The organism is Luteibacter sahnii, assembly GCF_034063545.1.
Lineage (GTDB): Bacteria > Pseudomonadota > Gammaproteobacteria > Xanthomonadales > Rhodanobacteraceae > Luteibacter > Luteibacter sahnii.
This window is the reverse complement of record NZ_JAQLOK010000002.1, coordinates 916772-973028: the sequence shown is the minus strand read 5'-3', so window position 1 is coordinate 973028 and position 56257 is coordinate 916772. Positions and strand designations below refer to the sequence as shown.

51 protein-coding genes, 1 tRNA gene and 2 pseudogenes (2 of these 54 cut by a window edge) are annotated in these 56257 nt (G+C 64.8%); 32 read left to right on the top strand and 22 right to left on the bottom strand.

Annotated features, from left to right (window positions below):
- From PI246_RS09700 to PI246_RS09690, 3 genes are all read right to left on the bottom strand, one after another.
- Nucleotides 1-1190 carry the 5' portion of a M20/M25/M40 family metallo-hydrolase gene (locus PI246_RS09700; protein ID WP_320551053.1) on the bottom strand. The gene continues 253 nt to the left of window position 1, outside the view, so only the first 1190 of its 1443 coding nucleotides appear in the window; its start codon is at nt 1188-1190; its stop codon lies beyond the left edge, outside the window.
- A 135-nt stretch (nt 1191-1325) separates the two neighbouring features.
- Nucleotides 1326-1736: a large-conductance mechanosensitive channel protein MscL gene (gene mscL / locus PI246_RS09695; RefSeq protein ID WP_320551052.1), complete on the bottom strand. Its 411-nt coding sequence runs from the start codon at nt 1734-1736 to the stop codon at nt 1326-1328.
- Between the two features lie 73 nt (nt 1737-1809).
- A complete protein-coding gene (locus tag PI246_RS09690) occupies nt 1810-2496 on the bottom strand; it encodes a fumarylacetoacetate hydrolase family protein (RefSeq protein ID WP_320551051.1) in 687 nt (228 codons plus the stop codon).
- A 120-nt stretch (nt 2497-2616) separates the two neighbouring features.
- Here PI246_RS09690 and PI246_RS09685 point away from each other — a divergent pair, with 120 nt between their 5' ends.
- Genes PI246_RS09685 through PI246_RS09670 form a run of 4 tightly spaced genes read left to right on the top strand, consistent with a single transcriptional unit; the run spans nt 2617 to nt 7085 of the window.
- Nucleotides 2617-3870 carry an efflux RND transporter periplasmic adaptor subunit gene (locus PI246_RS09685; protein WP_320551050.1) on the top strand — a complete coding sequence of 418 codons (1254 nt, stop codon included), beginning with the start codon at nt 2617-2619 and terminating at the stop codon, nt 3868-3870.
- Nucleotides 3871-3888: 18 nt separating this feature from the next.
- A complete protein-coding gene (locus PI246_RS09680) occupies nt 3889-4575 on the top strand; it encodes an ABC transporter ATP-binding protein (RefSeq protein ID WP_320551049.1) in 687 nt (228 codons plus the stop codon).
- A gap of 16 nt (nt 4576-4591) precedes the next feature.
- A complete protein-coding gene (locus PI246_RS09675) occupies nt 4592-5758 on the top strand; it encodes an ABC transporter permease (protein WP_320551048.1) in 1167 nt (388 codons plus the stop codon).
- A gap of 13 nt (nt 5759-5771) precedes the next feature.
- The gene (locus tag PI246_RS09670; protein WP_320551047.1) at nt 5772-7085 is read left to right on the top strand and encodes an ABC transporter permease; all 1314 of its coding nucleotides are present in this window, start codon (nt 5772-5774) and stop codon (nt 7083-7085) included.
- A gap of 337 nt (nt 7086-7422) precedes the next feature.
- Here the strand turns inward: PI246_RS09670 and yedA are convergent, their stop codons facing one another.
- From yedA to PI246_RS09655, 3 genes are all read right to left on the bottom strand, one after another.
- The gene (gene yedA, locus PI246_RS09665) at nt 7423-8337 is read right to left on the bottom strand and encodes a drug/metabolite exporter YedA (RefSeq protein WP_320551046.1); all 915 of its coding nucleotides are present in this window, start codon (nt 8335-8337) and stop codon (nt 7423-7425) included.
- Nucleotides 8338-8431: 94 nt separating this feature from the next.
- On the bottom strand, nt 8432-9307 hold the full coding sequence (locus PI246_RS09660) for a methylated-DNA--[protein]-cysteine S-methyltransferase (RefSeq protein ID WP_320551045.1): 876 nt from the start codon (nt 9305-9307) through the stop codon (nt 8432-8434).
- Nucleotides 9308-9379: 72 nt separating this feature from the next.
- Nucleotides 9380-9649: a hypothetical protein gene (locus PI246_RS09655; protein ID WP_320551044.1), complete on the bottom strand. Its 270-nt coding sequence runs from the start codon at nt 9647-9649 to the stop codon at nt 9380-9382.
- 75 nt (nt 9650-9724) lie between these two features.
- Here PI246_RS09655 and PI246_RS09650 point away from each other — a divergent pair, with 75 nt between their 5' ends.
- Complete coding sequence (locus PI246_RS09650; protein ID WP_320551043.1) at nt 9725-10063, top strand: Rieske (2Fe-2S) protein; 339 nt, start codon at nt 9725-9727, stop codon at nt 10061-10063.
- Between the two features lie 16 nt (nt 10064-10079).
- Here the strand turns inward: PI246_RS09650 and PI246_RS09645 are convergent, their stop codons facing one another.
- From PI246_RS09645 to PI246_RS09625, 5 genes are all read right to left on the bottom strand, one after another.
- Nucleotides 10080-11897, bottom strand: coding sequence for an SLC13 family permease (locus PI246_RS09645; RefSeq protein ID WP_320551228.1), 1818 nt, complete (start codon nt 11895-11897; stop codon nt 10080-10082).
- Nucleotides 11898-12044: 147 nt separating this feature from the next.
- On the bottom strand, nt 12045-12752 hold the full coding sequence (trmB, locus tag PI246_RS09640) for a tRNA (guanosine(46)-N7)-methyltransferase TrmB (protein WP_320551042.1): 708 nt from the start codon (nt 12750-12752) through the stop codon (nt 12045-12047).
- A 2-nt stretch (nt 12753-12754) separates the two neighbouring features.
- Complete coding sequence (locus PI246_RS09635) at nt 12755-13555, bottom strand: thiazole synthase (protein ID WP_320551041.1); 801 nt, start codon at nt 13553-13555, stop codon at nt 12755-12757.
- Nucleotides 13556-13580: 25 nt separating this feature from the next.
- Entirely contained in the window at nt 13581-13781 is a 201-nt protein-coding gene (thiS, locus tag PI246_RS09630) for a sulfur carrier protein ThiS (RefSeq protein WP_320551040.1), read from the bottom strand.
- 37 nt (nt 13782-13818) lie between these two features.
- A complete protein-coding gene (locus tag PI246_RS09625) occupies nt 13819-14376 on the bottom strand; it encodes a hypothetical protein (RefSeq protein WP_320551039.1) in 558 nt (185 codons plus the stop codon).
- 133 nt (nt 14377-14509) lie between these two features.
- Here PI246_RS09625 and PI246_RS09620 point away from each other — a divergent pair.
- The 6 genes from PI246_RS09620 to PI246_RS09590 all read left to right on the top strand — a co-directional run bounded on the left by PI246_RS09620 (nt 14510) and on the right by PI246_RS09590 (nt 20634).
- Nucleotides 14510-14583 (top strand) — tRNA-Gly (locus PI246_RS09620).
- A 105-nt stretch (nt 14584-14688) separates the two neighbouring features.
- Nucleotides 14689-16185 carry a site-specific integrase gene (locus tag PI246_RS09610; RefSeq protein ID WP_407069797.1) on the top strand — a complete coding sequence of 499 codons (1497 nt, stop codon included), beginning with the start codon at nt 14689-14691 and terminating at the stop codon, nt 16183-16185.
- A gap of 87 nt (nt 16186-16272) precedes the next feature.
- Complete coding sequence (locus PI246_RS09605; protein ID WP_320551038.1) at nt 16273-16695, top strand: hypothetical protein; 423 nt, start codon at nt 16273-16275, stop codon at nt 16693-16695.
- Between the two features lies 1 nt (nt 16696).
- Nucleotides 16697-17539, top strand: a complete 843-nt coding sequence (locus PI246_RS09600) for a hypothetical protein (protein ID WP_320551037.1) — start codon at nt 16697-16699, stop codon at nt 17537-17539.
- Between the two features lie 521 nt (nt 17540-18060).
- Nucleotides 18061-19725: a MobA/MobL family protein gene (locus tag PI246_RS09595; RefSeq protein WP_320551036.1), complete on the top strand. Its 1665-nt coding sequence runs from the start codon at nt 18061-18063 to the stop codon at nt 19723-19725.
- Nucleotides 19726-19962: 237 nt separating this feature from the next.
- Nucleotides 19963-20634, top strand: a complete 672-nt coding sequence (locus PI246_RS09590; protein ID WP_320551035.1) for a hypothetical protein — start codon at nt 19963-19965, stop codon at nt 20632-20634.
- Between the two features lie 93 nt (nt 20635-20727).
- Here the strand turns inward: PI246_RS09590 and PI246_RS09585 are convergent, their stop codons facing one another.
- On the bottom strand, nt 20728-22158 hold the full coding sequence (locus tag PI246_RS09585; protein ID WP_320551034.1) for a site-specific integrase: 1431 nt from the start codon (nt 22156-22158) through the stop codon (nt 20728-20730).
- A 572-nt stretch (nt 22159-22730) separates the two neighbouring features.
- Between PI246_RS09585 and PI246_RS18485 the strand changes: the two genes are divergently transcribed.
- From PI246_RS18485 to PI246_RS09575, 3 genes are read left to right on the top strand one after another with little or no spacing between them, the layout of a single operon-like run.
- On the top strand, nt 22731-22982 hold the full coding sequence (locus PI246_RS18485; RefSeq protein ID WP_369335409.1) for a type II toxin-antitoxin system HigB family toxin: 252 nt from the start codon (nt 22731-22733) through the stop codon (nt 22980-22982).
- Complete coding sequence (locus PI246_RS09580) at nt 22972-24204, top strand: ImmA/IrrE family metallo-endopeptidase (protein WP_320551033.1); 1233 nt, start codon at nt 22972-22974, stop codon at nt 24202-24204. The genes PI246_RS18485 and PI246_RS09580 overlap by 11 nt, the downstream gene beginning before the upstream one ends.
- A gap of 11 nt (nt 24205-24215) precedes the next feature.
- Nucleotides 24216-25376: a beta family protein gene (locus PI246_RS09575; protein WP_320551032.1), complete on the top strand. Its 1161-nt coding sequence runs from the start codon at nt 24216-24218 to the stop codon at nt 25374-25376.
- 612 nt (nt 25377-25988) lie between these two features.
- On the opposite strand, the gene PI246_RS09570 is transcribed toward PI246_RS09575, so the two are convergent.
- Together PI246_RS09570 and PI246_RS09565 are read right to left on the bottom strand one after the other, a co-directional pair.
- Nucleotides 25989-26546: a hypothetical protein gene (locus PI246_RS09570; protein WP_320551031.1), complete on the bottom strand. Its 558-nt coding sequence runs from the start codon at nt 26544-26546 to the stop codon at nt 25989-25991.
- Nucleotides 26547-26557: 11 nt separating this feature from the next.
- Entirely contained in the window at nt 26558-26905 is a 348-nt protein-coding gene (locus tag PI246_RS09565) for a hypothetical protein (protein WP_320551030.1), read from the bottom strand.
- Between the two features lie 172 nt (nt 26906-27077).
- Between PI246_RS09565 and PI246_RS09560 the strand changes: the two genes are divergently transcribed.
- The 6 genes and pseudogenes from PI246_RS09560 to PI246_RS09535 all read left to right on the top strand — a co-directional run bounded on the left by PI246_RS09560 (nt 27078) and on the right by PI246_RS09535 (nt 31337).
- Nucleotides 27078-27374, top strand: a complete 297-nt coding sequence (locus tag PI246_RS09560; protein WP_320551029.1) for a helix-turn-helix domain-containing protein — start codon at nt 27078-27080, stop codon at nt 27372-27374.
- A 161-nt stretch (nt 27375-27535) separates the two neighbouring features.
- A complete protein-coding gene (locus PI246_RS09555) occupies nt 27536-28237 on the top strand; it encodes a hypothetical protein (protein ID WP_320551028.1) in 702 nt (233 codons plus the stop codon).
- Nucleotides 28238-28248: 11 nt separating this feature from the next.
- Nucleotides 28249-28995 carry a hypothetical protein gene (locus tag PI246_RS09550; RefSeq protein ID WP_320551027.1) on the top strand — a complete coding sequence of 249 codons (747 nt, stop codon included), beginning with the start codon at nt 28249-28251 and terminating at the stop codon, nt 28993-28995.
- 482 nt (nt 28996-29477) lie between these two features.
- Nucleotides 29478-30008: a TIR domain-containing protein gene (locus PI246_RS09545; RefSeq protein ID WP_320551026.1), complete on the top strand. Its 531-nt coding sequence runs from the start codon at nt 29478-29480 to the stop codon at nt 30006-30008.
- Between the two features lie 437 nt (nt 30009-30445).
- Nucleotides 30446-30676: pseudogene (locus tag PI246_RS09540) on the top strand (integrase core domain-containing protein); the annotation flags it as partial.
- A gap of 121 nt (nt 30677-30797) precedes the next feature.
- Nucleotides 30798-31337, top strand: a complete 540-nt coding sequence (locus PI246_RS09535; protein WP_320551025.1) for a hypothetical protein — start codon at nt 30798-30800, stop codon at nt 31335-31337.
- Between the two features lie 251 nt (nt 31338-31588).
- Here PI246_RS09535 and arsH read toward each other — a convergent pair whose 3' ends face one another.
- Complete coding sequence (arsH, locus tag PI246_RS09530; protein ID WP_320551024.1) at nt 31589-32314, bottom strand: arsenical resistance protein ArsH; 726 nt, start codon at nt 32312-32314, stop codon at nt 31589-31591.
- Nucleotides 32315-32353: 39 nt separating this feature from the next.
- Here arsH and PI246_RS09525 point away from each other — a divergent pair, with 39 nt between their 5' ends.
- From PI246_RS09525 to arsB, 3 genes and pseudogenes are all read left to right on the top strand, one after another.
- The gene (locus PI246_RS09525; protein ID WP_320551023.1) at nt 32354-32683 is read left to right on the top strand and encodes an ArsR/SmtB family transcription factor; all 330 of its coding nucleotides are present in this window, start codon (nt 32354-32356) and stop codon (nt 32681-32683) included.
- 18 nt (nt 32684-32701) lie between these two features.
- On the top strand, nt 32702-33214 hold the full coding sequence (locus PI246_RS09520; protein WP_320551022.1) for an arsenate reductase ArsC: 513 nt from the start codon (nt 32702-32704) through the stop codon (nt 33212-33214).
- Nucleotides 33204-34286 (top strand): annotated as a pseudogene (gene arsB, locus PI246_RS09515) (ACR3 family arsenite efflux transporter). Before PI246_RS09520 ends, arsB begins: the two are co-directional and overlap by 11 nt.
- Nucleotides 34287-35198: 912 nt before the next feature.
- On the opposite strand, the gene PI246_RS09510 reads toward arsB, so the two are convergent.
- A complete protein-coding gene (locus PI246_RS09510) occupies nt 35199-35783 on the bottom strand; it encodes a fasciclin domain-containing protein (RefSeq protein WP_407069796.1) in 585 nt (194 codons plus the stop codon).
- A gap of 629 nt (nt 35784-36412) precedes the next feature.
- On the opposite strand from PI246_RS09510, the gene PI246_RS09505 reads away from it, so the two are divergent.
- On the top strand, nt 36413-38482 hold the full coding sequence (locus PI246_RS09505) for a hybrid sensor histidine kinase/response regulator (protein ID WP_320551021.1): 2070 nt from the start codon (nt 36413-36415) through the stop codon (nt 38480-38482).
- 21 nt (nt 38483-38503) lie between these two features.
- Here PI246_RS09505 and PI246_RS09500 read toward each other — a convergent pair whose 3' ends face one another.
- Nucleotides 38504-38797, bottom strand: coding sequence for a hypothetical protein (locus tag PI246_RS09500; protein ID WP_320551020.1), 294 nt, complete (start codon nt 38795-38797; stop codon nt 38504-38506).
- Nucleotides 38798-38978: 181 nt separating this feature from the next.
- Between PI246_RS09500 and PI246_RS09495 the strand changes: the two genes are divergently transcribed.
- The gene (locus PI246_RS09495; RefSeq protein WP_320551019.1) at nt 38979-39833 is read left to right on the top strand and encodes an energy transducer TonB; all 855 of its coding nucleotides are present in this window, start codon (nt 38979-38981) and stop codon (nt 39831-39833) included.
- A 55-nt stretch (nt 39834-39888) separates the two neighbouring features.
- On the opposite strand, the gene PI246_RS09490 is transcribed toward PI246_RS09495, so the two are convergent.
- Nucleotides 39889-42279, bottom strand: coding sequence for a S53 family peptidase (locus tag PI246_RS09490; protein ID WP_320551018.1), 2391 nt, complete (start codon nt 42277-42279; stop codon nt 39889-39891).
- A gap of 501 nt (nt 42280-42780) precedes the next feature.
- Between PI246_RS09490 and PI246_RS09485 the strand changes: the two genes are divergently transcribed.
- Complete coding sequence (locus PI246_RS09485) at nt 42781-44463, top strand: ATP-binding protein (protein ID WP_320551017.1); 1683 nt, start codon at nt 42781-42783, stop codon at nt 44461-44463.
- A gap of 55 nt (nt 44464-44518) precedes the next feature.
- On the opposite strand, the gene PI246_RS09480 is transcribed toward PI246_RS09485, so the two are convergent.
- The 3 genes from PI246_RS09480 to PI246_RS09470 are packed head-to-tail and all read right to left on the bottom strand — an operon-like array spanning nt 44519 to nt 47465.
- Nucleotides 44519-45187, bottom strand: a complete 669-nt coding sequence (locus PI246_RS09480) for an MOSC domain-containing protein (RefSeq protein WP_320551016.1) — start codon at nt 45185-45187, stop codon at nt 44519-44521.
- A complete protein-coding gene (locus tag PI246_RS09475; RefSeq protein ID WP_320551015.1) occupies nt 45180-46007 on the bottom strand; it encodes a hypothetical protein in 828 nt (275 codons plus the stop codon). The genes PI246_RS09480 and PI246_RS09475 overlap by 8 nt, the downstream gene beginning before the upstream one ends.
- 51 nt (nt 46008-46058) lie before the next feature.
- Nucleotides 46059-47465, bottom strand: a complete 1407-nt coding sequence (locus PI246_RS09470) for a DNA-3-methyladenine glycosylase 2 (protein ID WP_320551014.1) — start codon at nt 47463-47465, stop codon at nt 46059-46061.
- A 124-nt stretch (nt 47466-47589) separates the two neighbouring features.
- Between PI246_RS09470 and PI246_RS09465 the strand changes: the two genes are divergently transcribed.
- Both PI246_RS09465 and PI246_RS09460 read left to right on the top strand, forming a co-directional pair.
- Nucleotides 47590-48480, top strand: a complete 891-nt coding sequence (locus PI246_RS09465) for a LysR family transcriptional regulator (protein ID WP_320551013.1) — start codon at nt 47590-47592, stop codon at nt 48478-48480.
- Between the two features lie 55 nt (nt 48481-48535).
- Nucleotides 48536-50278 (top strand): glycoside hydrolase family 13 protein, encoded by a 1743-nt coding sequence (locus tag PI246_RS09460; RefSeq protein WP_320551012.1) that lies wholly within the window; start codon nt 48536-48538, stop codon nt 50276-50278.
- Between the two features lie 55 nt (nt 50279-50333).
- Here the strand turns inward: PI246_RS09460 and katG are convergent, their stop codons facing one another.
- Nucleotides 50334-52637: a catalase/peroxidase HPI gene (gene katG, locus PI246_RS09455; RefSeq protein WP_320551011.1), complete on the bottom strand. Its 2304-nt coding sequence runs from the start codon at nt 52635-52637 to the stop codon at nt 50334-50336.
- Nucleotides 52638-52892: 255 nt separating this feature from the next.
- Here katG and PI246_RS09450 point away from each other — a divergent pair, with 255 nt between their 5' ends.
- From PI246_RS09450 to PI246_RS09435, 4 genes are all read left to right on the top strand, one after another.
- Nucleotides 52893-54191 carry an MFS transporter gene (locus PI246_RS09450; protein WP_320551010.1) on the top strand — a complete coding sequence of 433 codons (1299 nt, stop codon included), beginning with the start codon at nt 52893-52895 and terminating at the stop codon, nt 54189-54191.
- Nucleotides 54192-54316: 125 nt separating this feature from the next.
- Nucleotides 54317-54766, top strand: a complete 450-nt coding sequence (locus PI246_RS09445) for an ATP-dependent zinc protease family protein (RefSeq protein WP_320551009.1) — start codon at nt 54317-54319, stop codon at nt 54764-54766.
- A complete protein-coding gene (rimK, locus tag PI246_RS09440; RefSeq protein ID WP_320551008.1) occupies nt 54763-55698 on the top strand; it encodes a 30S ribosomal protein S6--L-glutamate ligase in 936 nt (311 codons plus the stop codon). The genes PI246_RS09445 and rimK overlap by 4 nt, the downstream gene beginning before the upstream one ends.
- Nucleotides 55699-55894: 196 nt before the next feature.
- Nucleotides 55895-56257, top strand: partial view of a response regulator transcription factor gene (locus PI246_RS09435; RefSeq protein ID WP_320551007.1) — the 5' portion only. 324 nt of this gene lie beyond the right edge of the window; the window shows 363 of its 687 coding nt (coding positions 1-363); its start codon is at nt 55895-55897; the stop codon falls past the right edge of the window.

Here is a 56257-nt window from a genome sequence, read left to right as displayed (position 1 = left end):
CTGGCGTCGTAGGCCACGCCGATCGGTTCGAGCACCTTTGCGATCTGCGCGATGGCGTTGCGTGCCTCGGGCTTGACCGACGCGGTCATCCGCCAGACGCGTCCGGCACCGAAGTCGGACTCCGTGCCCAGCTGGAACGTCGATACCTCCTTGGCGTGCGCGTCGGCATACGCGCGTCCGCCCCACAGGCCCATTTCTTCGTTGGCGAAGGCGATCACGCGGATGGTGCGGTCCGGGCGCTGCGGCATGTCCTTGATCAGCTTGGCCGCAGCGGCGGCGATCGCGACGCCCGCGCCGTCGTCGATGGCGCCCGTGCCCAGGTCCCATGAGTCGAGATGGCCGCCGATGGCGACGACCTCGTCCGGGTGCTTGCGGCCGGTGACTTCGGCGATCACGTTTTCGCCTTGGTAGGTGCCCTTGAAGCCGACGTCGAGATCGAGCTTCAGCGTCACCGGCTTGCCCGACTTCACCACGCGCTCGAGCTGGTCGGCATCGGGCAGCGAGAGGGCCGCGGCGGGGATCGCTTCGGCGGGATCCTTAAAGCCGGTGACACCCGTGTGCGGCGTTCGGCTGTGCGGATCGGTGCCCGCCGAGCGCAGCAGGTAGGCGACCGCCCCCATCTTCGCGGCGACCACGGCGCCGGCCGTGCGCGTGGCCGACCCCATGCCGTAGTCGTGGCCGTCCTTCTGCGGGGTCATGTGCGTGCTGACGTAGACGATCTTGCCCTTCACCGTCGCCGGGTCCGCCGCCTTCAGGGCGGCGAGGTCGTCGAACGCTACCACCTGCGCCGTGAGGCCGCCCGCGGGAGTGCCCGCGGAATAGCCCAGGGCGGTGACGGCCAGCGGCTGCGGATAGGGCGCCACGATCTGTGCGTGCTCGCTGCGGCGCTCCCACAGCGGGTAGCTCACCTTCTCGGTGTAGACCTTGTCGAAGCCCATGGCCTTGAACTTCGCCACCGTCCATTCGACGCCGCGCTTGTCGGCGGCGCTGCCGGCCAGGCGTGGACCCACCTCGGTGGTCAACCCGGCGACGAAGTCGTAGCCGGTGGTGTCGTTCATCGCACGATCGCGCAGCGCGGTGGCCGCGGCGACGGCCTTGTCGGGGATGATGGTGTCGCGGGCGGCTGCGTGGGCGGAAAAGGCGAGCGCGACGCACGCGGCGAGCGCGTGCAGACGGACGGTATGACGCATCGGTGACCCCCGGGGACGGAAAGCTCCGATTATTGCGCCGCCCCGAAAACGGCGACTAGGCCGGAAGTCACGCGACGTAGGTGGCGCCCTGACGCGACCGGTGACCCGTCGCGCGCAGGGCGCGCTCCGACAGGCTCAGGGCGTGTGGTTCTGCTGCTTGAGCAGGTCACGGATTTCCTGGAGCAGCACCACGTCGGCCGGCGGCGCCGCCGGTTTCTCCGCTTCGCGGCGGGTGAGCTTGTTGATGGCTTTGACCACCATGAAGATCGCGAAGGCGACGATGAAGAACTGGATCAGCACGTTGATGAACACGCCGTACTGGATCGCCACTTCGGGAATCTTCGCCGCGGCATCGCCCGGTCGAAGCACCCATTTCCAGTCGGAGAAATCGATGCCGCCGATGGCCCAGCCGAGCGGGGGCATGATGATGTTGTCCACCAGCGAGGTGACGATCTTGCTGAAGGCCGCACCGATGACCACGCCGACCGCGAGGTCGACCACGTTGCCGCGCAGGGCGAATTTCTTGAATTCCGCGATGAAGCTCATCGGATCGTTCTCCTTGGTGGGCGGTAGGGCAAGGTGTTGAACCTAGACGGACAGGTGTTAGCGCTTCGCGAAGTCAGGTTATCCGGCCTTCGAGCGTCGCGATGTCGCCGAGGCGGGCGACGAAGCGGTCACCCCGGGACAGTGCCGACACGCCGGCCGGCGTGCCGGTAAAGACGAGATCGCCGGCCTTCAGCTCGAACAGGCGCGACAGATGCGAGAGGATCTCCGGCACGCTGAATAGCATGTCGCCCAGCGTGGCCGACTGCCGCACCTGCCCGTTGACCTCGAGCGAGATCGGCGTCGCGTCGACCGGGCACGACTGGTCGGCGGGCACCAGCGCCGACACCGGAGCGGAGTGGTCGAAGCCCTTGGCCACGTCCCAGGGGGCGCCCTTGGCCTTGGCCTGGGCCTGGAGGTCGCGGCGGGTGAGGTCCAGCCCCACGCCATAGCCCCAGACCAGCCGCGCCGCGTCGTCGGGCGACAGGTCGCTGCCGCCGGCGCCCAGCGCGACCACCATTTCCACCTCGTGATGGAGATCGTTCGTGGCCGAAGGATACGGCACGTCGTTGCCGTCGGTGACCACGGCATCGGCGGGCTTGGTGAAGAACATCGGGTTCGTCCGGTCGGGCGTGGCGCCCATTTCCTTCGCGTGGTCGGCGTAGTTGCGGCCGATGCAGAAGATCCGGCGGACGGGGAAGCGCTCGGCACGGCCGGCGACGGGAAGGCTCGGCAGGGCCGGCGGGGGGATGACGGTCGACATGCCGATAGCGTACCGGCGCCGGGTGACAGCTGTCACGGCAGATGACTGATGGCGGCAAGTGGTTCACGGTTTGCCCCGATCGCATCATCCATTCGTGGGCGACCAGGGGACAAAGAGCGCATGACTTCGAATGCCGAGCTGCTGCGGCAGCTCAAGATCGACAAGACGAACCGGGAGTCGTCCGGGGGCGGAAACGGCAAGGGCGCACGGGTCGCGTGGACCGCGATCGCCGTCGCGGTGGCGCTGGCCGCCGTGGGCGGTGGCGCGTGGCTGTGGCTGGCGCGGCGGCCCGTCGAGGTGCACACCGCCACCGCCGTGGCCCCCGCGAACGCCGCCGAGGCCAGCGCCGTGCTCCAGGCCACCGGCTACGTGACCGCGCGTCGCCAGGCGACGGTATCCGCGCAGATCACCGGCACCCTGACCCAGGTGCTGATCGAAGAGGGCGACCGGGTGAGCAAGGGCCAGGTGCTGGCCCGGCTGGAGGACAACGCCCTGCGCGCGAGCCTGCAGGCGGCCCAGGCCAACGCGGCCGCGGCGCACGCCACCGTCGCCCAGGGCGAAGCCCAGCTCGCGCAGTCGCTGCGCGACGCGGATCGGCAGGAGGCCCTGGTGGGCCGCGGCCTGGTCTCGCACCAGGCGGCCGAGCAGGCGCGCACCCAGGCCAGCACCTATCGCGCGCAGCTGCAGACCACCCGGCGCCAGGCCGGCGCGGCCGACGCCCAGGTCGGCGTGGCGCAGGTCAATCTCGACTACACGGTGGTGCGGGCGCCGTTCGACGGCGTGATCACCGACAAGGCGGCCCAGGTCGGCGAGATCGTCTCGCCGCTGTCCGCCGGCGGCGGCTTCACCCGCACCGGCGTCGGCACCATCGTCGACATGGATTCGCTGGAGATCGACGTGGACGTCAACGAGGCTTACATCGGTCGCGTGCAGCCGTCGATGCCCGCCGAGGCCGTGCTGGACGCCTACCCGGACTGGACGATTCCCGCGCACGTCATCGCCATCGTGCCCGCCGCCGATCGCGGCAAGGCCACGGTGAAGGTGCGTGTGGCGCTGGATAACAAGGACGCGCGCATCGTGCCCGACATGGGCGTGCGCGTGTCGTTTCTCGAGCGCCGCGCCGCCACGGCGGCGGCGACGCCGAAAGGCGTGATGGTGCCCTCGGCCGCCATCGTCCGGCGCGACGGCCATGACGTGGTGTACGCGGTGGTCGATGCGCATGCGCGCCGCCGCGATGTCACCGTCACATCCGCGGCCAGCGGCGACTTGCGCCTGGTCACGTCGGGCCTCGCCGCGGGCGACACCGTGGTCGTGTCGCCCCCCGACTCACTCACCGATGGCAGCGCCGTCGACACCGCCGCGCCGGCGCCCTGATACCGCACGGAGATACCCATGAGCACCCTGATCGAGATCAACGACCTGTCGAAGGTGTACGAACGCGGCCGGCAGAAGGTGGAAGTGCTGCACGGCGTGAACCTCGCGATCGCGGAGGGCGATTTCCTCGCGCTGATGGGCCCGTCCGGGTCGGGCAAGACCACGCTGCTGAACCTGATCGGCGGCCTGGACACGCCGACGGGCGGCAGCCTCAGCGTGGCCGGCGAGCGCATCGACCGGATGAGCGGCGGCCAGCTCGCCCGCTGGCGCGCGGCGCACGTCGGCTTCGTGTTTCAGTTCTACAACCTCATGCCGATGCTGAGCGCGCAGCGCAACGTCGAACTGCCCCTGCTGCTGACCAAGCTGTCGGCCTCCCAGCGCCGGCAGAACGCCTCGGTGGCGCTGCAACTGGTAGGGCTGGCGGATCGCGCCTCGCACAAGCCGTCGGAACTCTCCGGCGGCCAGCAGCAGCGTGTCGCGATCGCGCGCGCCATCGTGTCCGATCCGACGTTGCTGGTCTGCGACGAACCCACGGGCGACCTCGACCGCCAGTCGGCCGAGGACATCCTCGGCCTGTTGCGCGAACTCAATCGCGTGCACGGCAAGACGATCGTGATGGTTACGCACGATCCCAAGGCCGCCGAATACGCCAACCATACGCTGCATCTCGACAAGGGCGCCCTCGTCGAGCAGGCGGCGGCCTGACACGGAGCATGCCGGCATGAAATACCTGCACCTCATCTGGGCCGCGCTCTTTCGGCGCAAGTCCCGCACCTTCCTCACGCTGGTGTCGATTCTCGCGGCGTTTCTCCTGTTCGGCATGCTCGACGCGACGCGTGCGGCGTTTTCGTCGGGCGGCAGCGTGGTGGGCGTGGACCGGCTGATTACCACGTCACGCTATTCGATCATCCAGTCGCTGCCGTCGAGCCTCGCCACGCGCATGCAGGCGGTACCCGGCGTGAAGACGGTGGGACACGCGAACTGGTTCGGCGGCATCTACCAAGATCCGAAGAACTTCGTGTTGAGTTTCGCCGTCAGCGACAACTACCTCGACATCTACCACGAGATCCAGCTGTCGCCCGAACAACGCAAGGCCTTCGAGACCACGCGCACCGGTGCCATCGTGGGCGAGGCGCTGGCCAAGCGCTTCGGCTGGAAGGTGGGCGACAAGGTGCCGCTGCAGTCGACGATCTTCCCGCAGCGCAACGGCGACAAGACCTGGCCGTTCGACATCGTGGGCATCTACACGCCTGCCAAGGGCGCGGCCAACGGCACCGACCAGCAGTTCTTCTTCCACTACAAGTATTTCCAGGAAGCCAACGCCTATCGGAGCCTCGGCGACACCGTGGGCTGGTATGCGATCCAGCTGACCTCGGCCGACAAGGCCGACAGCGTCGCCAAGGCCATCGACGCGCTTTCGGCCAACTCCGATCACGAGACCAAGACCCAGACCGAACAGGCCTTCAATGCGTCGTTCGCGAAGCAGCTCGGCGACATCGGCCTGATCGTGTCGGCCATCATGGGCGCCGTGTTCTTCACGCTTATCCTGCTCACGGGCAACACGATGGCGCAGGCCGTTCGCGAGCGCACCAACGAGTTGGCCGTGCTCAAGACCATCGGCTTCTCCAGCCGCAGCGTGCTGGGCATGGTGCTCGCCGAAGGTGTGCTGCTGCTCGTGCTCGGCGGCGTGCTGGGCCTGGCCATCGCGGCCGTGCTGGTGCCCATCGTCGCCAAGGGCAGCGGCGGCATGCTCAACCTGCCCCCCATCGGCGCGCAGACCTGGCTGCTGGGCATCGCGCTGATGGTCGCCATCGGTGCGCTCGTCGGTGCGTTGCCCGCCATCCGCGCCATGCGCCTCAACATCGTCGACGCGCTCGCCGGGCGCTGAAGGAAGACACGTCATGAAGAGCTTCGGTACCGGATTGCTCATGCTGCTGATCGTCGCGGTGTTCCTGATGGTGTGGATCGCCATGCCCTCGCAGGGCGTGGTCGTCCTGGCGGCCGTCCTCGGGTTGTGGATGGCGCTCACCCGGCGTGGCCGGCAGACCTGGCAGGTGACCCGCGTGGGTCTGTCCACCGTCACCCAGCGGCTGGGATCGTCATCCGTCGTGGTGGTCGGTATCGCCGGTGTGGTGGGCGTGCTGGTCGCCATGCTGGCGATGAGCGAAGGTTTCGCCGAAACCCTCCGCGCCACGGGCAACGACCGCACGGCGATCGTGCTTCGCGGCGGTTCGCAGGCGGAGCTCAACTCCGTGCTGGACCGCGACAGCGCCAACGTGGTGATCCAGGCCCCTGGGGTGAAGAAGGGCGCCGACGGCAAGCCGGTCGCGTCGAGCGAACTGGTGGTGGTCGCCAACCTGCCGCGCAAGGGTGAGCCCGACAGCGATGCCAACGTGCCCATTCGCGGCGTCAGCGGCGACGTCTGGGCGCTGCGCGACCAGGTAAAGATCGTCGAAGGCCGGAGGTTTACCCCGGGCCTGCGCGAACTCATCGTGGGCAAGGGGGCGAAGGCGCAGTTCGCCGGGCTGGACGTGGGCAAGTCGCTGCGGCTTGCCGGACAGACCTGGACCGTCGTCGGCACGTTCGAGTCGCACGATGCGCTCGAGTCGGAGCTGTGGGGCGATACCCAAAGCGTCGCGTCGGCCTACCGCCGCGGCAGCAGCGTGGCTTCGGTGACGGTGTTGCTGGATTCGGCCGCCGCCTTCGACACGTTCAAGGCCAGCCTCGCCGCCGACCCGCGCCTGAAGGTGGATGTGTCCACCACGCACGATTACTTCAGCAAGCAGTCCGAAGGCCTGACCAAGGTGCTGCGCATCGTGGGCATCACGGTGGGCATCATCATGGCGATCGGCGCGGTGTTCGGCGCGCTCAACACCATGTTCGCGGCGATCCAGGCCCGGGCACGCGAGATCGCCACGCTGCGGGCGATCGGCTTCCGCGGCGTACCGGTGGTCGTGTCGGTCATGCTGGAAACGATGTTGCTGGCGCTGCTCGGGGGCGCGATCGGCGCGGGACTGGTCTGGGTGGTTTTCAACGGGTATTCCGCCTCGACGCTGGGTGCCAATTTCAGCCAGGTGGTGTTCCGCTTCCACGTAAGCGGCGACCTGCTCTGGACGGGCATCAAGTGGGCGCTCGCCATCGGCTTCATCGGGGGGCTCTTTCCCGCGGTGCGCGCGGCGCGGCTACCGGTGACGACGGCGCTGCGCGAACTGTAAGGTCGTCGACGGCGCGTCCCTGTGGCGGCACGTCGTCGGCGCGGGTGGCGGGCGGCGGCCAGGTTCGGTCGAAGCGCTGGCACGATGCCAGCGCGGCCACCGCGACACCGAACACTGTGGCCCCGCGGGCGATGCAGAGGTAGGGCCGCAAGCGGGGTCGCTGGGCGGGTGGCATGGCGCGTCGCCTCCGTCGGGTAAAACCGGAAGCGTAAAAGCCTCCGGCCCGCACGGCATAGGGACGGTTTCTCAAAAGCCCCGAAGCCCTCGCGGGCTTGCGATAGCCATCACGTTGCGCGCGACACGCCGCCGATGCTGCCGTTTCCGTGTGTCCGCGGGATCAGGCCTTGCGTGTACGCAGCATCGTGATGATGCCTACGCCGACGAGAATGATCGCCATGCCGGCCAGGTCGAACGGCCCCACGTGTTCGCCCGCGATGGCCACGCCGAACAGCACCGCGACCGGTGGATTCACGTAGGCGTAACTCGTCGCCACTGCCGGTCGCACTTTCTTCAATACGTAGAGATAGGCGCTGAACGCGACGATCGAGCCGAACACGACCAGGTAAACGAGCGCCGCGGTGGCGCTCGCTTGCGGATGCGACGGCAGGCGCTCGCCGTGGAGCAGGGCGATGACGATGAGCGACACGCTCGCGCACAGCATCTGCGCGGCGGTATTCATCGGGCCGTTGGGCATGTCCTGGCGCTTCGACCACACCGAGCCGAAGGCCCAGGCCATCGCCGCGCCGATGAGCGCGAGGGCGCCGAGCGGCGATCCGGAGAGACCGGCGCCAAGGTTGAGCACCACCACGCCGACGAAGCCGAGCAGCAGGCCGGCGGTCTCCGTGCGCGAGGGCCATTCGCCGTTCATGCCCGCGAACACGGCCGCGAACAGCGGCATGCTCGCCACCGCCACGGCGGCGATGCCCGAACTGACGGTCTGTTCGGCGAAACACACCAGGCCATTGCCGCCGGCGAGCAGCAGCGTGCCGACAATGGCGGCGTTGCGCCATTGCCGGCGCGTGGGCAGGGCCACGCCGCGCAGGCGAAGCACGGCGAACAACAGCGTGCCCGCCACGGCAAAACGCATCGCCGCAAGCAGGAACGGCGGGTAGCTTGCCAGGGCGTAGCGGATCGCCAGATAGGTGGAGCCCCAGATGACGTACATCGCCAGCAGCGAGAGCGGCACCAGCCAGCGCGGATCGCCGGCAAGCGACACGGAGGCGGAAGACGGGGGGCAAGCGGCGTTCGACATCGGTCGGTCCAGGAGCAAGGGCGCACGCGTCATGCGTCGCGAACGGATCACGATAGCGCCCCACCGGGTGTGGCGGTAGCGAGCGCGGCGAGAGTCAGCCTTGAGCAGCGTTCATGGCGCGCTCGCCGGCCAGCAGTTCACGCTTGATGTCCACGCCCCAGCGCCAGCCGCCCAGGCTGCCGTCCTCGCGCACGATGCGATGGCAGGGCACCAGCAGCGCGAGGCGATTGCTGCCGCAGGCGCGGCCCACGGCGCGCGCGGCGCCAGGCATGCCGAGCGCCGCCGCGAGTTCGCCATAGCTCAGCGTCTGGCCCCGCGGGATGCGCGTCAGCGCGTCCCACACCCGCCACTGGAACGCGGTGGCGGCGACGTCCAGGGGCGGCACGGCGGGCGCGTCCGCCGTGCTCCAGCCCAGTTCGCGGGTGACGCGGGCGATCACTGCGTCGAGCCACTCCTCACGCCCCGCGTCGACGCGTTCGCGCTCGGCCAGCGGAAACTCGCCCGCGAGACGGGCTTCGAGCGCGGCATCGCTCTCGCCGAGGGTGACCGAGCAGATGCCACGCGCCGTGGTGGCGACAAGCAGGCGCCCCAGGGGCGTGCCGGTGGTGGTGTAGCGGATCGACGCCCCCGCGCCGCCCGCGCGATAGCTCGCCGGGGTCATGCCCAGTCGGCGATCGCTCTGTTCGTAGACGCGGCTGCCGGAACCGAACCCGGCGTCGTAGACGGCGTCGGTGACGGTGGCGCCTCGTTGCAGCGCGCCGCGAAGCTGATCGAAACGGCGGGCCCGCGCGTATTCGGCGGGGCTCATGCCGTAGCGTCGACGAAACGCGCGCTGCAGGTGGGTGGGGCTCAGCCCGGCGAGCGTCGCGAGGCTGGCGAGGTCATCGGGGCCGTCGTCACGCTCCAGGGCGGAGCGCACCCGCTCGAGCGCATCGTCGTGGTGATCGGGCATGGCGAGGGCGTTGGGCATGGGGGCCTCCGGCGATCGGGGAAGCCAGTGTCGGCGCGGCAACCGGTAGGCTGCCATCCGCTTCTTGCGATGTCAGTGGTGGACCGGGCGGCCCTGGCGAATCACCGTGAACTCGCCCTCGAGCACGTCAGGGCGGCGCGATTCGGCGGCGACCGGCCGCGGTGAACGGGCCAGCTTCCACTGGCGCAGGGCAAAAAACACCAGGCTGCCGGCCACGAGCACGCCCAGCACGACCACGCCGAACACGAGCAGCACCCCCAGCAGGGCCAGGCCGGCCAGCACGGAGAGGGCGCGCACCAGCGGGTTACGAGAGCGGCGGAGGGGCGGGAAGACGAAGGTCATGGGTTAAAAATCCGTATGGCACAATGACATGCGTGCCCCCTACCTTGGGGCATCCCCTCCCCACAGACAAGTGCCATGACGCCTGACGCCCTTCCCATCCTCTGCCGTCTCGATGCGATTCCCGACGGCAACGCCATCGAAGTCGAGGCGCTCGTCGACGGCGAGACGGAATCCCTGCTGGTGTACCGCGGGGGCGAGGAGGCGCGGGCCTATCTCAACGTGTGTCCGCATGCGGGCCGGCGCCTCGACTATGCACCGGGCAAGTTCCTGGTGCGCGGCGGCAAGGTCATCTGCGCGGCCCACGGGGCCACGTTCACGGCGGACGATGGGCTGTGCGAAGCGGGCCCCTGCAAGGGGCAGAGCCTGCGTGCGGTGGCGGTGACCGTGGTCGACGGCGACGTTCGCCTGACCTGAGAAAGATCTCGCCCGATCAGCGGTACATCAGGTTGATCGAGACCAGGGTCACTACGAGCACCAGCAGCGTGAGCGGCAGGCCGACGCGGAGGAAATCCTTCGCCCGGTAGCCGCCCGGGCCCGCCACCATCATCAGGGCGGGGTGGCCAGAGGGCAGGAGAAAGGTGTTCGACGACGATACGGCCACGATCAGCGCATACGCGGACGGGTTGCCGCCGGTACTCACCGCCACGCTTATGGCGATGGGCACCATCATCACGGTGGCGCCCACGTTGGACATCACCTGGGAAAACATCAGGGTGAGCACCGCGATGCACAGCTGCATCGTCCACTGCGGCGCGTGGCCCAGGATGGCCAGCACCTGCTGGGCGATCCACGAGGCGGTGCCGGTGGAATCCATCGACCAGCCCAGGGGAATCAGGCAGGCGGTGACGAAGATCGTCTTCCAGTTGATCGCCTTGTAGGCCTCGTCCATGTTGAGCACCCCGGTGAGCAGCATGCCCACCGCCCCGGTCATCATCGCCACCGAGAGGTCGAGGTGGGTGAAAAGGGCCAGGCACTTGGCCAGCACGAAGAAACCGACCGCCTGCCAGATCTTGCCGGGGCGCTGTTCTTCCTTGGGGATGTCGGTAACCACGACGATGTCGCGGTCTTCCTCGGCCAGCATCAGGTCGCGCCACTTGCTGTGCAGCACCAGCGTGTCGCCGGCGCGCAGGCTGACCGCGCGCACGTCTTCGCGAAACACGTCGTCGCCGCGGTTCACCGCCAGCACCGAGATGCCGAAGCGCTTGCGCAGGCGCAGGTCGCCCACCGTCTGCTTGATAAAGCGCGAACTGGGCGGCACCACCGCCTCGGAAATACCCGCCCGGGTCGTGTTGAACTGCTCGCCGAGCTGGCGCATGCGCATCGACACGCGGCACAGCTGGTTGTTGGCAAAGGCGTTGATGGCGTCGCGCGGCGCCAGCACGCCGAGTACGGTGCCCACCCAGACCATCTGGTCCGACGGCGGCGCCACGCGGCTCTCGGTGCCCGTCTTCATCGCCAGGATCAGCGGCGCGCCGTGCAACTGTTCGACCTCGCCGATGCTCATGCCCACCAGGGGGCTTTCGGCGGTGACGGTGAGTTCGGCGGTCTCGCCCGCGATCCCGTAGGTGTCGGCGAAGTAGCTCTCGGTGCGGCCCGGGGTGACCTTGAGGCGGTCGTCCTCGCGCTCGGGGAGCAGCTTGCGGGTGAAAGCCCAGAAGAAGCCCACGCCCAGCACGGCGAGGATCAGGCCCACGGGCGTCACGCTGAACAGGCCGAACTTCGGGATCGTGTGTGCGCCGGGCGGCAGGTTGCTGTTGGCGCTGGCGATGAGGTCGTTGAGCACGATCAGCGGGGAGTTCGCGATGAGCGTGGTGTTGGTCGCCGTGAGGATGCAGAACGCCATTGGCAGCAGCAGGCGCGACAGCGGCACGCCGGTGCGCGCCGAAAGGCGGCTGGTGACCGGAATCATCAGTGCGGCCAGGGCCTGGCTGGGGATCACCGCGCTGAACAGGCTGGTGACGCTGTTCACCACCACGCCCAGGCGCGATTCCATGCCGCGCGCCATCCGCATCACGAACGATGCCGTGAGGTTGAGCACGCCGGCGCGGTCCAGACCCGCGCCCATGATCATGATGGCGATGATCGCGATGACGGCGTTGCCGGCGAAGCCGTTGAACACCTGGTCGCCGGGGATCAGCCCGGTGAGGCCGATGGTGACCACCACCAGCAGGGCCACCATGTCGGCCCGGATCCACTCCAGAACGAGCATGAGCATGGTGAAGCCCACCAGGCCCAGCACGAGGATCATGTCAGGAGTGAGAGTCAGCACCCGGTAGCTATCCGATCCGGTCCGTTGGCGGCCAGGCCGATGCCAGGCGGCGATGAATGCCGCAAGAGTATACGCACCGGGGGTGGATGAGGGCTGAAGATGAACGGTCGCGAAGGGCGATCAGCCTCACGCGCCGTGCCATTCGTAGAGGAAGTCCCACACGCCATGGCCCAGGCGCATGCCGCGGCGCTCGAAATGGGTTTCCACCCGCCACGCCGGCCGCTCGGCCGACTGGCCCGGTCCGACGCGATTACGCCAGCCGGCGGCCGCTTCCATCGTCTCGCGCATGTGCTCGGCGTAGGGCTCCCAATCGGTGGCCAGGTGCAGGAGCCCGCCCGGCGCCATGCGTGAGGCGAGCAGGTCGACGAACGCCGGCTGCACGAGGCGGCGCTTGTTGTGGCGCTTCTTGTGCCAGGGATCGGGAAACCAGATGCGCACCTCGGCCAGGCTGCCCGGGGCGATCTCGTGCTCGAGCACCTCCACCGCGTCGTGCTTGTAGATACGCACGTTGCGGGCGTCGCGTGCGGCCAGCGCGTTCATCAGGCGGCCAACGCCGGGGCCGTGCACCTCCACGCCGACGTAGTCGCGGTCGAGGTCGTTCTCCGAGGCCCAGGCCAGTGCCTCGCCGTTGCCGAAGCCGATCTCCAGCACGCGCGGCGCCCGCCGGCCGAACGTGGCCTCGAGGTCGCGCGGCTGGCCGGCGTAGTCGAGGCCGAAGCGGGCCCAGTGATCGTCGAAGGCGCGCTGCTGGGCGGGCGTCATGCGACCCTCGCGCAGCACGAAACTGCGAATGCGGCGCTGGAACGTCGGGGTGTCGTCGTTGTGCGTCGTCATCGTCAACCGACCAGGCCGTCCACGGGGCTCGATGCCGAGGCGAAGCGTTTGCGCGGGATGCGTCCGGCGCGGAAGGCGGCGCGGCCGGCCTCCACGGCGAGCTTCATGGCGTGGGCCATCAGCACCGGGTCTTTCGCCCCGGCGATGGCGGTGTTCATCAGCACGCCGTCGCAGCCCAGTTCCATGGCGATCGCGGCGTCGGACGCGGTGCCGACGCCGGCGTCGACGATGACGGGCACCTTGGCGTTCTCGACGATCTCCATCAGGTTGTAGCGGTTCTGGATGCCCAGGCCCGATCCGATCGGCGCGGCCAGCGGCATGATCGCGGCGCAGCCGATCGCTTCCAGCCGGCGGGCGAGGATGGGGTCGTCGGAGGTGTAGACCATCACGTCGAAGCCGTCGGCCACGAGCTTTTCGGCGGCCGTGAGCGTCTGCACCACGTCGGGGTAGAGCGTGCGCTCGTCGCCCAGCACCTCGAGCTTCACCAGGTTGTGGCCGTCGAGCAGTTCGCGGGCGAGGCGGCAGGTGCGCACCGCGTCGTCCGCGGTGTAGCAGCCGGCGGTGTTCGGCAGCAGGGTGAATCGGCTCGGCGGCAGGGCGTCGAGCAGGTTGGGCTGGCTGGCGTCCTGGCCGATGTTCACCCGGCGGATGGCGAGGGTGACGATCTGTGCGCCGGCCGCGTCGGTGGCGCGACGGGTTTCGTCGAAGTCCTTGTATTTGCCGGTGCCCGTGAGCAGGCGGGACTGGAAGGTGCGGCCGGCGACGGTCAGGACGTCGTCGGTGGCAGGGGCGGTGGGATGCATGGGGAGTTCCGTCGAGGGCGCGGCGTCAGCCGCCGCCGATGGCGTGGACGATTTCCACCTTGTCGCCGTCGGCGAGCAGGTGCGTCGGGTGCTCGCTGCGCGGCACGATGTCGAGGTTCACCTCCACCGCGACCCGCTTGCCGGCGTAGCCGGCCGCGGCGAGCAGGGACGAGACGGAGGTGCCGGGCGCGCACTCGCGCGTTTCGCCGTTCAAGGTGATGTGCATCCGCCGATTGTAACGCGGGCGCCGATGCCCGCGACCGTCAACGGCCGTTCTGCAGCGGCGTCACCGGCGGGGGCGGCGTGCTGCCGCCGTGCCAGCCGCCGTGGTCATGACGGGGCGGCGGAGGTGGAGGCGCTACCGAGGTCCGGGCGTTCCCCGCCGGCGGGCCAAACCGGGTGCCGGGCGGCACGCGAACGGTCGCCGTGGTGCCCTGCGGGCGGTCGTGGCGCTCGTGACCGTGATCGTGCCAGGGGCGACCACGCTCGTCACCGTCGCGGCCCCTGTCGCCGTAGCCATAACCCGGCGGATAACCGCCGTAGACGTAGCCGCCGTTATACCCACCGTTGGCGTATCCCCCGTCCGGCGGGACGTCGTTGTCATCCGGCGGCGGTAGCGCGGGCGCGCCCGGGTAGAAGTGCGGTGGCTGGGGCAGGCTCCCCGTGCCGACGGTCTCCCGTCGTACCGGCACGGTGGGGCCGGCGATATAACTCACGCCGGGCTGCGGCATGTCCGCCGTGGACACGGTGCGCGACTGCGCCGTCGCCTGTCCCGCGACGCCTAGCCCCACGACGATGGAAAGCGTAAGCAACCCGCGCATGACGTGGCCCTCGATGAATTCCCGGCCCGATTATGCGCCGCGTCCCGCACGCGGGCGTGGACGTCGTCGGAGACGTTCAGTCGCCCGCCACCTTTCGCCGGCTGCCGCTGTCGTATTACCATCGGCAACCGACGCGGGTGTAGCTCAATGGTAGAGCTGTAGCTTCCCAAGCTACTGACGAGGGTTCGATTCCCTTCACCCGCTCCAGCTTCGGCTTTTTCGAAGCTAAGTGCTTTCTCTGCAACGTCTTTTTCGGCCGACGCAGCGAACCTGAAACGCCCTCCCGAGGTATCGTTTTAGGTATCGTTTTCCGTGCCAAAGCCACTTCTGCTCCATCGACCCGCTGGGCTCTATGTGCGCTTTCGCGTGCCAACGGACCTGCGTGACCGCGTGGGCTCCCGCTTCCTTGTGCGCCCACTCCGGCAGGCCCCCGGAGAGGCGGCCCGACTCGCCGCAGCCCTGCTGGATATGGCACTCTCCAACGCATTCAGGAGCATGCGACAGGGAGGGGGCGTGGTCGATATCGACAAGTTGCTCAAGGACGCGGAGAACGCGTTCCAACTGACCATCGGCGGGGTGCGGTTGCCCAATGGCGCGCATCTGACCAATGTGCGCATCGATACCCCGGAAGATGAGCGCCAGTTCCATGCGTTGATGGCCGCCGCTACTCCGACCAGCTCGAGCCAAGGCGCCAAGAAGGCCGTTGCGGTCGAGCGGCGCAAGGAAGACCTTCTCAGTGCGCTGTCGGCAACGCATCTCGCCGATTTGGAGCGCGCCGGCCGTGATAAGAAGACCGTGTTGGAAAGCCGGCATAGCCTGATGCTGCTGCGGGGCATCGTTGGGGACATTCCTACTGCCGACTTGACGAGCGACCACTGCCGGCAGTTCTTTGATGACGTGGCTTACTGGCCGCGCCACGCGACCAAGCGGCCTGAGTTTGCAAACTTGTCGGTGCGCGAGGCGCTTGCCAAAGCCAAGACGATGGCCGAGCCGCTACCGGCGGCGGCCACGCTCAACAAGCATCATCAGCGGCTGTCGACCTTCTTCAATTGGCTGAAGAAGAACAAGCATCTGACGGAAAACCCGTTGCACGGCTTGGTGCGTCAGGACAAGGATGACGCTGAAGAAGAGACGGGCCGCGCGTTTACCCAAGAGGAGTTGGATGCCATCTTTGAGCCGACGGCCTACGTGGCTTGGGCCGCGAAGTATCCGCACCGCTTTTGGGTTCCCATCTTGGCGCTCTGCTCGGGTGCACGCGTGACGGAGCTGAGTCAGCTTTACGTTGCCGATGTGGAAGTCATCAACGGCATTCCGGGCTATCACATCAATCGTCGCTTTCCAGGGCAGAAGCTCAAGAACAAGGCGTCCCGGCGCTTTGTGCCGCTCGCTCAGCCCGTTCTGGACGCCGGTTTCCTGCGCTTTGTCGAAGAGGCAAAGGCGCGTGGTCAGGTACGGCTGTTTCCGCAGCTTCCGAACAACGACGGCGGCGGCTTTGGCAAACAGATGAGCAAGCAGTTCTCGGCGTATCTGAAAAAGCGTGGCGTGACCGAGTCGGGTCTTGGTATGCACGCATTTCGGCACACGCTGGCGACAAGGTTGGCACGCGCCAAAGTGCCGCTGCAAACCATTGGGAAAATCACAGGCCACAAAGGCGAGCAAGGAACGCTAGGGAAGTTCTATATCGATGAGCCATCCCTTCAGGAGCGCGTAGAAGCGTTAGCTTGCTTCGATAGTGGCGGGCTTAGGCTGGGCGAGCTTAATTCTCTTTTTGAGCATAAGCTGGACATTGATAGTCAATGTGAGAATTAGCAAGGAGGGAGCTTCCGGTTCTCGATATGCTATAGCGGTTACAGTCTTCCATTTATTACGGAATTCACTATCAAGGGGGTACTACAGATGGATGCTAAAGGAAGGATGGTAAGCGCCTTGTCTGCGCTGGCGCAGAAGCAATGGGATTTGCGAAAGCGTCCACTTCTTTTGAGTGATGTTCCTCGGCTTCTAGCTGTCGACTATCCCGACATCAATCGGGAACAGGTGCTTGGCGATATGTCTCTCAAGAAATTTGTTAAGGAGACCGCCGAGAGTTCTTCTTACAAGGTGATTGAGCATCCAAATCAAAAGCCCAAGGTCGGAATTTTGCCTCCGTCGGCGTCTTACAAATTTCCAGCCGACGTCCAGGAGCATCATGTATCTCTTGAGCGCTCAGGTGAGCGTGAGAGGATGGTATTGGACTTCATCAAATTACTTGGTGACTTGCCAGCTGGAGAGCTGGAAAAGGTGGTCATTCCGGCATCGGTTCTTGTTAAGCTGCTGAAGTAATATGCGTATCCTGATTTGCGCAATTTCTCGAGACGCAAGATGGGCGGTGTTAAAACAAGAGCAGGAGCAGCTGATACCAGAAGATATTCGACGTAATAAAAAGATCATAGCCAATGAACCACTTTTTCACTTCGAATATTTGGATCCAGGCGAAGGCAAAGTTTATCTGCCGAACTATTTTTATCGCGCGACCGAGTACATGGACGCCGTATTAGTGCTGGCTGAGCAAACAGTGGCTCAGTGTGTGGCCGACATTGCCCCGTCATTGTTTATATGCAAGTTCGAGGAGATTTCTTTCAATTCGCAGTTCCGGAATGTTGTGAGCGGCCTATTGCGGCGAGGCTTATTAAACTTGTTCTTTGTTGTAGAAAGCATGGCTAGCTCTGATAACGAGCAGGCATTAAGTTTGCCAATTCGTAATTTTATTGCAGAAGAGTTGACGCGGCTCGTGGAACTTTGTCGTGAAGAAGGAGTGTCTCCGGAATTTCCCGACAAAGTTGGACCGCTTTTAAGAAAGCTAAAGCAGCGGAGAAAGCCACGGCGCACTAGCAATCGACCGGAGAAGCATTTCCATGATGACGAAGAACGAATGTTTCGGTTTGGATATGAGCAGCATTCAAAGCTAGAAAGCAAAACGCCTCACACGCGCGCTTGTTTGATGAACGGAAACTTCCGCTTCGGAAAGCGGATCGATGCTTCGCGACATTTCAATGTCACTGATGACGTTAAAGGTCAAAGCAAAATCTCCGGCCGCTTTGTAAACTGTCACGATGTGCTCGAAGACGTTGCTGCGACCACACATCTAAACATGTTTGCAAACGATTTTTTTGGAGGCACAAAATAGAAGCGGAGGGCAACTTACGTCACCCTCCGCCTTGATGCTTTATATTGTCTATCTAACCAGCTTACTGCGCCGCTGCCAGCAATAGACCAGATTGCATCTCTAGCTTGCGCCTGGAGCTTTCCAATCTATCGTACAGACACATGAGAACACGCCAACCCAGCCTCCAACAAGTTCCTTGGCAACCAAGTCGAACAGCACACGTTCCGGTAGATAAGTGTGGATAAATATAACATTTTTCTTGCTCGAGTCAAGTTTGAACAGGCTAAGCGAACCTAACAGTGAAGGGCGCGTCTCATCATTGTTCCAATGCGCCGCGAAGCCAGAGCAAAAGCCCGGCAACGCTGAGGCGTTCCCGGCGACGGCTTCCTCTGAAGTGTGAAACGCGGCATGTAAAGCAAACTTGACATGCTGGCTGCCAGTGGTTAACTGGCAGGGAGGGCGAGCACTGCCGCCCGCAGCTTTGCTTCAGGGCATGACGCCCGTCCCAGGTCAGGTGGCCCGGGCAATTCCACGGAGGACCTATGACGCACCACGCTCGCCCTCATCTCACGACCCACACGCGCAGCAAAGGGCACAGCGCCGTAGCCGGTGTGGCTTATCGCCTTGGGCTTCGCCTGCAGGACCGCCGCACCGGCGAATGGCACGACTATCGGAGGCGAGAAGCCGGCGCCGAAATCGTAGCGACTCTGACCGTCGCGCCCGTTGGTGCCCCGGCCTGGGTCTTGGACCCGCAGACCGCATGGACCGAAGTCGAGGCCGCGGAGCGGCGCAAAGACAGTCAGCTGGCCCACGATTTCAGGCTTCCCATTCCGTTCGGGGTGTCGGATGCGGATGCGTTGGCGATGGCGCGGCGGGTGGCGCAGCGCATCTGCGATGACCTCCACACATTCGTATCCATCGGACTGCATCGAGATTCGACCGTAGACGCTATGGGAATCGCGAAGCCACATGACCGCGTGGGGATTCACGCGCATCTGTACTTTCCCACGCGTCGTTTGGTGTTCCAGGCGGATGCTTCCAGCGGCGATGGCAACAGCGAAGGCGAGACCGGCGAGGGCACATGGGTGCTCGGGGATAAGCTTCGGGTGCTGTCCACCAAAGCAACAGCAGCCGCGTGCATCGAGCGCTTCAACGCAGCTTGGGCAGAAGCTGCAAATGAGTTCGCCGCAGCAGCCGGGCAGGTGCCAGACTTTTCCCATCTGAGCTACGCACGATTGGGACTTTCAAAGATTCCTCAACTGACGTTAGGTGCGGCAGCGACGGCAATGGAACGCCGAGGCGAACGCAGTTGGAAAGGTGACCTCGCTCGTGCTGGCGCTCCCTCACCAGCGGCAACTGTCGTCCCATCTCCGACCGCGGGGGCCGTCGAACGCTTAGCAGCCAGGCGGGCGGCTGCGTCGCCCGGTACGCGGGCGTGGCTCAATCCAGCCGAGCCCATTGTGATGCGTCCGCATTCTCCCAGCGAATCGAAAGCCGTGGAGTTCTCCGCCAACGGGCTAGCAGCCCGGTTCTTCGCCGAGCTGGACCGCAAACCCGATTTGCCACGGCCTACGCCGGAGCAACGCACGGACCTCATTGGATGGTTGAACCGCATCGAAAAGACGCTTCGAACGTTGGCCCGCGCGGTGGCGCGATTGTTGAGCCTAAAAGACAATCGCAATCGCGACGATGTGGCGCGGGCGACCTTCGCCGTCGAATTGGATGACCGCCGTCGCCGACGCGAGGAAGCCCGGCAGGCGGTCGCCGCGTGGCTAGCTTCCCATCCGTGGCGGCTTCGCCTGGTGCAGACGGTGAGCGCCAGCCATCGGAAGCCGGGAGCCCTGGTCGAACGAGAAGGCAGGGTGGCGGCCATCCATCGCGAAGTGCAACAACTCAAGCGTGGCGCGGATGATGCCGTGGGCCGCGTTGCGGAATGGGACGCACGCATAGCCTTGGCCGCAGAGGAACTGGATACCGCGCAAGCAGGGCTGACCGCGGCCGCGCAGCGGGTGTGCGGTTTGGACCCGCTTTACGGGATGGTGCTACTCAGCGTAGCTGAGCCTGAGCACCTCCCTCGGTTGAGTCTGACAATACCCGAGACGCCTGCGGGACCCACATCGGAAGACGGGATGACCGCTCCTTTGAAAGCTGGGGAATCACTGGCCCTGAGGCCGAGTGAGCTGCACCGTCCGCGGCCGGCCATCTGAACCCATGTGGGTCACCGTCGGGCAACCGGTCCCCGTTTGCCCGACGCCGACCTTTGTGGAAATCGCAAATAGGAAGATATGTAGTTCAAGTAAAAAAGCTGTCTGAAGACCGCTGATGGCAATGTTTCTGAACTAGCCCGGCAGTTGATGCCGCCTGGCTAGGCTAGCTCACCGTCGGTAACATTACTCTCGCGAAAGCTTGGCACACATCTTGGGCGCTTACGAAAAGGAAACAATATGAGTGATGACGCGTATGTATGGTGGAAAGTAGTAGCCACAAGCGCCGTTGCAAGCACGATAGTAAATTTTATTGCTAATGCCGCCATCAAGCGGTGGGATAATTGGAGGGAAGATAAAAAGGAGACGGCAAGACGCGATGTAGTCTACTTGGATATCGCTCTCCAGCTTGAGGATTTCGCTTTTCGTGCAGCAAATCTTATTGAAGGCATCAAAGACGGTATCGCTCAATATCGCGCTGAGCAGGATGATCGCCATCTGCAAGCACTCCAAGAAATCGCCTTTAATTTTGACGCGAGCACCGAGTGGGATAGGGTTCCTGCCGAAGTCGCTGTTCGTGCTAAAACATTTCCTCGAAACCTTGAGCGGTCACGTGACTTCATATTCTTTGCGTGGCGTCACTGGGCCGAACTCGACGATGCGTGGGAGTACGATGCCGAGCGTCTCGCGTTCTATGGCTTAGGGGCAATAAAATTCGCGGCTGATATTCGGAGGGAGATGAAAGTCAACGACGACCATTTCGTCCTAAAGCTAGCGAAGATATTTGAAGACCATATCGATGCACGTCGACAATTCTTCGTTCAATCACGCAGCGAGGATAGCGTCATACCTGAGTTGGCCGAGCAATTCAAAAAGGAGGGATTGTCAGTTCTTCCTTCGTCGCCGCTTTGAGGTTAAATGACTGCCTATAACTGAGTTGTTGTTGAGCTTGACTCTTTTGAATGCGGCGGCTCTTCTGCGTCAGGTTGACTGTCGCTGGCATGGCTACGGCGCGGTAACCACAGCTAGGTAAGGCCCGAATTGACCTGGTGAGTAGGGAACGACATCCAGCTCGGGAAACAACAGCTTTTCGAGCGCCTGCTTGCATTCGAGCAGCGAGCCACGCGCGATGTAGCGGGCTTCATCGATGCCCCGCCCATCAGCATGCCCGTTGATGGTGCGCCGAATGCTGGTTGGTATGCCGCACCGCTCCGCGAGGCTCGTCAGCGTGTGGCGAAAACAATGAAAGGTCTTCTTGCGGTCCGTGATGCCACAGAGCTTACGCAGGTGGTCGCGGTTGAACCATCGGGTGATGGCCCGGCCTGGACCGCCTTCCTTCCAAGGCAGGCCAGGAAACAGGTGGGCTGAACCGGCCGCGCGCACTTCATCGACGTAGCACAGAAAGCCGGCATCAATGAGCTTCGAGTGAATCGGAACGCGGCGGCATGAATGCTTGGTTTTCAGCTGCTGCCCCTTTCGAAATGGGGTGACATCAAAGTAGTGGATGCGATGCACGTGGTCGGCCTCGTCCATGACATCCTCCGATTTAATGTCGGCGACATGCAGTTGGGCAATTTCGTTGACCCGCATGCCGCTATACATGGCAATCATCGGTACCCAATACTTGTGTGGTTCCGCATGAGCGAGTTGGCGCACGGGGTCAAACAGGGCGCGAAGGTCTTGGACCGAGAACGGGCTTTTCTTCCGCGGCACATCTTCTTTGTATCGGGTCAGCTGGACGACACGGAAAGGGTTCTGGTCGATGGCTTTCAGCTCAACGCACCAGTGAAAAAATGCGTTGATGCACAGGATGTGTTTGCGCTGCGTGCCCTTTTGAAGCGGCTGGGGATGTTCCTTCTGCGCTTTGGCGACGACGGAACGCGCCGGGATGTCCTTGTAGTCCGGCAAGTTGTGCAAATAGGCCGGCCAGACCTCGAGCGCTCGCGCCACGCTGTTCGCGTCGTCGACGGTAATGCGATTGAGCGGCTTGTCGCCCACCAGGTCCTCCACCAGTTTGAGCACATACACTTGCTGGCGGTAACCCGATGCCTTGGGATGCTTCCGATTGCGGGCTAGATTGGTTAGGTAGAGGTCTCGAAACTCGCTGAAGAGCGTCGGCTCGGCCGACGCTGGCAGAGTATTGGCGTCCAGGGCCGACACATCCGGTGTGGGCGCTGCGGCAGCCGGAACGGATCCCTCGTATGCCGTGACTGTGGTGGGCGCCACGGTGAGAGGTCCGGCGATGTCGGCCACGATATCTGGGGAGGGAGAAGACTCTGGAGACACTTGGGCGGGGAGTAGCAGGTGAAACCGCTCAAGCAGCTCCATGACCATCCGGTGTCCGTCGCTACAGGTCGCAGAGAAGCGGGCACCCTGGACCACCACCTGATACAGGCATTGGCCGGCTGCTGCTTCCATTCCCATCTCACCGAGCATTGCTGACGTCCTGAATTAATCGGACGCCCCTTTTATGCCCGGTCGCGAGCCTGTCAACCACGGTTTGGCGTCGATCGGTAAACTTTTTTTCGACCTCTGGAGGCGTTGTGCGCCAACGGTCACGACTCCGCTTGATCACAGTCATTCTCATTTAGAACTGTGAGCCGCGTCGTCCTTCGCTACCTTGACAACAAATCCGGCTATGAGAGGGTCAACCCCTCTGCCTGGAGCTATGCGTTGCCGCCTCTTTTCGCCCCTGCTTTTCCTTTCTCGGTCGATTTTCGAATTTTCGAGGTAGGGGCACTCTGGCAGGGTGTACAGGGGAATTGTATTAAAGGCAAACATTTTCCTTATGTAAGAGCTGCTTAGCTCAAGTCGACCCCAGGCCAACACTGAGTGTTAGGGTCAAGTCCGGATTGCGTAAGCGCGGCCCAGGCCTAGCCATCCGCCCGTCAGCGGTGACCTTCGATTAAAGGGGCGGGGTAGGGAACTTGTACTGACCACCTGAGTCGGCGATACTTCCGCCCAAGACGGGAGGAAATGAGTTGCGCCTGATTGGGAAATCTAAGTTAATGCGCGCAGTCGAACTGCATCCGACCGCCCGGCTGTGGGTCAACAGCTGGACGGCGGAGGTCGCTCAGGCCCAGTGGAAGCATCCCACCGAGGTGCGTGCGCAGTTTCCGCGAGTGCAGGTGCGGCCGTCCGGCGCTTTTGCCTTCCCTGTCGCCGATACCGGTAGCACTCTCGTCTTATCCATCGCCTTCCCCGTAGGTGTCGCAGTCATCGAAGAATTTATCAATCGGGACGGTCCGTATGGTCGCTAGTCGCCAACACCTCGCTGCCCCAAGGGTCATCCGAACCGAGGAGCAGAATGAAGCCTATCTCGCTGAAATCATGCAGCTCATTGCCAAAGGCAGCAGTCTTGATGCGGAGGAAAACGAGCGTTTAGAACTTTTGTCGGTGCTGGTGGAGGCCTATGAGGCCACGCGTTTCACGTTCGAACCGCCGGACGCCATCGATGCCATCCAGTTTCGGATGCAGGAGCGGGGTCTGAAGAAGGCCGACCTTATTCCCTATTTCGGCACGAGCAGCCGCGTTTCTGAGGTGCTTGGGCGAAAACGCCCGCTTACCCTTCCAATGATTCGCGAATTGTCCCGCGGCCTGGGCATCTCGGCGGAAACGTTGCTTGGCTTAGCAGAACCGACGACGAAGCCCTCGCCGGATGACCTCGACTGGTCCCTGTTTCCGGCCAAGGAAATGAGTCGGCGGGGTTGGTTACAGTCACTGGGCGACAAGGCGTCGGGTGCTATGGAACAAGCGGTCCGTAGTTTCATCACTGACGCGGGCCTTCAATTCGGCGCTGCGGCATTCCGGCGGACGATTGCTGGTGAGGCACAGTCTCCCGCTACTCGTTATTCGTTGTATGCATGGCTAGCGCAGGTCGTCCAGCGCGCGCGGGTGCTGAAAAAGCAAACCAAGATTGCGCACTACGACCACAGCGTGATGTCGGCCGCTTTCTTGAAGGAGCTGGCTCAGTTGAGCTGGTCGGAGCAAGGTCCGTCGTTGGCCGTCGAGTTCTTAAATAGCCACGGCATTGCCGTGGTCATCGAAGAGCATTTGAAAGGAACGCAGCTGGACGGTGCAGCGCTCCGTGACTTGGACGGGACACCCATTGTTGCCCTGACGCTTCGTTACGACCGAATCGATAATTTCTGGTTCACTTTGTTGCATGAAGTGGCACATCTTTGGAAGCACGTAGGTGACCACGAAGCGTTTTTGGATGACCTGGACGCGTCTTCTGAAGACCGACGTGAAGCCGAGGCAAATCGTCTTGCTCGTGAGGCGTTCATTCCTCGACTGATTTGGAAGCGTAGCCCGGCGTATCTTTCGCCCAGCCGGGAAACGGTGTTGAAGCTCTCGCATGAACTTCGAATCCATCCGGCAATCATCGCCGGACGCCTAAGACGAGAGACAGGAAATTACAAAATCCTGGGTGATTTGTTAGGACAAGGTGCTGTTCGACGGGTTCTCTCTCATCAGGCTTAAGAGGTCAAATCATGCGCACGACATACATCCCGTTTCTGCATGCCAAAAAGGGCGAGTTCAGCGCGCTCCGACACGCAACCAAGGAACAGCGGGCTACGATGCTGCCGCTCTTCGACATTGGCCTCTTTACGAACAAGCTCCGTGAGAGCCCCAGGTATAGAAATGAGGCTGCGCCGACGTGCGCGTATCTCGAATGCATCGCCGACGGCATTGTCGATGCCACTTCGGGCCCCGTCATGGTAGATACCTCGCAATGGCCTGCGGAGGAGGTAACCGAGACGGGCGAGGTCGCGATTGCCTACGCCGTCCAGGCACTGCTCGAACGGGGTCAAGCCGTGGTGCCCGTGGTTGGCCTTGACCGGTGGGACTCTGAGGAATATCGAGAAGCCATGGCGGCGCTCGACGTGGATGAGGAATCTACCTGGGCGCTTCGCCTCGATTCCTCTGACATCGAAGACGCTGCTGACCCCATCCATTTCATGGAGCGCATCGAAGATGTGACGCGCGAGTTGGGGCTTCGTGCCAGCCAACTCGGCATCTTGATAGATTTCGGCGATGTGACCGGTCAGACCCGGGAGAGCCTGATTGCGCAAGCTGACTTGGTGCTTCGGTTGCTTGGGCCGGCGGGGTATCAGTTCTACGCGGTCGCTGGTTGCTCGATGCCGTCAACCATCGACAAAGCGCTAAAGAAGCGCAACACGGAAGGGACGCTGCTGCGCAAGGAGATGAGGGCTTGGCACAGGCTGCGGGAGATGCATCCGCACTTGCCCTTGGCCTTCGGCGACTACGGGGTTCGCGGGCCGCGCACGTCGGACATCCAGAATCCGAATACGAATGGAAAAATTCGTCATTCGATTCAGAACAACTTCTACATCGTCCGTGGTGAGCCTCGTCGAAAGGGTGATGGTCAGATGCATCGGCTCGCCAACATCGTTGCATCGTCGGAACACTTCCAGGGGCCACAATTCAGCTGGGGTGACCGTGAGCTATACCGCCGCGCCATGCGCGAAGATATTGGCAAACGCAAGCCAAAAATCATTGGTGGAGGCGGCTCCACAGAATGGATTGCGTTCGACACTAACCATCACTTTGCGTGGGTGCAGTTGGAGGTCGCCGCGGTGGAACACGCTCTTAAGGCAGTTCCAGTTGAGGTCGTCATTCCTGGCTGGTGATGCACTTGTATGCTGTCCCTCTGCCGCTGATGCCCTTTATGGTTTTGGCTAAGACCTCCGTTGCTGCGGGGACACTAAGCGTGGTTGCTTACCCCGGCCGTTTCCGTTAGCAGTGCCAGCTGCTGGCCGGAAACGGCCCGGGGGGGGGCAGCGGCACGAAGTCCGGCAGCATCGGCTGGCAGCAGTAGCCCAATTGAACCCGAGCCTCTTCAGCGTAAGGCCGTGTGACCGCTTCACCTCGATGTTTCGCCTGACAAAGCGCAGGTCTCCGGTTCTAAGGCCGAGTCGATGGCATGCAGTAACGTCCGAATCGCGAGCCCTAAGGCCTCCGACGACGGTGAGGCCGCGGCGTTGAGGGCGTCCAGAAGTGCCAGGCCGCACGAGGCCACCGCTAGCAAACCAGCTCCCTGAGCCCGGAGTACGATGAGCCGAGCATGGTGGCGGGCCTGCGGGAACCATTCCCGCGCCAAAGCGCGTTCGAGCGCGACTGCTTCGGCGATGATGGCCGCAAGGGGGAGGGGATAGATAGGTTCGGAACTGAGCATGGCACATCCTTGGCATGCGAACAGACGATGCTCGAAAGCCCGTAGGCTCCCGAGAAAGGCGACGAGTCTAGCTGGTTGAGCGAGCCATGAATGCGCCGAGGCGGGCGTGCCATTCTTCGGCCTCCCGCGCATTTTTGGGCGCACCGAACACGGTCTCCGGGTGCCGACGAAACGCCGCAGTGACGACGGGCTTATCCATCCGGACGGTTCGGAGTTCAAGCCGGTTATTGCCTTTGTAATGCCGGTCCGCATGCCAGAGGTGCGTCCACTCTCGCACCTCGTATTTCGAGAGCACGACTTCTTCGCCCCCGATGTCCCGCACCCAAATCTGGTCGCGCGCGTTCACGGCAATATTGTCGTGGGCGTGGGTTGCGCCGAAGTTCCCAGGAACCCGAGAGCGGGACGGTGCGGGATGGCGAAAGGTCTTCAAAAACCCAATGACAGAGCCTGCGGCAGCACCTAGGCCTGCGCCGGCGGGTGCGCCGAGCATGGGAAAAATACCGACGGCGGCCAGCAGCCCCGCCGCAACCGCAACACCTGCGCCCCAGGCCAAGACCCGCCCGACTGGTTTGTGGGCCGCGAGGGTCCAAATGACGGCCACCAAAAAGACAATGAACCCGAACATGGGCACGCCCCTCAGCGGCTTTGCATGGCGGTGTGGCTTTGCAGCACCCCGCGGCGGTCGAACACCAAGCTCAGCGCCTGCATCTCCGACGACCCGTGGGCACCCAGTGCCGCGAAGGGCACATAGGTGCGCCAATCGCTGCCGCTCTTGCTGCTGCTGTAGATCCACATCGATGAGCCATCCCCACGGTCCTGGACGGTCTCGGGCTCGACGAGAGCAGAGCGGACCTCGGCCTGGGTGGTTTTGCCATCGACGAAGTGGCTAGCGGCCGCCTGGTCAAACGGCCTACCCGTGGTCGTGGCGCAGCCCGCCACACTGACGACAAGCGCCAAAGCGAGGGTCAGAAAACTAGCTTTCATGGAGTGCCCCTGTTTCAGATAAGCCGACTCTGTGACGGTGCGGCGGTCGGCGTTGCCGTGGCGCAGACCGTAACGTAACCGAACTGGCGATATTTGAAATAGGGGTAAACCGAGTGGGCGTATCTCAATTCGGTGTATAGCTTTACAGCCCGCCACCTTGCGGGTTCCTCCGATGTCACGCCTGCCACCCAAGCCACCCAGAACGACGGCCCAGAAATCCCATGCCCGGCCGGAATACGCGGTCATTGGCGAGACCCTGCGGGCCTTCCGTGTAGAGGCGGGGCTGACGCAGGTTGACCTCGCTGGCAGTCTGGGGCGGTCTCAGAACTACGTGAGTCAGGCCGAGACCGGGCAGAAGCGGCTGGATGGCCTCCAGTTACTGGACTGGAGCAGGGCCTGCGGACGTTCATTGCGCGAATTCGGCACGCTGGTTGAGAGTGCAATTGACGCAATCGATAGAGGCGGCTGACAGTCGCAGGTGACGCTTTGCAGGCGGACGGCCACCACCGCCGCCACAAGGTAGGCAGCAAATTCGGGACGCCTTGCCAAATGCTGCGGCTGGGCTATTAGTGGTTCCGTGTTAAAATAAACGGCTAAATCAAGCGCCCTATGCCGACCGTGACTCCTTCGATGCAAAACACCATCTTGGCCATCCTTGAGGAGGCCAAGCGTCAGGGTGTGCGTCGGGTATCGAAGACAGCCCTTGTGAAGTGGGTCTATCTGGTCGACTGTTTACATGCCGAAGAGAGTCGCGGGCAAACGGCCAGCGGCGCTCATTGGTACTTCCACCATTACGGGCCTTTTTCCGTCGATGTCGTGGGCGCGCTGGACGTGCTGAGTGCCCGCAGCATGGTGCAGTCGTCGACCGATGGCGCGATTGGCAAAGACAGTACGATCTATTGGTTAAGCGAATACCCGGTTGGGCCCGACCTGACAGCGCTCGGCCTCTCTTCAAGCTTAGCGTCCCGGTTCAGCAGCCTTTTCAAGAAGTATGCCGGCGACCTGAGTCAGCTGCTGGACTATGTCTACTTCAAAACAGCTCCCATGAGAGATGCTCAGCCAGGAGGAGAGCTTGACTTTCAGATCCTGGCAGACGAAGTCCAACGCTCAAGTCATCGCCATACGCATGTCAAAGACCATGCAAAAATGTTGCGCATGCTTCAGTTGAGCGAAACACTGAAACGACGCTACGAGCAGCAGAGCGCTACCCCAAAGGCGCTTGCGGCGCATCGGCCGATTTACGATGGCGCGTTCGCGCGCGCGATGGAAGAAGCTGACGCAGAATCAGGTTCGCTCGATTTGCCCGTGAAATTTGAGGCTGTGCTTAGCTGAGGGAGAGGCTCATGGCATTCGGAAATGGAACCGACATTCACGACATTCTTCCGGTATACACAGACGGCACCGGCCTACTGGCCGAGGGCCCTCCCAAAGTGGGGCAGTTCGTGTTGACGGTGACGCCCGAGTTTGGCCATCCACTTCAACTGTTCGATGCTCAGCGAGCGAACCAAGCAACTCACGATGGCGCCTCTGGAACCATTCGGACCATCGATGACAAGGTGGATTTTAAGCCGAAGTCTCGACTTCCCATTTTCAAGCTGAACTTGGGCGAGTGCGAGGAGTTGCTTGCGGTCAGGGCCAAAGCGCGGCCGTGTGTTGTTCTCGCAACGGCTGAAGGCATTCCAGATCAAAACCTGCCAAAGGGCGATCAGGGTATTGCACGTCCCGCGTTTCAGCGAGGCTCCTTTCTGGTAGCACCGGCCTATTCGGTGTCGACCCCGAGCCAGCGGCGTGCCATGACCGTCACGATTGCTGCCCGCGCAGAGTGCCTGGTCTATCCGCAGCTCGTTTTTCTTCCGCGCAGCGGGGGATACATTAAGAACGATAGTGTCGTGCGTCTGGATCGGGCTTTCTGGACTACGCTGTCACCTCCGTCGGAGACTTATAAGCTGTCCTTGACGCCTGAGCGTATGGGCATCTTGCACGGACAGCTTCAGGTGCTGAGGGGCTTGGAGCCGGACCAAGAGTATTTGGACTTGGTGAGCCTGGTCCGAGACGAGCTAGCGCCGGAGCACGCGCAGCACCTCGCCTAGTGTCCGATTCTTAGGCAGGGGATAGCGATTTGGGAGCGGCATCCCTTATGTCGATAACGCTGAGGGGAAAAGAAATGGCAATGTCATTGAAGTCTCACCACCGCGCGCCGTCGCGCGTCTGAAGGTCCCGATATGTATAACTTGCTGGTTACCGCTTCGGAAGGTGCTTGGGACCTCCCGGCATATGAGTATGACCGCTCTCGATACCTTGAGCATACCGTCGATAGCCTCAAGAAGAGGTTTGGCGTGCTGGATGCTAAGACGCAGGACGAACTGAAAGCGCTCCCCAGCCTTTTTGCATACGAGGGAAATGACGAGCCAGTGCGCGTAGGTTATATCCGGAGCATTCGTGAGCGGGGCGAACCGTCCTAATCGAGTACGAGTTCGACGAAAGCATTCCCGCGTTCAATTTTGGTCAGTTGGAAAGGTTAAGGACGAAGCTCGATATTGGTGACTGGGAGATGTCACGAACACATTGGGCGGTGAAAGATGAGGATTTATTCGAATTGCTCGCATCCGCCGGTTTGGTTGACGCCAGCTATGTCGGCGAAGACCGGCAGCCTGGTCGTGTCGAAGAAATGCGCTTCAAAGTGGCCTTTTCGTTCCCGGGAGAAAAGCGGGAATACGTTGCTGGCATCGTTGCGGAAGTCAAAAAGCGAGTCGGAAGAGACTCAGTCTTCTACGACAGAGACTTTACGGGTCAGCTTGCTCGGCCAAACCTCGACATTCTGCTTCAGCGTATCTACCTGAGTAACTCCGACCTTGTCGTGGTGTTCCTATGTGAACAATACGAGCAGAAGCAGTGGTGCGGATTAGAGTGGCGCGCAATTAGAAACATCATCAAGAACAAGAACGACCATGCTGTGATGTTTATGCGGTTTGATGAAGCCACCGTGGAAGGGACATTCTCAATCGACGGGTACGTCAACCTCGATGAGCATTCGCCGCTTGAGGTGGCCAGAATGATTGTTGAGCGAGTGAGGCTCAACGCCCTTCCTCCGTCCTTGACCTAGCCTGTCCCCACGTTTGACCTTGGGTCCGGAGCGTCGTCGTAGGGGTACCGTCAGATGACTCCGTTCCCACCTCGACAGGTGCGACGGGTAACTGCTACGTTGTCGAGGTATCGCTTCGGGTATCGTTGCCCAAGTCGATGAAAAGGCTGCAGAAACGACCATTGCGGGGTCTGGCGAAGATCTTGATCTTCTTCCCTTCACCCGCTCCAGCTTCGGCTTTTTCGAAGCTAAGTGCCTTCTCTGTAACGTCTTTTTCGGTCGACGCAGCGGGCCTGAAACGCCCTTCCGAGGTATCGTTTTAGGTATCGCTTTCCGTGCCAAAACCACGGCTTCTCTACCGACCCGCAGGTACCGACCCGCAGGCCTCTATGTGCGCTTCCGTGTGCCGACGGACCTGCGCGAGCTGGTTGGCTCTCGTTTTGTGGTGCGACCGTTACGGCAGCCCGTGGCAGAACGGCTTCGTCGAAAGCTTCAACGACAAGCTGCGAGACGAACTGTTGAACCGTGAGTGGTTCCGAAGTCGTGCCGAAGCACGTGTACTGATCGAGCACTGGCGGCAGTTCTACAACGAACAGCGTCCCCATAGCGCTCATGGCTACAAGCTACCTGCGTCGATTCGACGAGGCTGGGTTGAACCCGCTAACATCACCATCGGACTCACCGTTTGATTGACTACATATTTCGTACGCAGGTCAGGGTGCTTACCAGTTTAGCGTGCGCTGGCGTGGGGGCCACCGTCAGGCGCTTGGCTCTGTCGGCCCCGACGGGAAATTGAACGGGGGGCGATTCTTGACGACGCAGCGGTACGGCTTTGCTTTTATCGGTTTGGCGCTCAATCTGATCTTGATCAGTGCTTGCCAAACTCGGCCATCGTTACCTTCGGATGCTGTCGCTTCAGGCGAGGGCTCTGTCAGCTATAAGCTGATTCCCAGTCTAGCTACTGGTCAGTACAAACTAAAGAAATCAGAGCATGCCTTCGGCGCACAAGCGATATCGCGGGACGATCCAACTTATCCGCAGTCGCTAGTCGACAAACACCTGCCAGATGTCACCATTCGCGTAAAAGCCATTGTCAACTCAGAAGGCATGGTGACCGAGGTCCGTGACCTCGATGGCACCGATGACGAGCAGCATGCGCTATTTTTCGCGGCATGCAAAAGTGCGGTATTGAGGTGGTCGTTCAGTCCGATGGTGGTTGTCATTGAGACCGACGACGGACGAGGAAACATCAGTCAGGACCGATCACCGAGGCCGTTTAGCTTGGATTACAGGTTTACGTTCTCGTCCGTGAACGGCCGACCCACTGTATTGGGCGGGGAGGTGCGTTAGTTTGGAGGCGGCGATTCAGCGTGAATGACTACGTAAATTGGGCGCGTTTGATGGACCTTGCGCTCATGGATACGTTTGTATCGGTCGGCCGTGCTGTAAGGGTATCGGGTAACGTTCTTTGAGATCTCCGGCCAACCAGAGTGAGCGAGCCGCGCTCTTGAGCATGAAAAGCGAGAGGTGGAACAGCGGAGCAACGTCGATGACATGTCATCGTTGGTCAGCATGGCCGCGTTGCGTATGCTTATAAGCACTCAGCGATTCGCCTCAACCGCCCCCGCCTGCTCGGCAAGCGCTCGGGCTAGCGCATCGCCCTTGCGCTCGCTGTAGCGATCCACCAGATAGTCGCTGCGCCCGCGCACCAGGTAGGTGAACTTCACCAGCTCCTCCATCACGTCCACGACGCGGTCGTAGTACGGAGAAGGCTTCATGCGCCCGGCCTCATCGAACTCTTGCCAGGCCTTGGCTACGGACGACTGGTTGGGGATGGTGACCATGCGCATCCAGCGGCCCAGCACGCGCAATGCGTTGACCACATTGAACGATTGAGAGCCACCGCTGACCTGCATGACCGCGAGCGTGCGGCCTTGGGTGGGCCGCACGCTTCCGTCTTCCAGCGGCAGCCAATCCATCTGGTTTTTGAACACGCCGGTGAGCGTGCCGTGGCGCTCGGGGCTCACCCAAACCTGGCCTTCGGACCACGCCGACCATTCGCGCAACCGCTGCACTTCGGGGTGGCTCGCCGGCACGCTGTCCAGCATCGGCAACTCGTGCGGGTGGAACACGCGGGTCTCGGCGCCGAGGTGCTGCAAGATGCGCTCGGCTTCGAGGGCGAGCTTGCGGGAGTAGGACACCGGGCGGAGCGACCCATACAGGATGAGGATGCGCGGTGGGTGCCCGGCATCGGTGGCCGCGCCAAGGGCCGGCGCATCGGGGGCGGGAAGGTGTTCCAGGTGCAAATGGGGCAGGTCGGGATGCATGGCTTGCTCCGGGCGATTTGATTCGACTATTCTAGTTATATGGAAATGAATGACGCAATCACCGCCCTCACCGCGCTGGGGCACGCCAAGCGCTTGGCCATCTTTCGCTTGCTGGTGGCCGCCGGCCCCGCCGGGCGCATGGCTGGCGACATCGGCCAGGCGCTCGACCTGCCGGGCGCCACGCTGTCGTTCCACCTCAAAGAATTACTCCACGCCGGCATGATCACTGCCCAGCCCCAGGGGCGATTCATCTGCTACCGCGCCGAGTTCACCGCCATAAACGGTCTCATCGGTTACCTCACGGAAAACTGCTGCACGGACGACCCGGCGACAGCGGCCTCCTGCCCACCCGCCTCAGCCTGCTGCTGACCCTCGAAGGACTCTCCCGTGACCCAACGCGTGCTGTTTGTATGCACGGGCAACAGCGCCCGCAGCGTTCTGGCCGAAGCGACCCTGCGCGCGTGGGCCGGCCATCGATTCCAAGCCTTCAGCGCAGGCAGCCAGCCAGCGGGGCGCATCAACCCTTTCGCCCTGGAAACCTTGGCTGCCGCAGGCATCTCAACGGCAGGGTTGCGCAGCAAATCGTGGGACGAGTTCGCGGGAGCGACTAGCTCGCCCATCGACCTGGTGGTGACCGTGTGCGACAGCGCCGCGGCGGAACCGTGCCCGGTCGTTTTCGGAGACTTTGTGCGCACCCACTGGGGCCTGCCGGACCCGGCGTCGGTCGAAGGCACGGACGACGCCAAGCGGGCGGCGTTCGCCGCCGCCCACGCGACCATCCGGGCACGGCTCGTGGCCTTCCTGGCGCTCTCGCCAGAGGTGTGGGCCGACCGCGCCGCCCTCGAGGCCGCACTCGACCGCATCGGCGTTCTTCAGTCCGAGGACGCGCATGGTGGCTGAGGGGCGGCAAGCGTCGCCGGCCATCGGAGGCTTTGAGCGGTACCTGACGGTCTGGGTGCTGGCGTGCATCGCCATCGGCACCCTGCTAGGGACGGCTTGGCCTCACGCGTTTGCCACGCTCGGCGGTGTCGAGGTGGCGCACGTCAACCTGCCGGTCGCGGCGCTGGTGTGGCTGATGGTGGTGCCAATGCTGTTGCGCATCGACTGGCGCGCCATGCGCCAGATCGGCCGGCATGGCAGGGGCATAGGCGTGACACTGGCCATCAACTGGTGGGTCAAGCCTTTCTCGATGGCCGCCCTGGCGTAGGTCTTTCTGCGCCATGTGTTCGCCGGCGCGTTGCCCGCCGACCAGCTCGACAGCTATGTGGCCGGGCTCATCCTGTTGGCCGCTGCGCCGTGCACGGCCATGGTCTTCGTGTGGAGCAACCTGTGTGGGGGCGACCCTGCGTTTACGCTGACCCAGGTGGCGGTCAATGACGCGTTCATGGTGGCCGCGTTTGCGCCACTGGTCGCGCTGCTGCTGGGCGTGTCGGCCGTGGCGGTGCCTTGGGCCACGCTGGTGCTTTCAGTGGGGCTTTACATCATGGTGCCCGTGGTCGTGGCACTGCTGTGGCGCCGCCGACTGTTGAGCCGCGGTGGCGCGCGCGCGTTGGCCCAGCGTTTACGGCAACCAGGCCCGGTGTCCATCGGCGCGCTGCTGCTGACGCTGACGCTGTTGTTCGGTTTTCAGGGCCAGCGCCTCCTCGACGCACCGCTCCTGATAACGATGTTGGCCGTGCCCATCGTCATCCAGGTTTACTTCACTTCATCGCTGGCGTATCTGGCCAACCGATGGCTCGGTGTGGAGCATGGCGTGGCGGGTCCTTCCGCCCTCATCGGCGCCAGCAACTTCTTTGAGTTGGCCGTGGCGGCGGCGGTGAGTTTGTTTGGACTGCATTCGGGTGCGGCACTCGCCACCGTTGTGGGTGTGTTGGTCGAGGTGCCCGTGATGTTGTCGGTAGTGGCAGTGGTGAACCGGACACGGGGTTGGTATGTCCGGCGCCCCGATGAGTCGGTTCAAGGCAACGCCTGAGCGAAAATCAACGACAACGCCACGTCTCAGCGTTGTTCCCACCCGCTGCGGAGCCACGGCAAAGCGAACGGCCGGCGCCGCCAACGCCTCAGTGTTGGCGCGGGAGACTCCTTTACGGCCAATCACCGTTAGCGGGGGGAGAAATCCAAATCGCCGTGCTGCTCAAAACGTACTTGATGCCGTAAGGCACCGCATGGGCGATGGGGCATGAATCATAACGATCAAGGCGGCATCTCACGCGGAGATCGTCGCATGGTTTCGTCGCGCAACCGCTTGGCTTTCGGCGCGACACCATCGACGCTCGGCGCCTCAACGCCGACCCTGATTGAATGCACGGCGCACCCGGTGCTTGGGTGAATCGGCGTCCCGGTTAAAAAAACCGTCGCGGTTCATGGGTGGTCAACGGACGGTGGACATGTCGACGTCGATCAATGAATACTTCGCCGGCCGCAAGGTCATGCCATGCGCAAGCAATGCGCGGTGCCCCGCTTAGCGCCCTAGGGCAACAGGGTCTGCCAATGAATCGCGAAGCCCACATCCATTGTCCGCTGTGTCGCTGGGAGCCGAAAGCCGACAGCCGCTGGGTCTGCGCACCTGGCGAGCCCGGTTCGGGATGTCGCACGGTCTGGAATACGTTCTGGACAGCCGGATGCTGCCCGGGATGCGGCCATTTCTGGTCGATGACGGCCTGTCTGTCGTGCCAGCAATCCTCGCCCCATGAAGCCTGGTATCACTTCCCGCCGCCCGTCGCCAACGTAGAAGAAGCCGAGGCAAAGGAAGAGACTGGCGTCGTCTGAACGTTAAACGCCAGACGACGCCTCGCGCGCGGCGACGCGTCGCATCGATTCATCCGACGCCGTGATTCGCCACGTTCCGGCGCGACGGCGAGTGGCCGTCACGCCGGACGGGGACTTAAGGCATCAACACCTTGTCCACGACATGGATGACACCGTTGGACTGCATCACGTCGCCGATCGTTACGTGGGCGACGCCGCCCTTCGCATCGGTAACCGTCAGCGCATCGCCCGACTGCATGACCGTCAGCGGTTCGCCTTCGACCGTCGTGAGCGAGGCCTTGCCGCCGCCCTTCGATACGAGGGCCATCAGGTCCTTGCCCGTGTAACGACCGGGAACGACGTGATAGGTGAGGATCTTGGTGAGCGTCGCCTTGTTCTGCGGCTTTACCAGGTTTTCCACCGTGCCCTTCGGCAGCGCGGCAAACGCTTCGTTGGTCGGCGCGAACACCGTGAAGGGGCCGGGGCCGGAGAGTGTGTCGACCAGGCCAGCCGCCTTCACCGCCGCGACCAGCGTGGTGTGGTCCTTGGAGTTCACAGCGTTCTGCACGATGTTCTTGCTGGGGTACATGGCGGCGCCGCCGACCATCACCGTCTGTTCCGTGCCCGCCGTGTCCTGGGCGAAGCCCGGCGCGGATACGGCCAGGCCCATGGCCAGGGTCAAGGCAAAGAGCGACGCGCGTTTCATGGAGTGCATCTTCATGGTGAGTCCTCTGTCGGCCCGTGGTTGGGCTACAAGTGATACGAACGACGGAGGCGAATGGATGCACGCGAAATTGTGAAGTGCGCTTCACATTCCCAAGAGGGGTCTTGAGGGCCTTGATCGTCGAGCGCCGTGACCGACGCGAAACGGCGTTGGCTTGTTGCGCCGCGTCATGCTCGGTGCCGAGCGTCAGTGCGGATGCTGCGGCGCGTTCAGCGTGAAAGGCATTGATAGCGTGCGCGAACGCTCGATAGCTCTGAATCGGGTGCGTTCTTCTTGACGTTGAAAGATGCGGGCGCGTAACTCGCATCCAGCAACGTTGCCGGTCCATCGCATGCGTCGAGCGCGCTTTGTTCGCATGCCTGCAATTGCCCGGATCGTTCCGCGGCAGAGGCCTCCTGGCCCAGGACATGCCCCACCAGCCCCCGATCGTGCTCCAGTCGTACGTCACCTTCGATGATTTTCTTTCGCTGCTCCGTCAGGCGAGGGCGACGAGGTCGATGGCTCCGGCTGGCCAGCGACCAGTCATGCCATCGGACCCTTGAGGGCCTCCGACGCGACGTGCCCTTGCATCCCAGGTGTGGGACCATACCGCCAGCGCCGGACCGCCGGCCGCCCCCCGGAGCCCCATGAATCCCGACCTGACATTCCTTACCGGCGGTGGCGTGATGGGGGCGAAGATGCGTGCCCATGACTGGAGCGCCCACCCCCTCGGGCCGCCGGAAGGCTGGCCGCCCGCGCTGCGGACCATGGTGTCGATGGTGCTGAACACCTCGCTGCTCGGCACGCTGCTCTGGGGGCCGGAGATGCGGCTCATCTACAACGACGCTTACGCCCCCGCGCTGGGGCATCGCGAGCCCATGTCGCTGGGCGAACCGCTTCGCGTCGTCTGGTCCGACATCTGGGATCGCCTGGCCCCCACCTTCGTGCCGGTGATGGAAATCGGCGTGCCCGTGTTCGCCAAGCGGTTCTTCCTGCCGATGGAGCGTGACGGTGCGATGGTCACGACCTACTGGGATTACAGCGTCAGTCCCATCCGCGACGAGGACGGCGTCATCGTCGGTCTACTGAACCACGCACTGGACGTCACGCAGGAAGTCATCAACGAGGAAGCATTGCTGGCATCACAGCGACGGCTGCACGAGGCTAACAATGAACTGAAGGCCGAGGTGGAGAGCCGGACCAACGAGCGCGACCGCATGTGGGCGCTTGGGCAGGAGCTCATGCTCATCGCGCTCCCCGACGGCACCATCCGCAACGTCAACCCACTGTGGACCACGCTGCTCGGGGTGGAGCGCAAAGACCTCATCGGCCGTAGCCTGGCGAGCGTGATCCACCCGGACGATCTCGCGGACGCCGCGCAGCTGCGAGAGCGGATCACGTCGGCCCCGGTGTCCGTGCCCGCCGAGTTCCGGCTGCGCCACCGGGATGGTTCGTACCGCACCATCGCCTGGGTGGGCGCGTTCGAGGACGGCCACATCTATGCCACCGGCCGTGACATCACGGTGGAGCGCCAGCAACTCGAATCGCTGCGGCAGGCGCAGAAGATGGAGGCGGTGGGTCAGCTCACCGGCGGCCTCGCCCACGACTTCAACAACCTGCTCGGCGGTATCTCCGGCACGCTGGAGATGGTCGGCCTGCGGCTGGAGCAAGGGCGCGTCGCCGAGGTCGAGCCGTTTCTCGCCGCGGGCATGGGTGCCGTCCGCCGCGCCGCCGCGTTGACGCACCGACTGTTGGCGTTCTCTCGGCAGCAGTCGCTCGCGCCGACGTCGACCGACGTCGACGTGCTCACCGACGGCATGCTCGATCTCATCGGCCGCACGGTCGGGCCCGGCATCCGGGTGGAGCACGTTCGCAGTCCCGAGCCGTGGACGGTGCTCGTCGATCAGCCGCAACTGGAGAACTCGCTGCTGAACCTCTGCATCAACGCCAGGGATGCCATGCCCGACGGCGGGCGCATCCTGATCGAGATCGCTTGCGCCGTGCTCGCGGGGGCGGACGCGCGACGTCACGGCGTGCCCGATGGCGACTACGTCTGCTTGAGCGTGGCCGACACCGGTGCGGGCATGCCGCCTGACGTGGTCGCACGCGCGTTCGATCCGTTCTTCACCACCAAGCCGCTGGGCCGCGGCACCGGGCTCGGCCTGTCGATGATCTATGGCTTCGCCCAGCAGTCGGGTGGGCAGGTGCGTATCGACTCCACGCAAGGCGTCGGGACGCGCGTCAGCATCGTGCTCCCGCGCCACCACGCGCCGGCCGTGGTGGCCTCGGCGACGCCGAAGGCGGTCGTCATGCCCGCCCTTGGCAAAGGTCGTACGGTCCTCGTGGTGGAAGACGAGGTCACGGTGCGCTTGCTGGTCACCTCGCTGCTTGAGGACGCCGGCTTCACCGTGATGGAAGCCGCCGACAGCGCCCACGGGTTGCGCATCCTGCAATCGGACGCCTCGATCGACCTCCTCGTCAGCGACGTCGGCCTGCCGGGTGGCATGAGTGGCCGGCAGATGGCGGACGCGGCGCGCCTCACCCGTCCCGACCTGAAGGTGATCTTCATCACCGGTTACGAGGAGACCGCGCTCATGACCAACGATCCCCTGCCGTGGGGTGTGGCCGTGCTGACCAAGCCGTTCGCCATCGACGTATTCCGCGAAGCGGTGCGCGACATGCTTGGCCACGCCGATACGTCACTCGCCCACGCCTGAGGCGCTCGTCGGCGGGCCCGGTCATCCGGTGCTTTGGCTGCCCATGTCGGCGGGCCGTTCCGGCGTGGTGGCGTCAAGGGGATCGTCGGTGGCGTGCCGTTGATCCATCCAGCCACGCGGCTTGCGGAACGCATGTTCGAGGGCGCGGGCCATGTCCGTCGAGATCGGGGCCTGGAACATCATCCTGACCAGCTTGCGGGGCGTGACGATCCTCCCCAGGAGGTCGGCCTGCGATTGGGCGGTCTCATGACCGGCCAATTCCATGTCCGACAGCAGCCGGGCGAGATTCCAGCGGCGATGGGTTTGGGTACGCATCGGGCCTGAGTACGTTTGAGCACGCGAAATGGATGACTACGGCCCAGCACGCATGCCGAAACCACGCATCGTTGCCGTAACCGCGTACGTGACAGGGACGACCCCGAAACCCTGCATACTCACGCGCCATGGGGTCGGCGGTGCCGATTGACCCATGCGGATACTCCAGGGAGTCACACGGATGAAGGGCAGGCAGTGGGTGTGGGGTTCGGTCGCGCTGGCGATGGCGGGCCTGGCGATGGCCGCGGGGCCGGGTGCCGCGCGCAAGCGGGCCGAGGCGAGCATGGTGATTACCGGCGACATCGCCGTGGCGCCGGATGGGCACGTCACCGGATACACCCTGGACAAGCAGGAAAAGATTCCCGAGGGCATCGCTACGTTGATCGGACGCTCCGCGCCCCGGTGGCGATTCCGTCCGGTGGAACGCGACGGCCAGGCGGTGGCCGCAAGGGCGCACATGAGCCTGCGCATCGTCGCCAAACGGGAATCGCCGGAGAGCGACGCCTACGTGGCCCGGATCGCCGGCGCCAGCTTTGGCGAAGACAACGGCGATACCGAGCGGCTGACCTACGCCGAGCGCTCACCCCCGGCGTATCCCATGAACGCCGCCTCGGCGGGCGTGTTCGGCACGGTCTACCTCGTGCTTCGCGTGGGGCACGACGGCAAGGTGCAGGATGCCGCGGTCGAACAGGTGAACCTGGGCGTGGCCGCGTCGGACAACGACATGAAGGTCTGGCGCAAGGTGCTCGCGATGCCCGCGCTGCATGCGGCCCGGTCGTGGACCTTCCACCCGCCCACCCAGGGAGTCCACGCGAACGACCCCACCTACGTCGCGCGCGTGCCCGTCTCCTACCAGCTCAGCCGCGGTGCTCGTCCGGACGATGCCTACGGCACGTGGCAGGCCTATGTGCCAGGCCCGAAGGAACCCGTAACGTGGTTGAAAGACGACGGCAGCACGGCCGATGCGCTTCCCGACGACGGGCTCTATCTGGTCAACAGCGGTTTGACCCTCACCACGCCGATCGAAAACGGCTGATCCCGTTCTCTGCGCGCGTGTGGCCCCGGTCGCCCGGGGCCACACGGCGTACCGCTTACTTCTTCGCGTAGGACAGCCAGGCGTTGGCCAGGTTGGTGGCGTTCACCGAACCCAGGCCGGACGCGAAGCTCCAGCCCGGGCGGGCCGCGAACGCTTCGGTCTTGCTCGAATACGACTGCGGGTTCGCATCCATGCTCGTCAGGCCGATCTGGATCGGGAAATACCCCAGGCCCGTGTTGTACTGCGGAAGGTCCGCCACGAAGTAGCAGTTGCTCAGGATCGGGTCGTCATCGCCCAGGCCCTGCGCGCAGTTGGTCGCGATCGATCCGCGCGTGACGTTGTGGAACACGCATGACTGCGTGCCGTCGTTGCCGTTGTCGGCGTTGCAGGCCTTCAGCGCGTCGGTCGGGCCGCTCGTGGGCGAACCGTATTCCTTGGCCGCCAGCGCGTAGAGCGTCGGCGCCGCGTTGCCCTGCATCTGGCTGCGTCCGGCGCCGGCCAGCTTCTGGTCGACCAGCGCCTGGATGCCGGCGAACATCGGTGCGGCCAGCGACGTGCCGCCGGAGAGGCTTACCGGGCCGGAGAAGTTCGACGTGCACGGATAGGCCGCGGTGCACACCACCACCCAGGTGTGCGCGCCGTAGGCACCGGCAAACAGCGACACGTCGGGCACGTCACGCGACTGATCCTTCTGCGCGTTGTACACCAGCTTCTGCCACGACGGCTTGCGCACGACGCCCGAGGGCCCGCCCGAGCCGGCTTCGGACGTCGCGTAGACGCCGTTGGGATCGAACTTGAACTGCTGCTGGCAGAACTTCACCGTGGAGTTGAAGCCCATCGACTTCGCCGCCACCTCGTTGCCGCACGACTGGTTCCAGGGGATTTCCGGCACGTAACCCAGGGCGGTGCCCAGGGTCGGGTCGGTCATCTTGCGGAAGTACTTGCTCGTGGTGTTGTCGAGCACGTCGGCGGTGTCGTTGCCGCCCACCACGGTGACGTGCGACGAGGTACCGAATGCGTTGGCGCTTACCGCGCTCGGGCGGGCGCCCTGGTAGGAGGTCGGCGAGTTGAGGCCGCCGTTGAAGTCCGGGTTGGAGCCGGAGTCGCCGGAGGACACGAACACCGAGATCCCTTCGGCGTCGGCCTGGGCCCACATCGCGTCGATGGCCTGCTTGCTGGCCAGGTCGATCGCGTCTTCACCGTAGCCGTAGCTGACGCTGATGATGTCCGGGCGGCTGGCGCTGGCGTTCACCAGGTTGGCCGAGGCAATGAACGCACCACCGAAGAAGTTGGTGGTGGTGGCGTTACCCTTGGCGTCGGCGTCGGAACAGATCGCCGCCACGATATGCGCGGCCGGTGCCACGGCGGCGGACCATTCCACGTCGAGCAGGGTTTCGTCGAAGTCGTATTGCTGGTTGTCGACGGTGTTCGGATCGAGGCAGTTGGTCGGGCCCGACGGCGGTGCCGGATTGATCTGGGTGAACGAGCCGTTGTATTTGTCCAGGTGGAACGTCTGCATGAAGTTGGCATAGTCGGCGTCCACCATATTGGCGACGTCGACCACGGCGATGGTCACGCCCTTGCCGGTGAAGCCGGCGGCGCGCAGCTTGTCGATGCCGTACATCGCCGAGATGTCGCCCGGCACGAGGCCGCGTGCGGCGGTCGGGAACTGCACGGCATCGGTGTGCACGCCGCTGGCGGACGTCGCCGGTGCCTTCGCCGCGTTCGCCGCCAGCTGGAACATGCCACTCTGCGCGTTGAAGCTGGCCAGGCGCGGCGCGATGTGCTGTGGCATGGGCTTGTTGTCGTTCAGGCCCATCACGCCCGCGATCACCGGCTTGAGGGCGGTGGGCACGCTGATGTTGCTGTCATTGGACCGATGCACCTTGCCGCCGATGGTGTACGCCACTTCGTTCGTGCCGAAGGCGGCACGAATCTGCGCCACGGTGCCGGTGAAGTCGATCTGCGTCTTGTTTGGATACACGGCGTTCACCGTGAGGCCCTGGGCACGCATCCAGCTCGTCACCGCCGCGATGTCGGCGTCCGCCACGCCAAACGCGGTGCCGAACTGGGCCGGGGTCAGCCACTTGTGGAAGTTGGGCGACGAGGGGTCGTGCTGCTGGGCGCTCAGCGTCTCCAGGGCGGCCTGGCGCTGCGCGCTCGGCTTGAGCACCAGCTGGAGGTGGGCCAGCTTCACCGAGTCGTTCAGCGGCGTGGCCTGGCTGGCGGCGCTCGCCATGTCCAGATGCGTGCCTTCGACGACGGACTTCTTCGCGAAGTCGACGAACGCGGTGACCCGCGGCGCTTCGTGCGTATCGATGCCGGCCAGTTGCACCGAGGGTGCGGCGGCGGGGGCGTCGGTGGCGAGAACGAGCGACGGACAGGTAAGACCCAGCGCGATCGCCAGGACGAGCGGCGACCTACCAACGGCGTTTCCGAGATTCATGTGGTTCCCCATGGTGAAGAGTAAGCGCCCCGGCTCGTGTCGACGCGACACGCACACGGAACGATCGATAGCGATCGTGAATCGGCTTTTCTCGAACACCAGCCATCTGGACGTCTGGACGTCCCCCTATTGATCGTGAAGATCACCCCTTCAGCCGGCCCGACGACATTTTCACCGGAAGCTTTCGCGACCCTTTCGTTACGCGTGACCCGCGCGAGCGACGCGATCCGTCCGCCACGCGAGATCTTTCGAAGGAGGTGTCCAGATAACGGCGACTTATCGTTATCGGCGTTTTCTTGCGCAAAACGCGCGGGGGTGCGGCGGCGTGAAGCACGATATTGCGACGGCGCACAAAATCAAACGATAGGTACCGTTGACGGCCTATGTCGAAAATCCCGCCCGGGTGAGTCGTCCGGTGTGCCCCCGGCCGTGCAGGGAGTGTGAAGGCCGCGCACACATCCCTTCGGCTACCCTTTGCCGCTACCCGCGCCAGAGCGTTCCATGCATCCGTTTCCTCTCCACGTCTCAGCCCCCGACCAGCTGGCCTACCGGCTGTTGCAGGACTGCGACTGGGCCCAGTCGGAGGCGGCGGATGCCGCACCCCTGGAGCTGCGCACCGTGCTTTCGATGATTTTCGATTCGCCCGAGTCGCTATGGGTCGCGTGGGGGCGTGAGGAATTGCGATTCTTCTTTAACGACGCCTACCTGCCCCTGCTGGGCGGCAAGTTGCACGGCGCGATGGGAAGCCGCCTCGACGTGGTCTGGCATGACGTCTGGGCCGACGTGGAGGCGGCGATCCAGGATGCGCTGGCCGGGACCGCGCGGAGCTTCCACAACCTGCCGCTCATGATGAACCGCGACGGGGCGATGCGCGAGACGTTCTGGACGTTCTCCTACTCGCCGTTGCGCCTGGTCAGCGGCGAGGTGGCCGGGGTGTTGTGCGTCGTCAGCGAGCAGACCGAGCGGGTGGCCGAACGCGACATGCACCATCGCCAGGTCGCCGCGATCACGCAGGAGGCGAGGGAGGCCCACCTGGAGCTGGTGCGTGCCCGCGAGCAACTGCGCCAGTCGCAGAAGCTCGAAGCCATGGGCCAGCTCACCGGTGGCGTGGCACACGATTTCAACAACCTGCTGCAGGTGATCGCCGGCTCGGTCGACATGCTGCTGCACACCTCGGCCGTGGACGACCCGCGCCTGCGTTACATCCGCGCGATCGGCGCGGCGTCGGAGCGCGCGGCGAAGCTGACGGCCCACCTGCTCGCGTTTTCCCGACGCCAGAGCCTGTTGCCCGAGGTGTTCGACGTCTGCGACAGCGTCCGTGCCCTGTCGGAGATCGTCACGACGGTGCTGGGCGCCCGCATTTCGGTGACGGTGGACCTGCCCGAGGAGGCGTTGCCCGTTTTGCTGGACCGCAACCAACTGGACACGGCGCTGATCAACATCGCCGTCAATGCCCGCGATGCGATCGGCGGCTCAGGCCATGTGACGATCCGGCTGGAGAAGGTCTCGACGATACCCTCGGTGCGCTTCGCGGCGCCGCTGAAGGGCGATTTCGTCGCGATCCGTTTCAGCGATTCAGGCGTGGGCATGGCGCCCGACGTGATCGATCGCATCTTCGAGCCGTTCTTCACCACCAAGGCCGTGGGCGCCGGGACGGGCCTGGGGCTCAGCCAGGTGTTCGGTTTCGTGAAGCAGTCCGAGGGCGAGGTGGACGTCACCAGCGAGCCGGGCGTCGGCACCACGTTTACCCTCTATCTTCCGCTCACCGATCACGCGAGGGCGGATCCGTCGGCGGCGGTCGACGCGACGTGGCCGCATGGCGAGGGGCGTACGGTGCTGCTGGTAGAGGATAACGCCGACGTCGCCGAGTTCGCGGTGGGTGCGCTCACCACGCTGGGCTACGGTGTGGTGCTTACCCACCATGCGCAGGCGGCCCTCGCGGAACTGGAACGGGACCCGGATCGTTTCGAACGGGTGTTCTCCGACGTGGTGATGCCCGGCATCAGCGGCCTGGAAATGGCCAAGACCATCCGGGCCCGCTATCCGGCTCTCCCCATCGTGCTGGCCAGCGGCTACAGCGAGTTGCTGGCGAAAGATGCGGGGCACGGCTTCGTGCTGCTAAGAAAACCCTATTCGCTCCGGCAGCTTGCCGACGCGCTAGCTCACCCCATCCGGCACGACTAGCGGCCCGGGAGTCGACCCGGTCGCCGGGAATTGGCGGCTCGCCGTATCGTGGGTCCTAGCTCTCACCGGCTCCACGGGACGCCAGCCGCCGCCGCGCCTGGCGGCGCACGTTTTCCGCCACCGTGGGCAGCGCCGCGAGGGCGGCGAGGGCATCCGGATCAAAGCGGTCGACGTAGAGGGTCTGCCAGATGCGCCGAACGCTCCACGCGGGGGTGACGCGCTCGATCCGTTCGAGGCAGGCGCCGGGCGCGACCTCGCCTTCCTCCAGCACACGGTAATACCAGCCCGAGCGGCCGGACTGCTGGACGCGCAGGGCCATGTCCTTGGTGTCGAAGCGCACGTTGAGCTTCCAGCACGGTTGCCTACCCTGGCTGACCTGGAGCACGGCGGTGCCGATGCGGAACACGTCGCCGATGGCGACGTCCGTTTCGGTGAGGCCGAGGGTAGAGAGGTTTTCGCCGAACGCACCGGGCTGGTCGAGCAGGGCGCGTGGCGGTAGCTCGTGGCGCCATGTCGCGTAGTGGTCGAACGGATAGTGGTGGATGGCCTTCTCCGGACCGCCATGCACCGTGAGGTCGGCCTGCGCGTCGATGTCGATGCCCACGTGCGTGATGCGCACGATGCCGTGTACCGGTCGCTTGTGCATGCCACTGACGGCGCCGCCGTCGCCCAGTGGCGCCACCGGCCCGGCCAGCACATGGCCGATGTGATAGAGGTCAGTCATTGTCCTGCCTCGTCGCGGGGGGCTCGGGTGGTTCGACGCGCTGAAGTTCCACGTCGTCGAAGTAATTGCCGTAATACTCCTTCTCGCGCAGTCCCGGATGGGCGGCGAAGTCGATGTACGGCGCGGCGCAATGCGGGCAGCGGAACGGGTTCATGTAGGCATAACGTGTGCCGTCGGGTGCCGCGGGCAGCGATCGCTCCAGCGTGGCGAGGGCCGCTTGATCCGGCGCGGATAAGGGCGCGGGACTGCCTGGTACGTGCGTGCCCACGACGAGGGTGAAGCGGCCCGACGCCGAGTAGAAGTAGCCTGCGTTGCTGAAACCGGCGTGGTACGAACGAATCAGGAAGCTCCGGTGGCAGGCGTCGCATTCGCACGAGAGCCGGATGACGCCTGGCGTGACGTTGCCGCTGAAATGCAGCCCGCGCGCGAAGAGCCCTTGCCCGGCAAACGCCGCGTTCGTGGTCGGCGCGCCCGGCAGGAAGAACGGCTGGAAGCGTACGCCCGTGGCCCTGTCCTGGAGGACGGCATCGGGGTCGAACGTCGCCGAGTCGCCGATCACGACGTCGGCCTGGCAGGCCCTGCTGGCATGCACGCGGATCGAGAAATGCGCCCATCCCTCGACCGGCGGCAACGCGTGACGGTGGGCCGTGCCGTCGCTGTCGACGAACGCCACGACGGACCGCTGCGACACACGCATCGAAGGCGTCTTCTCCACCGGCAGCTCATCGGCGGTGATGGTGCAGAGGGGCTCGCCGTCGACCACGACGACGAGAAGGGCGGGAGACGATGGGCGGAAGCGGTCCAGAAGTGACATCGGCATGGTCGTGTGCCTTGCGGGGTGTCGTGGGATGGGAGGATGTGCGGGGCGCGCTCACAAGGACGCCCACAGGTGCATGCTCGCGAGGCTGCGCCACGGGGCGTACGCCGCCATGAGACGCGCCGTGGCAACGGCGTCGGGACGCATGTCGAGTCCGTGCAGGCGTTCAAGCGCCGTGGCGAGGCCGGAGTCGCCGACGGGCGCGGCGTCGGCGAAGCCGATGCGCATCATTACGTAGCGCGCGGTCCATGTGCCGATGCCGTTGAGCGCGGTCAGGCGTCGTTCCGCCTCCACGGCCGAGCCGTCCGCCAGGCCCTCGATATCGAGATCGCCCGCGATGATGGCCCTGGCGGTGTCGATGAGGTAGCGCGTCTTGGCACGGGAAAACCGACGTCGCAGGAGCTCGTCCGGGTCGATGCGCGCCACGGCGTCGGGGGTGGGGTGCACGATCATGTCGCCGACCCGCTCGCCGGCGAGGCGGATCAGTTCACGGCGCAGGCTGCCCGCGAAGCTCAGGTTGATCTGCTGCCCGATGATCGCCCAGCACAGGGCATCGAATGCGCGCGGAATCAGCGGGATGCGCAGGCCCCGGCGCGGCGCCACCAGCGTCGGGTGTGCTGCTTCGAAGGGGCGGATGTCGTGGCCGAGCCCGAGGATGCGCCGCACGTCGCGATGCAGCAGCGCGAAGCTCGCCGTGCCGAGCGCGTGGTCCGAGGTTACCTCGACATGCGCGGCGCGCCGTTCGAACCGGATAGCGACGACGGCCGGACCGTCCGGCGTCCCCAGGGCTTTCCACACGGTGGCCGCATCCGTTCGCTCGGCGAGGCCCTCGGCGTCGCGCCCCTGGTAGGCGAGTACGGCCGCCTTCCGGTAGTCGGCGGGCAGGCGCAGCGTGAAACGGGGCGCTTCGCCCAGGCGTCGATAGGCGTCGGGCGTCATGCCCATCGCCACCACGAAGGCGCGGTCGAACGCCCGGGCGCTCGGGAAGCCGGCCGCTTCGCAGGCATCCGCCACCGTCGCCGCCTGCCCCAGCAAGCGATCGGCCGCGAATGCCACGCGCTTGTGCGTCAGCCAGGCATCCGCCGTGGCATGGGCGTGGTCGGCGAGGATCACCGCGAGCGCCGGTTCGCACAGGCCCGCCCACGTGGCCAGATGCGTGGCGTCGGCCACCGTTGCCGGTGCCCTGTCGAGCCGCTCGCTCAAGGCCTGGAAGACGTCGAGCCCGTCGCCCTGCGCCGCATGCCGTCGGTGCGGCTTGCAGCGCTGGCAGGGGCGCAGGCCGGCGGCCCGCGCCTGTGCCTCGGAGGCGAAGGCCATGAGCCCGGCTCTGCGGCCGGTCGTGAGCGGGCAGGAGGGCAGGTGGTAGGCGTAAGGCTCGACGGTGCCGAGCAGGAACACGCCATCGAGCGCGCCGCGGCGGGCGGCGCGCCGATCACAGTCGGCGAGGGGCGGGAAGATCATGCGCGGTTCGTCGGCGTCATCGATCAGGGAGAGTAGCGCGTCAGGGTGTCGCGCCGCCGTCGCGATGACGCTCCCGTGGCCCGCGACATAGAATCCACGACGTTCGTATCCCTCGCGAGACACCATGGACCTCAACGCCCTCGACGATTTCCAACTGGTGGCCACGCAGGGCGGGTTCGGCAAGGCCAGCCGCGCCAGCGGTCGTTCCAAGGCCACGCTCTCGCGTCGCGTGGCGGAACTGGAAGATGCCATGGGCGTGCGCCTGATCGAGCGCGGATCGCATCGGTTGGCGCTGACCGAGGCCGGGCGCCTGCTGTTGCAGCGCGCGGAGGGGCCGATGCGCGAGGTCGCCGAGGCGGTCGCGGCAGCGCGCGACGGCGTGTCCACCCCGCGCGGGCGGCTGCGTGTCTCGGCGCCGCAACTGTTTTCCCAGCTCGCGCTCGGGCATATCGCGGCACGCTTCGTGGCGACGTATCCCCAGGTGCAGGTCGAGACGGTGACGGAAGACCGGGTGGTCGACCTGGTCGACGAACACGTCGATGTCGCGATCCGGATCAATCCGCGCACCGACAGCGATCTCGTCGGTCGCTGCTTCGCCCGCGACCGGCTCCTCCTCGTCGCGCCGCCGGGACTACCCCGTCCGGCGCCAGCGGGCCCGGCGCCCACGCCGATGCCGGCGGTGGTGATGCCGACCTATCGCGACGGCGACGTCTGGTCGGCGCGCGAGGGTGGGACGTGCGTGCAGCCGCTGCCGGTGCTCTACGCCTCGTCGCTGCTGATGATCCGCGACGCCGTCGCGGCCGGCGCGGGCGTCGCGCTGCTGCCGCAGTCGATCGCCGCCCCGCTGGTGCAGACCGGTGATGTCGCGGTCTGGGGCGTGGTCGGCGAGCCGACGGAGCTTTGGGTGCTGCATACCTCGCGGCGCCTGCAGCGCCCGAAAGTGCGGGCGTTCGTCGACTTCATCGGCGCACAGTTCCCCGATGGCACCTTCACGGTGCCCGCGCGCGCGGCTTGACCTGGCCGCCCACCCGGGATTTCATCGGGGATCGTATTTTCCACGGATCCCGCCGATGCATCCTCGTTGTCGTTTCCTGGCAGGCCTTGCCCTGCTTGCCACGTGCGGCCTGTCGTTCGCCGCAACCGTCGTCCGGGATCCCTGGTGGAAGCATGCGTCCATCCTCGAGATCTACCCGCGCAGCTACGCCGACAGCAACGGCGATGGCACGGGCGACCTCGACGGCATCACGGCGCATCTGGACGACGTGAGCCGCCTCGGGGTGGACACGATCTGGCTTACGCCGATGTATCCGTCACCGCAGGTCGATTTCGGCTACGACATCGCCGATTACCGGTCGGTGGACCCGCGCTACGGCACGCTGGCCGACATGGACCGGTTGATCGCCCAGGCCCACCGCCGGCACATCCACGTGCTGCTCGACATGGTGCTCAACCACACCTCCGACAAACATCCGTGGTTCATGGCCTCCGCCGCGTCGCGGGACAACCCCAAGGCCGACTGGTATGTCTGGAACGATGGCCTCGACGCCGCGTCGCCGGGGGTCACGCCGTTGCAGAAGCGCAACGTACACGACGGCAAGGTGCCGCCGAACAACTGGCAGTCGATGTTCGGCGGGTCGGCATGGACCTGGGTGCCGGCGCGCAAGCAGTTCTACTACCACCGCTTCTATGCGCAGCAGCCCGATCTGAACTGGCGTAATCCGGCCGTCGAGAAGGCGATGTTCGACGCCATGCGCTTCTGGCTCGATCGCGGCGTGGACGGTTTTCGCCTCGATGCGATCTCCACCCTGTTCGAAGACCCCCAGCTGCGCAACGATCCCGAGCGCGGCGGTACCAATCCCTTCGGCGACCCGAACCTCGACTATCGCTACAGCGACAAGCTGCCTGAGGTGCACGACGTGATGCGTCGCCTGCGCGCGATGGTGGATACGTATCCCGGCGACCGCGTGCTGGTCGGCGAAACCTACGAGCCCACCACCGCGAACCTCGTGCCATGGTACGGCCGTCACAACGACGAACTGCAGTTGCCCATGGATTTGCTTCCCGGCTTCGGCTGGGGCGCACGCTTCGATGCCCGGTGGTTCCGCCAGCACCTCCAGGGCGCGCAGACGCAGCTCAAGGGCGAGCGCACGCTCCTGGTGTTCGACAACCACGACAACCCGCGGTCGATCGACCGCTTCGGGGATGGTACGCATGACGTGGCACGCGCCCGCATCGTCGCGGCCCTGCTGCTCACGAACCGTGGCGTGGCGATGACGTACTACGGCGCCCCCATCGGCATGACCACCAGCACGCCGACGCGCAAGGAAGACGTGCGCGACCCGGTCGGCATCACGGGCTGGCCGAAAGAGAAAGGGCGCGACGGCGAGCGCACCCCGATGCAGTGGAACGCAGGACCGCAGGCGGGCTTCTCCAGTAACCCCGACACGTGGCTCCCTGTAGCGGCGAACTACCGCACGGTGAACGTCGCCAGTGAACTGGCCGATCCGTCGTCGTTGCTACAGTGGTATCGCAAGCTGCTCGCGCTTCGTCGCGACAACGCTGCCCTGCGCGACGGTGCGATGACGTTCGTCGACACGTCCAACCCGGACGTGCTGACCTACGTGCGCGAGGGCGAGACGCCGGTACTCGTGGCGATGAACTTCAGCGGCGAGCCACGCCCGCTGGCCTCGGGACAGACGGGTCACGATATCCATACGCTCGCGGCGAGCGATGCATCGCTGGCGCGAGCGACCACCCTGGATGGCACGACGCTGCCGCCGTATTCGGTGTGGCTGGTCTCGTTCCAGCGCTGACTCAAAAAAAGAAAGAGCCGGCCCCGCTGGGGCCGGCTCTTTCAGGGGGCACGGGTCAGGCGGCTTTCTTCGTGCGCAGGTCGTAGCGGTCGAGGTTCATCACCTTCGTCCACGCCTTGACGAACTCGTCGACGAAGGTCGTCTCGGCATCGGCGCTCGCGTACACCTCGGCCAGTGCGCGCAGCACCGAGTTCGAGCCGAACACGAGGTCGACGCGGCTGGCCGTCCAGCGTGGTTTGCCGGTGCCGCGCTCGCTGCCGTTGAACGATTCAGCGGTGCGCGTGGCGGGCTTCCACTCCGTGCTCATGTCGAGCAGGTGGCGGAAGAAGTCGTTGCTCAGCACGCCCGGGCGATCGGTGAACACGCCTTCCTTGCCGCCGTCGACGTTGGTGCCCAGCACGCGCATGCCGCCGATCAGCACGGTCATTTCCGGCGCCGTGAGCGTGAGCTTCTGCGCTTTGTCGATCAGCAGTGCCTCGGCCGGCACGCTGTAGCGGTCTTTCACGAAGTTGCGGAAGCCATCGGCCACGGGCTCCAGGGGCGCGAACGACTCCACATCGGTCTGCTCCTGCGTGGCGTCGGTGCGACCTGCCGCGAACGGCACGGTGACATCATGGCCCGCGTCTTTCGCCGCCTTTTCGATCGCGGCGCCGCCGGCAAGCACGATCAGGTCGGCCAGCGACACCTGCTTGCCGCCCGATGCGGAACGGTTGAACTCGGCGCGGATGCCCTCGAGCGCATCGAGCACCTTCTTCAGCTGCTCGGGGCGGTTGGCCTTCCAGTCTTTTTGCGGAGCGAGGCGGATGCGCGCACCGTTGGCGCCGCCACGCTTGTCGCCGCCACGGAAGGTCGAGGCCGAGGCCCAGGCGGTGGACACGAGGTCGGACACGCTCAGGCCCGAGGCCAGTACCTTGTCCTTGAGTGCCTTCACGTCGGCGTCCTCAACGAGCGGGTGCGTCGCTTCCGGCAGCGGATCCTGCCAGATCAGCACTTCGCGGGGGACTTCCGGCCCGAGGTAACGCGAGCGTGGACCCATGTCGCGGTGGGTCAGCTTGAACCATGCGCGAGCGAACGCATCGGCGAACTGCTCGGGGTGTTCGAGGAAGCGGCGCGAGATCGTCTCGTAGGCCGGATCGAAGCGCAGCGACAGGTCGGTGGTGAGCATGGTCGGGCGCTTGTTCGCGCCGCCGTGTGCGTCGGGGATGCTGTCGTCGGCGTCCTTGGCCACCCACTGGTGCGCGCCGGCAGGGCTCTTTTCCAACTGCCACTCGTACTTGAACAGGTTCTCGAAGAAGCGGTTGGTCCACTTCGTCGGTTCCTGCGTCCAGGTGACTTCCAGGCCGCTGGTGATGGTGTCGCGGCCCTTGCCGCTACCGAAGCTGTTGTTCCAGCCCAGGCCCTGGTCGGCGAGTTCGGCATCTTCCGGCTCGGCGCCCACGTTGCTGGAGGGGCCGGCGCCATGCGTCTTGCCGAAGGTGTGGCCACCGGCGATCAGCGCGACGGTCTCTTCGTCGTTCATGGCCATGCGGGCGAAGGTCACGCGGATGTCGTGCGCCGCGGCGACCGGGTCGGGGTTGCCGTCGGGGCCTTCGGGGTTGACGTAGATCAGGCCCATCTGCACGGCGGCGAGCGGGTTCTCCAGGTGGCGGCCGCCGTCGGTGCGGCTGTGTTCATGGCCGTGCAACTGCGCATCGGCGGTGACCACGCCTTCGTCCTGCGGCTTGGTCGCCGGGGCCTGCTCGGCGTCCTTCGTGCGGGTTTCTTCCTTGCCGTAGCGGATGTCGCCACCCAGCCAGGTCTTTTCGTTGCCCCAGTAGACGTCCTGGTCCGGTTCCCAGGTGTCTTCGCGCCCGCCGGCGAAACCGAAGGTCTTAAAGCCCATGGTCTCCAGCGCGACATTGCCGGTGAGGATCATGAGATCGGCCCAGGAGAGGCTGCGGCCATACTTCTGCTTGATGGGCCAGAGCAGCCGGCGCGCCTTGTCCAGGCTCACGTTGTCGGGCCAGCTGTTCAGCGGCGCGAAGCGCTGCTGTCCGCGACCGCCGCCGCCGCGACCGTCCTCGATGCGGTAGGTGCCCGCGCTATGCCAGGCCATGCGCACGAACAGGGGGCCGTAATGCCCGAAGTCGGCCGGCCACCAGTCCTGCGAATCGGTCATGAGCGCGGCGAGGTCGGACTTCACGGCCGCGAGGTCGAGCTTGCCGAATGCCTCGGCGTAGTCGAAGTCGGCGTCCATCGGGTTCGAACGCGATGAATGCTGGTTGAGCAGGTCGACGCGCAGCCGCTTGGGCCACCAGTCGGCGTTGGTCGTGCCGCCACCGGCGGTGTGGTGGAACGGGCACTTGGACTCGCTGGACATGGACTTCTCCTCTGGCTGGCCGGGAACGTGAACGCATCGCGCTCGGGCGACGACATCGTATTCAGTGATCTTAGGATGGCGATGCAAGATGACGAAAATTGATTGATCCTATGGGCGCCAGAGGTGCGGCCTATGAGCGGGCAGGATTCGCAAGGGCTTGCCGAATTCGCGCTGACCGCGACCCGACGTCCTTGCCGCGGATCGATCCGTGCCAGACTTCCGCAGGCATCCCTCCCCACAGGCCATTCGTACCGCATGACCACCCGCGACACCGCCGATCACCGTCCCCTCGACCGCAGCGACGCCCGAACCCTGGTGCTTTCCGCCCTGGGCGGCGCGCTGGAGTTCTATGACTTCGTGATCTTCGTGTACTTCGCCAAGGTGCTCGGGCATCTGTTCTTTCCGCCTGGCACCTCGGATTTCGTCGCCCAGTTGCAGGGCTTCGGCATCTTCGCCGTGGGCTACCTCGCCCGTCCGCTCGGCGGCATCGTGATGGCGCACTTCGGCGACCGGATCGGCCGCAAACGCATGTTTACGCTCAGCGTGTTCCTGATGGCGATGCCGACGCTGCTGATCGGCGCGCTGCCGACCTATGCGAGCCTGGGCGTGCTCGCGCCGGTTTTGCTCACGTTGTTGCGCGTGGTGCAGGGCATCGCGATCGGCGGCGAGATCCCGGGCGCCTGGGTGTTCGTCGCCGAGCACGTGCCGCCGCGCCGCATCGGCATGGCGTGCGCCAGCCTCACCTCGGGGCTCACGCTGGGGATCCTGATCGGTTCGCTGGTGTCGGCCGGCTTGAGCGCTCACCTGTCCGAGGCGGCGATGCTCGACCACGGCTGGCGCATCGCCTTCGTCATCGGAGGCGTGTTCGGTTTCTTTGCCGTGTACCTGCGCCGCTGGCTGAGCGAGACCCCCGTGTTCGCCCGCATGCGCGAGCGTCGCGAGCTCACGGCGGAGCTCCCGGCCTGGGTCGTCGTGCGCGATCACCTGCCGGGCGTGCTGTTGTCGATGGTCGTCACCTGGGTACTCACCGCGGCGATCGTCGTGGTGATCCTGATGACGCCCACCCTGATGCAGACAACCTTCCACGTCGACCCCGCGCGTGCATTCACGGCGGGCAGTGTCGCCGCGCTCGCGCTGTGCCTGGGCTGCTTCGCGGGTGGCCTGCTGGTGGATGCGGCGGGCCGCGCCATCGCGATGCTCGTGGGTTCGCTGGGTCTGGCAGCAAGCACCTATGCGCTGTATCTCGACCTGCGCGCGGGGGCGGCCCACCTGGACGCCCTGTACGCACTCGCGGGCGGGTTCGCGGGTGTCGCCGGCGTGGTGCCCGCGATCCTCGTCAGCACGTTTCCGCCGTCGATCCGGTTCTCGGGCATCTCGCTCTCCTACAACGTGGCGTACGCGATCTGCGGCGCGGCGACGCCGGTCGTGGTCGGCTGGCTGGCGACGGGGCAGGGCGGCCTGGGGCCTGCGCATTATGTGGGTCTGGTGTCCCTGGTCGGCGTCGGCTCCGCCATCTACATGATGGTGAGCCGGCGACCGGTTTACGGTCGCTAGTTCACGGACGTTTCACCCATGTGACGGGGCACCCGCCGTCGCCGCGTCGGCGCTGTTGCATTCGCGCCCTCGCCTTCGGCATCCTTTCGCGGTCCACCATCCCCCACCCGCTCGCTCCAGACCCCATGACTGACGTCATCACCCTCGGCTGGCGCGAACGGCTCGCCTTGCCGTCGCTCGGCATCCCCGTCCTCAAGGCCAAGCTCGACACGGGCGCGCGCTCGTCGTCGCTGCACGTCGAGTGGCTGGAGACCGAACAGCGCGAAGACGGTACGTGGTTGCGTTTCCAGGTGCGCACCACGCGCAAGGGCGGCGTCTCGGCACCGTGCCTGGCCAAGGCCACCGGGCGTCGTGCCGTCACCGATTCGGGAGGCCACGCCACCGAGCGCTGGTTCATCCACGCCGATATCGAGATCGCCGGCCAGCGCTTCGGCGCCGAGGTGAACCTCACCGACCGGCGGCACATGCTGTTTCCCCTGCTTCTCGGCCGGACGGCCCTCATGGGCCGTTTCCGCGTCGATCCCTCGCTTTCCTACTCGCAGACGCCGCGTCGCGTCCTCCGGGAATTCCCATGAAGATCGCCATCCTGTCGCGCAACGCGCGGCTGTATTCCACCCAGCGCCTGGTGGAAGCCGCGCGCCGGCGCAAGCACACCGTGCGCGTGGTCGATCCGCTGCGTTGCTACATGAGCATCGCGCCGCATTCGTTCGCCATCCATTTCAAGGGCAAGCCGCTGGGTCCGATCGATTGCGTGGTCCCGCGCATCGGCGCTTCCAGCACGTTCTATGGCACGGCGGTGCTGCGCCAGATGGAAATGATGGGGGTGTATACCCCCAATCCGTCCGACGCGGTGCTGCGCGCCCGCGACAAGCTGCGTTGCCTGCAGCTGCTGGCGGCCCGCGGCATCGACATGCCGCTGACCGCCTTTGGCGACAACCCCGACGACACGGTCGACCTCCTCGCCATGCTGGGCGACCCCCCGCACATCATCAAGCTCAACGAAGGGACCCAAGGCGCCGGCGTGGTGCTGGCCGAGAAGCGCTCGGCGTCGCGCAGCGTGATCGAGGCCTTCCGCGGGCTCTATGCCAACTTCCTCGTGCAGGAATTCATCCGCGAGGCCAACGGCAGCGACCTGCGCTGCTTCGTGGTCGGCAACGAGGTGGTCGCCTCGATGCAGCGCTCGTCGGCGCCGGGCGAATTCCGCGCCAACCTCCACCGGGGCGGTTCGGCCGAGGCGGTGGAGCTCTCCGCCGACGAGCGCCGGGTAGCCCTGGAGGCCGCGTCGGCCCTGGGCCTGGAGGTGGCGGGGGTGGACCTGCTGCGTTCCAGCCGGGGCCCCCTGCTGCTGGAGGTCAACGCGTCGCCGGGCCTGGAAGGTATCGAGGCGAGCACCGGGGTGGACGTGGCCGGCGCCATCATCGAGCACTGCGCCCGCCGGCTGGCCGAGCGCCCCGTGGTCGCAAAGCCCCGCAAAGCCCGGTCCCCGAAGGGGTTAACGGCGATTTAAACGATACTGTCCTATAAAGGACTCACTGTGATTCCGCCTGGCGGAGTGACGGTATCGGGGCAGTAGTTCTTTCGGCCCGGGCGGTGTTTCCGCCCGGGTCTTTCTTTTTGCTCCTGTCCGCTTCACGCGTTCCCCGTTAAGCTTCGGGTCGCAATACTTGTTAAGACGAATAAGCGACCGCTCAACGGAGTGCCGAATGCGCGTTCTGGTCATCGAAGATAACAGCGACATCGCGACCAATATCGGGGATTACCTCGAAGATCGCGGCCATGTCGTGGATTTTGCCGGCGACGGCGTGACGGGGCTCCACCTGGCGGTGGTCCACGATTTCGACGTGATCGTGCTCGACCTCACCCTGCCGGGCATGGACGGGCTCGATGTGGCGAAGAAGCTCCGCCACGAGGCGCACAAGCAGACCCCCGTGTTGATGCTGACCGCGCGCGACTCGCTCGACCACAAGCTCACGGGTTTCGAATCCGGCGCCGACGACTACATGACCAAGCCGTTCGCGCTGCAGGAACTCGCCGCACGCCTGGAAGTGCTGGCCCGTCGCGGCAAG

Bases quoted from the DNA above. Each gene is read 5' to 3' on its own strand.
- PI246_RS09550 (WP_320551027.1), top strand. From the start codon at position 28,249: ATGGCATTCGGAAATGGAACCGACATTCACGACATTCTTCCGGTATAC.
- PI246_RS09490 (WP_320551018.1), bottom strand. From the start codon at position 42,279: ATGAATCTCGGAAACGCCGTTGGTAGGTCGCCGCTCGTCCTGGCGATC.
- PI246_RS09595 (WP_320551036.1), top strand. From the start codon at position 18,061: ATGACGCACCACGCTCGCCCTCATCTCACGACCCACACGCGCAGCAAA.
- PI246_RS09605 (WP_320551038.1), top strand. From the start codon at position 16,273: ATGGATGCTAAAGGAAGGATGGTAAGCGCCTTGTCTGCGCTGGCGCAG.
- katG (WP_320551011.1), bottom strand. From the start codon at position 52,637: ATGTCCAGCGAGTCCAAGTGCCCGTTCCACCACACCGCCGGTGGCGGC.
- PI246_RS09570 (WP_320551031.1), bottom strand. From the start codon at position 26,546: ATGTTCGGGTTCATTGTCTTTTTGGTGGCCGTCATTTGGACCCTCGCG.
- PI246_RS09670 (WP_320551047.1), top strand. From the start codon at position 5,772: ATGAAGAGCTTCGGTACCGGATTGCTCATGCTGCTGATCGTCGCGGTG.
- PI246_RS09480 (WP_320551016.1), bottom strand. From the start codon at position 45,187: ATGACTGACCTCTATCACATCGGCCATGTGCTGGCCGGGCCGGTGGCG.
- PI246_RS09590 (WP_320551035.1), top strand. From the start codon at position 19,963: ATGAGTGATGACGCGTATGTATGGTGGAAAGTAGTAGCCACAAGCGCC.
- PI246_RS09475 (WP_320551015.1), bottom strand. From the start codon at position 46,007: ATGCCGATGTCACTTCTGGACCGCTTCCGCCCATCGTCTCCCGCCCTT.
- PI246_RS09600 (WP_320551037.1), top strand. From the start codon at position 16,697: ATGCGTATCCTGATTTGCGCAATTTCTCGAGACGCAAGATGGGCGGTG.
- PI246_RS09460 (WP_320551012.1), top strand. From the start codon at position 48,536: ATGCATCCTCGTTGTCGTTTCCTGGCAGGCCTTGCCCTGCTTGCCACG.
- PI246_RS09680 (WP_320551049.1), top strand. From the start codon at position 3,889: ATGAGCACCCTGATCGAGATCAACGACCTGTCGAAGGTGTACGAACGC.
- PI246_RS09580 (WP_320551033.1), top strand. From the start codon at position 22,972: ATGGTCGCTAGTCGCCAACACCTCGCTGCCCCAAGGGTCATCCGAACC.
- PI246_RS09470 (WP_320551014.1), bottom strand. From the start codon at position 47,465: ATGATCTTCCCGCCCCTCGCCGACTGTGATCGGCGCGCCGCCCGCCGC.
- trmB (WP_320551042.1), bottom strand. From the start codon at position 12,752: ATGACGACGCACAACGACGACACCCCGACGTTCCAGCGCCGCATTCGC.
- PI246_RS09555 (WP_320551028.1), top strand. From the start codon at position 27,536: ATGCAAAACACCATCTTGGCCATCCTTGAGGAGGCCAAGCGTCAGGGT.
- PI246_RS09650 (WP_320551043.1), top strand. From the start codon at position 9,725: ATGACGCCTGACGCCCTTCCCATCCTCTGCCGTCTCGATGCGATTCCC.
- PI246_RS09485 (WP_320551017.1), top strand. From the start codon at position 42,781: ATGCATCCGTTTCCTCTCCACGTCTCAGCCCCCGACCAGCTGGCCTAC.
- PI246_RS09560 (WP_320551029.1), top strand. From the start codon at position 27,078: ATGTCACGCCTGCCACCCAAGCCACCCAGAACGACGGCCCAGAAATCC.
- PI246_RS09495 (WP_320551019.1), top strand. From the start codon at position 38,979: ATGAAGGGCAGGCAGTGGGTGTGGGGTTCGGTCGCGCTGGCGATGGCG.
- arsH (WP_320551024.1), bottom strand. From the start codon at position 32,314: ATGCATCCCGACCTGCCCCATTTGCACCTGGAACACCTTCCCGCCCCC.
- PI246_RS09525 (WP_320551023.1), top strand. From the start codon at position 32,354: ATGGAAATGAATGACGCAATCACCGCCCTCACCGCGCTGGGGCACGCC.
- PI246_RS09575 (WP_320551032.1), top strand. From the start codon at position 24,216: ATGCGCACGACATACATCCCGTTTCTGCATGCCAAAAAGGGCGAGTTC.
- mscL (WP_320551052.1), bottom strand. From the start codon at position 1,736: ATGAGCTTCATCGCGGAATTCAAGAAATTCGCCCTGCGCGGCAACGTG.
- PI246_RS09660 (WP_320551045.1), bottom strand. From the start codon at position 9,307: ATGCCCAACGCCCTCGCCATGCCCGATCACCACGACGATGCGCTCGAG.
- PI246_RS09465 (WP_320551013.1), top strand. From the start codon at position 47,590: ATGGACCTCAACGCCCTCGACGATTTCCAACTGGTGGCCACGCAGGGC.
- PI246_RS09500 (WP_320551020.1), bottom strand. From the start codon at position 38,797: ATGCGTACCCAAACCCATCGCCGCTGGAATCTCGCCCGGCTGCTGTCG.
- PI246_RS09645 (WP_320551228.1), bottom strand. From the start codon at position 11,897: ATGATCCTCGTGCTGGGCCTGGTGGGCTTCACCATGCTCATGCTCGTT.
- PI246_RS09585 (WP_320551034.1), bottom strand. From the start codon at position 22,158: ATGCTCGGTGAGATGGGAATGGAAGCAGCAGCCGGCCAATGCCTGTAT.
- rimK (WP_320551008.1), top strand. From the start codon at position 54,763: ATGAAGATCGCCATCCTGTCGCGCAACGCGCGGCTGTATTCCACCCAG.
- PI246_RS09690 (WP_320551051.1), bottom strand. From the start codon at position 2,496: ATGTCGACCGTCATCCCCCCGCCGGCCCTGCCGAGCCTTCCCGTCGCC.
- PI246_RS09445 (WP_320551009.1), top strand. From the start codon at position 54,317: ATGACTGACGTCATCACCCTCGGCTGGCGCGAACGGCTCGCCTTGCCG.
- PI246_RS09450 (WP_320551010.1), top strand. From the start codon at position 52,893: ATGACCACCCGCGACACCGCCGATCACCGTCCCCTCGACCGCAGCGAC.
- PI246_RS18485 (WP_369335409.1), top strand. From the start codon at position 22,731: ATGCGCGCAGTCGAACTGCATCCGACCGCCCGGCTGTGGGTCAACAGC.
- PI246_RS09565 (WP_320551030.1), bottom strand. From the start codon at position 26,905: ATGAAAGCTAGTTTTCTGACCCTCGCTTTGGCGCTTGTCGTCAGTGTG.
- PI246_RS09675 (WP_320551048.1), top strand. From the start codon at position 4,592: ATGAAATACCTGCACCTCATCTGGGCCGCGCTCTTTCGGCGCAAGTCC.
- yedA (WP_320551046.1), bottom strand. From the start codon at position 8,337: ATGTCGAACGCCGCTTGCCCCCCGTCTTCCGCCTCCGTGTCGCTTGCC.
- PI246_RS09505 (WP_320551021.1), top strand. From the start codon at position 36,413: ATGAATCCCGACCTGACATTCCTTACCGGCGGTGGCGTGATGGGGGCG.
- PI246_RS09685 (WP_320551050.1), top strand. From the start codon at position 2,617: ATGACTTCGAATGCCGAGCTGCTGCGGCAGCTCAAGATCGACAAGACG.
- PI246_RS09635 (WP_320551041.1), bottom strand. From the start codon at position 13,555: ATGCATCCCACCGCCCCTGCCACCGACGACGTCCTGACCGTCGCCGGC.
- PI246_RS09510 (WP_407069796.1), bottom strand. From the start codon at position 35,783: ATGAAGATGCACTCCATGAAACGCGCGTCGCTCTTTGCCTTGACCCTG.
- PI246_RS09655 (WP_320551044.1), bottom strand. From the start codon at position 9,649: ATGACCTTCGTCTTCCCGCCCCTCCGCCGCTCTCGTAACCCGCTGGTG.
- thiS (WP_320551040.1), bottom strand. From the start codon at position 13,781: ATGCACATCACCTTGAACGGCGAAACGCGCGAGTGCGCGCCCGGCACC.
- PI246_RS09625 (WP_320551039.1), bottom strand. From the start codon at position 14,376: ATGCGCGGGTTGCTTACGCTTTCCATCGTCGTGGGGCTAGGCGTCGCG.